This is a genomic window from Saccharothrix sp. NBAS 001 (assembly GCF_056640475.1).
In genome coordinates this window covers 5,282,501-5,340,171 of the sequence record NZ_CM153251.1, presented here as the reverse complement: position 1 = coordinate 5,340,171, position 57,671 = coordinate 5,282,501, and the positions used below count along the sequence as shown (strand labels likewise).

At 72.0% G+C, this 57,671-nt stretch carries 52 protein-coding genes (2 of these 52 running past the window's edge); 25 read left to right on the top strand and 27 right to left on the bottom strand.

The annotated features are described in order from the left end of the window. Positions 1-198 carry the 5' portion of a hypothetical protein gene (locus AC0HI0_RS22075; RefSeq protein ID WP_480925395.1) on the bottom strand. The gene continues 687 nt to the left of window position 1, outside the view, so only the first 198 of its 885 coding nucleotides appear in the window; its start codon is at positions 196-198; the stop codon falls past the left edge of the window. Between the two features lie 83 nt (positions 199-281). Between AC0HI0_RS22075 and AC0HI0_RS22070 the strand changes: the two genes are divergently transcribed. Both AC0HI0_RS22070 and AC0HI0_RS22065 read left to right on the top strand, forming a co-directional pair. Beyond that, positions 282-1,085 carry a hypothetical protein gene (locus tag AC0HI0_RS22070; RefSeq protein ID WP_480925394.1) on the top strand — a complete coding sequence of 268 codons (804 nt, stop codon included), beginning with the start codon at positions 282-284 and terminating at the stop codon, positions 1,083-1,085. Next, positions 1,082-2,740 (top strand): serine/threonine-protein kinase, encoded by a 1,659-nt coding sequence (locus AC0HI0_RS22065; protein ID WP_480925393.1) that lies wholly within the window; start codon positions 1,082-1,084, stop codon positions 2,738-2,740. Before AC0HI0_RS22070 ends, AC0HI0_RS22065 begins: the two co-directional genes overlap by 4 nt. Here AC0HI0_RS22065 and AC0HI0_RS22060 read toward each other — a convergent pair. From AC0HI0_RS22060 to tkt, 7 genes are all read right to left on the bottom strand, one after another. Then, the gene (locus AC0HI0_RS22060; RefSeq protein ID WP_480925392.1) at positions 2,706-3,977 is read right to left on the bottom strand and encodes a sensor histidine kinase; all 1,272 of its coding nucleotides are present in this window, start codon (positions 3,975-3,977) and stop codon (positions 2,706-2,708) included. The genes AC0HI0_RS22065 and AC0HI0_RS22060 overlap by 35 nt on opposite strands. A gap of 384 nt (positions 3,978-4,361) precedes the next feature. Further along, complete coding sequence (gene pgl, locus AC0HI0_RS22055; protein ID WP_480925391.1) at positions 4,362-5,102, bottom strand: 6-phosphogluconolactonase; 741 nt, start codon at positions 5,100-5,102, stop codon at positions 4,362-4,364. Next, the gene (gene opcA / locus AC0HI0_RS22050) at positions 5,099-6,166 is read right to left on the bottom strand and encodes a glucose-6-phosphate dehydrogenase assembly protein OpcA (RefSeq protein WP_480925390.1); all 1,068 of its coding nucleotides are present in this window, start codon (positions 6,164-6,166) and stop codon (positions 5,099-5,101) included. Before opcA ends, pgl begins: the two co-directional genes overlap by 4 nt. Next, positions 6,163-7,704, bottom strand: coding sequence for a glucose-6-phosphate dehydrogenase (zwf, locus tag AC0HI0_RS22045; protein ID WP_480925389.1), 1,542 nt, complete (start codon positions 7,702-7,704; stop codon positions 6,163-6,165). The genes opcA and zwf overlap by 4 nt, the downstream gene beginning before the upstream one ends. Next, a complete protein-coding gene (locus AC0HI0_RS22040; protein ID WP_480925388.1) occupies positions 7,701-9,317 on the bottom strand; it encodes a glucose-6-phosphate isomerase in 1,617 nt (538 codons plus the stop codon). Before AC0HI0_RS22040 ends, zwf begins: the two co-directional genes overlap by 4 nt. A 5-nt stretch (positions 9,318-9,322) precedes the next feature. After that, positions 9,323-10,435, bottom strand: a complete 1,113-nt coding sequence (tal, locus tag AC0HI0_RS22035; RefSeq protein ID WP_480925387.1) for a transaldolase — start codon at positions 10,433-10,435, stop codon at positions 9,323-9,325. 36 nt (positions 10,436-10,471) lie between these two features. Next, a complete protein-coding gene (tkt, locus tag AC0HI0_RS22030; RefSeq protein WP_480925386.1) occupies positions 10,472-12,565 on the bottom strand; it encodes a transketolase in 2,094 nt (697 codons plus the stop codon). Positions 12,566-12,850: 285 nt separating this feature from the next. Here tkt and AC0HI0_RS22025 point away from each other — a divergent pair, with 285 nt between their 5' ends. After that, positions 12,851-13,774: a heme o synthase gene (locus AC0HI0_RS22025; protein ID WP_480925385.1), complete on the top strand. Its 924-nt coding sequence runs from the start codon at positions 12,851-12,853 to the stop codon at positions 13,772-13,774. 427 nt (positions 13,775-14,201) lie between these two features. Here AC0HI0_RS22025 and AC0HI0_RS22020 read toward each other — a convergent pair whose 3' ends face one another. The 6 genes from AC0HI0_RS22020 to AC0HI0_RS21995 all read right to left on the bottom strand — a co-directional run bounded on the left by AC0HI0_RS22020 (position 14,202) and on the right by AC0HI0_RS21995 (position 20,168). After that, positions 14,202-15,524 carry a pentapeptide repeat-containing protein gene (locus AC0HI0_RS22020; RefSeq protein WP_480925384.1) on the bottom strand — a complete coding sequence of 441 codons (1,323 nt, stop codon included), beginning with the start codon at positions 15,522-15,524 and terminating at the stop codon, positions 14,202-14,204. Further along, entirely contained in the window at positions 15,521-17,008 is a 1,488-nt protein-coding gene (locus tag AC0HI0_RS22015; protein ID WP_480925383.1) for a hypothetical protein, read from the bottom strand. Before AC0HI0_RS22015 ends, AC0HI0_RS22020 begins: the two co-directional genes overlap by 4 nt. A gap of 57 nt (positions 17,009-17,065) precedes the next feature. Continuing rightward, a complete protein-coding gene (locus tag AC0HI0_RS22010; RefSeq protein ID WP_480925382.1) occupies positions 17,066-17,653 on the bottom strand; it encodes a sigma-70 family RNA polymerase sigma factor in 588 nt (195 codons plus the stop codon). Positions 17,654-17,802: 149 nt separating this feature from the next. Beyond that, positions 17,803-18,456, bottom strand: a complete 654-nt coding sequence (locus AC0HI0_RS22005) for an HD family phosphohydrolase (RefSeq protein WP_480925381.1) — start codon at positions 18,454-18,456, stop codon at positions 17,803-17,805. Between the two features lie 50 nt (positions 18,457-18,506). After that, the gene (locus tag AC0HI0_RS22000; RefSeq protein WP_480925380.1) at positions 18,507-19,097 is read right to left on the bottom strand and encodes a hypothetical protein; all 591 of its coding nucleotides are present in this window, start codon (positions 19,095-19,097) and stop codon (positions 18,507-18,509) included. A 63-nt stretch (positions 19,098-19,160) separates the two neighbouring features. Further along, positions 19,161-20,168, bottom strand: coding sequence for a hypothetical protein (locus tag AC0HI0_RS21995; RefSeq protein WP_480925379.1), 1,008 nt, complete (start codon positions 20,166-20,168; stop codon positions 19,161-19,163). A 222-nt stretch (positions 20,169-20,390) separates the two neighbouring features. Here AC0HI0_RS21995 and AC0HI0_RS21990 point away from each other — a divergent pair, with 222 nt between their 5' ends. Then, positions 20,391-20,975: an FKBP-type peptidyl-prolyl cis-trans isomerase gene (locus AC0HI0_RS21990; RefSeq protein ID WP_480925378.1), complete on the top strand. Its 585-nt coding sequence runs from the start codon at positions 20,391-20,393 to the stop codon at positions 20,973-20,975. Positions 20,976-21,065: 90 nt separating this feature from the next. Here AC0HI0_RS21990 and AC0HI0_RS21985 read toward each other — a convergent pair whose 3' ends face one another. Next, positions 21,066-22,037, bottom strand: a complete 972-nt coding sequence (locus AC0HI0_RS21985) for a quinone oxidoreductase family protein (RefSeq protein ID WP_480925377.1) — start codon at positions 22,035-22,037, stop codon at positions 21,066-21,068. 103 nt (positions 22,038-22,140) lie between these two features. Next, positions 22,141-23,763, bottom strand: coding sequence for a DUF885 domain-containing protein (locus tag AC0HI0_RS21980; protein WP_480925376.1), 1,623 nt, complete (start codon positions 23,761-23,763; stop codon positions 22,141-22,143). 37 nt (positions 23,764-23,800) lie between these two features. Between AC0HI0_RS21980 and AC0HI0_RS21975 the strand changes: the two genes are divergently transcribed. Beyond that, positions 23,801-24,103 (top strand): hypothetical protein, encoded by a 303-nt coding sequence (locus AC0HI0_RS21975; protein ID WP_480925375.1) that lies wholly within the window; start codon positions 23,801-23,803, stop codon positions 24,101-24,103. Between the two features lie 1,086 nt (positions 24,104-25,189). Next, positions 25,190-26,044 carry an ATP-grasp domain-containing protein gene (locus AC0HI0_RS21970; RefSeq protein ID WP_480925374.1) on the top strand — a complete coding sequence of 285 codons (855 nt, stop codon included), beginning with the start codon at positions 25,190-25,192 and terminating at the stop codon, positions 26,042-26,044. Positions 26,045-26,229: 185 nt separating this feature from the next. Here AC0HI0_RS21970 and AC0HI0_RS21965 read toward each other — a convergent pair whose 3' ends face one another. Next, complete coding sequence (locus AC0HI0_RS21965) at positions 26,230-27,807, bottom strand: solute symporter family protein (protein ID WP_480925373.1); 1,578 nt, start codon at positions 27,805-27,807, stop codon at positions 26,230-26,232. After that, entirely contained in the window at positions 27,804-28,211 is a 408-nt protein-coding gene (locus AC0HI0_RS21960) for a DUF485 domain-containing protein (RefSeq protein WP_480925372.1), read from the bottom strand. The genes AC0HI0_RS21965 and AC0HI0_RS21960 overlap by 4 nt, the downstream gene beginning before the upstream one ends. 347 nt (positions 28,212-28,558) lie before the next feature. Between AC0HI0_RS21960 and AC0HI0_RS21955 the strand changes: the two genes are divergently transcribed. From AC0HI0_RS21955 to AC0HI0_RS21940, 4 genes are read left to right on the top strand one after another with little or no spacing between them, the layout of a single operon-like run. Further along, entirely contained in the window at positions 28,559-31,183 is a 2,625-nt protein-coding gene (locus tag AC0HI0_RS21955) for a sensor histidine kinase (RefSeq protein ID WP_480925371.1), read from the top strand. Beyond that, the gene (locus AC0HI0_RS21950) at positions 31,180-31,623 is read left to right on the top strand and encodes a roadblock/LC7 domain-containing protein (RefSeq protein ID WP_015103605.1); all 444 of its coding nucleotides are present in this window, start codon (positions 31,180-31,182) and stop codon (positions 31,621-31,623) included. The genes AC0HI0_RS21955 and AC0HI0_RS21950 overlap by 4 nt, the downstream gene beginning before the upstream one ends. 7 nt (positions 31,624-31,630) lie before the next feature. Beyond that, positions 31,631-32,122: a DUF742 domain-containing protein gene (locus tag AC0HI0_RS21945; RefSeq protein WP_480925370.1), complete on the top strand. Its 492-nt coding sequence runs from the start codon at positions 31,631-31,633 to the stop codon at positions 32,120-32,122. A gap of 47 nt (positions 32,123-32,169) precedes the next feature. Beyond that, a complete protein-coding gene (locus AC0HI0_RS21940) occupies positions 32,170-32,634 on the top strand; it encodes a GbsR/MarR family transcriptional regulator (protein WP_480925369.1) in 465 nt (154 codons plus the stop codon). Here AC0HI0_RS21940 and AC0HI0_RS21935 read toward each other — a convergent pair. After that, positions 32,571-33,512 (bottom strand): COX15/CtaA family protein, encoded by a 942-nt coding sequence (locus AC0HI0_RS21935; protein WP_480925368.1) that lies wholly within the window; start codon positions 33,510-33,512, stop codon positions 32,571-32,573. The two genes, AC0HI0_RS21940 and AC0HI0_RS21935, sit on opposite strands and share 64 nt — an antisense overlap. Before the next feature lie 217 nt (positions 33,513-33,729). Between AC0HI0_RS21935 and AC0HI0_RS21930 the strand changes: the two genes are divergently transcribed. Beyond that, positions 33,730-34,305, top strand: coding sequence for a hypothetical protein (locus AC0HI0_RS21930; RefSeq protein WP_480925367.1), 576 nt, complete (start codon positions 33,730-33,732; stop codon positions 34,303-34,305). A 4-nt stretch (positions 34,306-34,309) separates the two neighbouring features. Here the strand turns inward: AC0HI0_RS21930 and AC0HI0_RS21925 are convergent, their stop codons facing one another. Together AC0HI0_RS21925 and AC0HI0_RS21920 are read right to left on the bottom strand one after the other, a co-directional pair. Beyond that, complete coding sequence (locus tag AC0HI0_RS21925) at positions 34,310-35,029, bottom strand: ABC transporter permease (RefSeq protein ID WP_480934357.1); 720 nt, start codon at positions 35,027-35,029, stop codon at positions 34,310-34,312. Positions 35,030-35,082: 53 nt separating this feature from the next. Then, positions 35,083-36,015: an ABC transporter ATP-binding protein gene (locus AC0HI0_RS21920; RefSeq protein WP_480925366.1), complete on the bottom strand. Its 933-nt coding sequence runs from the start codon at positions 36,013-36,015 to the stop codon at positions 35,083-35,085. Positions 36,016-36,174: 159 nt separating this feature from the next. On the opposite strand from AC0HI0_RS21920, the gene AC0HI0_RS21915 reads away from it, so the two are divergent. Then, a complete protein-coding gene (locus tag AC0HI0_RS21915; RefSeq protein WP_480925365.1) occupies positions 36,175-36,795 on the top strand; it encodes a DUF998 domain-containing protein in 621 nt (206 codons plus the stop codon). Then, on the top strand, positions 36,792-38,810 hold the full coding sequence (locus AC0HI0_RS21910) for a glycosyltransferase (protein WP_480925364.1): 2,019 nt from the start codon (positions 36,792-36,794) through the stop codon (positions 38,808-38,810). Before AC0HI0_RS21915 ends, AC0HI0_RS21910 begins: the two co-directional genes overlap by 4 nt. Before the next feature lie 51 nt (positions 38,811-38,861). On the opposite strand, the gene AC0HI0_RS21905 is transcribed toward AC0HI0_RS21910, so the two are convergent. Both AC0HI0_RS21905 and AC0HI0_RS21900 read right to left on the bottom strand, forming a co-directional pair. Next, a complete protein-coding gene (locus tag AC0HI0_RS21905) occupies positions 38,862-42,527 on the bottom strand; it encodes a patatin-like protein (RefSeq protein ID WP_480925363.1) in 3,666 nt (1,221 codons plus the stop codon). A gap of 93 nt (positions 42,528-42,620) precedes the next feature. After that, a complete protein-coding gene (locus AC0HI0_RS21900; protein WP_480925362.1) occupies positions 42,621-43,067 on the bottom strand; it encodes a MarR family winged helix-turn-helix transcriptional regulator in 447 nt (148 codons plus the stop codon). An 87-nt stretch (positions 43,068-43,154) separates the two neighbouring features. Between AC0HI0_RS21900 and AC0HI0_RS21895 the strand changes: the two genes are divergently transcribed. Next, positions 43,155-43,970 carry an SDR family NAD(P)-dependent oxidoreductase gene (locus AC0HI0_RS21895; RefSeq protein WP_480925361.1) on the top strand — a complete coding sequence of 272 codons (816 nt, stop codon included), beginning with the start codon at positions 43,155-43,157 and terminating at the stop codon, positions 43,968-43,970. Between the two features lie 3 nt (positions 43,971-43,973). On the opposite strand, the gene mptB is transcribed toward AC0HI0_RS21895, so the two are convergent. After that, positions 43,974-45,536: a polyprenol phosphomannose-dependent alpha 1,6 mannosyltransferase MptB gene (gene mptB, locus AC0HI0_RS21890; protein ID WP_480934356.1), complete on the bottom strand. Its 1,563-nt coding sequence runs from the start codon at positions 45,534-45,536 to the stop codon at positions 43,974-43,976. Positions 45,537-45,652: 116 nt separating this feature from the next. Here mptB and AC0HI0_RS21885 point away from each other — a divergent pair, with 116 nt between their 5' ends. From AC0HI0_RS21885 to AC0HI0_RS21835, 11 genes are all read left to right on the top strand, one after another. Then, positions 45,653-46,381 (top strand): helix-turn-helix transcriptional regulator, encoded by a 729-nt coding sequence (locus tag AC0HI0_RS21885; protein ID WP_480925360.1) that lies wholly within the window; start codon positions 45,653-45,655, stop codon positions 46,379-46,381. Continuing rightward, positions 46,378-47,823 carry a Fe-S cluster assembly protein SufB gene (gene sufB, locus AC0HI0_RS21880; protein ID WP_480925359.1) on the top strand — a complete coding sequence of 482 codons (1,446 nt, stop codon included), beginning with the start codon at positions 46,378-46,380 and terminating at the stop codon, positions 47,821-47,823. The genes AC0HI0_RS21885 and sufB overlap by 4 nt, the downstream gene beginning before the upstream one ends. Position 47,824: 1 nt before the next feature. Continuing rightward, positions 47,825-48,985 (top strand): Fe-S cluster assembly protein SufD, encoded by a 1,161-nt coding sequence (gene sufD, locus AC0HI0_RS21875; protein ID WP_480925358.1) that lies wholly within the window; start codon positions 47,825-47,827, stop codon positions 48,983-48,985. After that, entirely contained in the window at positions 48,982-49,314 is a 333-nt protein-coding gene (locus AC0HI0_RS21870) for a non-heme iron oxygenase ferredoxin subunit (protein ID WP_015103591.1), read from the top strand. The genes sufD and AC0HI0_RS21870 overlap by 4 nt, the downstream gene beginning before the upstream one ends. A gap of 48 nt (positions 49,315-49,362) precedes the next feature. Beyond that, positions 49,363-50,136, top strand: a complete 774-nt coding sequence (sufC, locus tag AC0HI0_RS21865; RefSeq protein WP_480925357.1) for a Fe-S cluster assembly ATPase SufC — start codon at positions 49,363-49,365, stop codon at positions 50,134-50,136. A gap of 54 nt (positions 50,137-50,190) precedes the next feature. After that, positions 50,191-51,471 (top strand): cysteine desulfurase, encoded by a 1,281-nt coding sequence (locus AC0HI0_RS21860; protein WP_480925356.1) that lies wholly within the window; start codon positions 50,191-50,193, stop codon positions 51,469-51,471. Beyond that, positions 51,472-51,915: a Fe-S cluster assembly sulfur transfer protein SufU gene (gene sufU, locus AC0HI0_RS21855; RefSeq protein WP_480925355.1), complete on the top strand. Its 444-nt coding sequence runs from the start codon at positions 51,472-51,474 to the stop codon at positions 51,913-51,915. Next, positions 51,912-52,349, top strand: a complete 438-nt coding sequence (locus tag AC0HI0_RS21850) for a metal-sulfur cluster assembly factor (RefSeq protein ID WP_480925354.1) — start codon at positions 51,912-51,914, stop codon at positions 52,347-52,349. The genes sufU and AC0HI0_RS21850 overlap by 4 nt, the downstream gene beginning before the upstream one ends. Before the next feature lie 275 nt (positions 52,350-52,624). Further along, entirely contained in the window at positions 52,625-53,464 is an 840-nt protein-coding gene (locus AC0HI0_RS21845) for a DUF5753 domain-containing protein (RefSeq protein ID WP_480925353.1), read from the top strand. 11 nt (positions 53,465-53,475) lie between these two features. After that, the gene (locus AC0HI0_RS21840; protein ID WP_480925352.1) at positions 53,476-53,652 is read left to right on the top strand and encodes a DUF397 domain-containing protein; all 177 of its coding nucleotides are present in this window, start codon (positions 53,476-53,478) and stop codon (positions 53,650-53,652) included. 88 nt (positions 53,653-53,740) lie between these two features. Then, positions 53,741-53,914 (top strand): DUF397 domain-containing protein, encoded by a 174-nt coding sequence (locus AC0HI0_RS21835; protein ID WP_480925351.1) that lies wholly within the window; start codon positions 53,741-53,743, stop codon positions 53,912-53,914. A 45-nt stretch (positions 53,915-53,959) separates the two neighbouring features. On the opposite strand, the gene AC0HI0_RS21830 is transcribed toward AC0HI0_RS21835, so the two are convergent. The 3 genes from AC0HI0_RS21830 to AC0HI0_RS21820 form a co-directional block, all read right to left on the bottom strand. Next, a complete protein-coding gene (locus AC0HI0_RS21830) occupies positions 53,960-55,078 on the bottom strand; it encodes a carboxylate-amine ligase (RefSeq protein WP_480925350.1) in 1,119 nt (372 codons plus the stop codon). Positions 55,079-55,168: 90 nt separating this feature from the next. Continuing rightward, positions 55,169-56,872: a GGDEF domain-containing protein gene (locus AC0HI0_RS21825; RefSeq protein ID WP_480925349.1), complete on the bottom strand. Its 1,704-nt coding sequence runs from the start codon at positions 56,870-56,872 to the stop codon at positions 55,169-55,171. Positions 56,873-56,914: 42 nt separating this feature from the next. Next, positions 56,915-57,671, bottom strand: the 3' portion of a protein-coding gene (locus tag AC0HI0_RS21820; RefSeq protein ID WP_480925348.1) for a lycopene cyclase family protein. Its footprint extends 326 nt past the window's final position; 757 of the gene's 1,083 nt are visible here — the last part of the coding sequence; its start codon lies off the right edge, out of view; the stop codon is at positions 56,915-56,917.

The window sequence follows — 57,671 nt, the reverse complement described above, 5'->3', positions numbered from 1 at the left end:
CGCGGGCGTCGCCAGGATGTTGCCCGCGTTGTCCCAGAGCACCTGCATCCGCTGGTAGCAGTCCGGGTCCCAGGAGAACCCCGCCCAGTTCACGGTGAACGCCGACCCCGCCGCACCCGTCGCGGGCGACAGCGTGATCGACGGCGGCACCTGCGCGGAGGCCGGAGTGGACACCAGGGAGGTAACGCCGTAGGCCACCGCACCGAGTAGAGCTAGTGTTCCTGCCGATCGCATGCCGACTCCCGGACTCGTCCGCGTCCCCTGAACTTCGAGGTGCCCCTGTGAGACGCATTATGAGCGGGGTCGGTTTACTGCTCGTCTGCGGGATCTTCTGCGGGATCTCCGGCGCAATCCTCCCGGCCGCCGCGCACGCCGCCGGTGACGGGGTCACCCTCACCGCCTTTGTGGACAGCCGCCCGGTCGGCCCGGACGACCTGGTGCTCGACCCGTCCGGCTCGGCGAAGATCTCGGTCACCGTCCACAACGGAACCGACACCGTGCGGCACGTGAAGACCGTTCGCCTCTCCGGCACGGCGCTCGCGCTCACGTTCTTCTCCTACGACACCACGGTCCCGTTCGACGTGCCCGCGAAGCAGAGCGTCACCAAGGCGTTCTTCCTCGACCTCGGCCAGCTCGGCACCCAGGCGACCGGTCTGCTGCCCACCGACATCGAAGTCCTCGACGTGGAGCGCGAGGTGATCGCCGCGATCGGCGCGACCGGCGACGTGCGCGGCTCGATGTGGTCGGTCTACGGCGTGTTCGGCCTCGCGGTGTTCTTCCTGACCGCGCTGGCGTGGGCGGGCGCGCTGTGGGCGCTGGCCCGCCGCCGGCTGCCCGCGAACCGGTGGCAGCGCGCCATGCAGTTCCTGCCGGCGGGCGTCGGCACCGGGCTGGTCGCGGTGATCTCGCTGTCCGTGCTGCGGGTGATGGCCCCGTCGCCGGCCGCCGAGGTGCCGTTCATCCTGGGCGCGGCCGCTGCGGCGTTCCTGCTCGGCTACCTGACCCCGAACGCGGCCGAACCGCCGCCCGCCGACCCGGAGGCGACCCAGCGGATCACCCGCCCGCTGCCGGGCGGTGCGGCGTGAGCCCGAGCACGACGCCGAGCCCGAGCGTGGTCGCCGCGCTGCCGCAGTACGACATCGGCGCGCAGATCGGGCACGGCGGCATGGGCGTGGTCTACGCGGGCGTGCACCGCCCGCTCGGCCGCCCCGTCGCGGTCAAGCGGCTGCCGCACGTGCTCGCCGAGGACGCCCGGATGAGCGCCCGGTTCGAGCACGAGGCCCGGCTGCTGGCCCGCCTGGACCACCCGCACATCGTGCCGGTCTACGACTACGTGCAGAGCCACGGCGAGCACCTGCTGGTGATGGAGAAGCTGGACGGCGGCACGGTCTGGTCGACGTTCACCGAACGCGGCTTCACCCCGTCCGAGTCGTGCGCGCTCGCCCTGGCCGCGCTGTCCGGCCTGCACGCCGCGCACGGCGCGGGCGTCCTGCACCTGGACGTGAAGCCGAAGAACCTGCTGTTCACCGCGCAGGGCGCGCTGAAGGTCGCCGACTTCGGCATCTCCCAGGTGGTCAGCGAGGGCGCGACCCTGGTCACCCACGGCGGCCAGGTGCTCGGCACCCCCGCCTACCTGTCGCCGGAGCAGGCGCTGGGCAACCCGCTCAGCCCCGCCGCCGACGTCTACGGCACCGCCACCGTGCTCTACGAACTGCTCAGCGGCCGGCTGCCGTTCGAGTCCGGCGGCGGCGCGCTGGCCATGATCCAGCGGCACGTCCACCAGCAGCCCCGCCCGCTGACCGAGGTGCCGGCCCCGCTGGCGCGGGTCGTGATGCGCGGGATCGAACGCGACCCGCAGGCCCGCTACCGCAACGCCGAGACGTTCGCGATCGACCTGGCGGGCGCGGCGGCCGAGGTGTTCGGCCCGGACTGGCTGCTGCGCGCGGGCCTGCCGGTGCACCTCGCACCGCAGGTGGCCGCCGCCAGCACCCGGCCGTCGAACCGGCCGTCGGTGCCGCGCGAGACGTTGGACATCCCGGTCCGGGCCACCGCCGTCGACCCGCTCACGCCGGCCCGGCTGGACGGCCAGACCCTGATCCCGGCCCGTGACCTGCTGGAACAGCCCAAGCCCGCGCGCTGGTACGGCCTGGTCGCCGCGGTGCTGGCGCTGGTCGCGCTCGCCCTGCCGTTCACGCTGCCCGGCCGCGACCTGCCGGTGCTCGACCGCGACCTGAGCAGGCCGGTCGTGGTGGAGGGCGTGGCGCAGCCGGCCCGGCTGACGGTCACCGCCGCCGGGATCACGCTCGCCGACGTGCCCGCCGTGCCGCAGAGCACGCCCACGGCGTTCGAACTGCCCGGCGCGGCCCGCTGGATCGTCGGCGGCGCGGCCCTGGCCACGGTCGAGGCCGGCGGGCAGCGCACCGAGTACTCGCTGCGGCCCACCGAGAACCCGATGATCAGCATCATGGGCGTGGGCAGCGCGGTGCTGCTGCTGTTCACCCTCGCCTACCTGGAGTCGCTGCTGCGCTCGCTGCGCCGCCGCCAGTCGGGGGCCGCCGCGGTCGTCGCGTCGGCGCCCCTCGGCTTCGGCCTGGGTGTCGCGGTGTGGTTGCTGCCGTCCGTGCTGCTGCGCCACGAGCCCGCCCTGTGGCCCGCGCTGGTGTGCGGCGCGCTGGTCGCCGCGGCCGCCGTGTGCACGGCGGTGGCTACCCGTCGAGCTGCCGGGCCAGGGGGAAGGTGACGGCGACCCGGAACCCGCCGTCGTCGCTGGGCCCGGCCTCGAACGTGCCGTCCAGCAGCGCCGCGCGCTCCTGGAGCCCGACCAGCCCGTGACCGCCGCTGGGCAGCGTCGGGCACTCGCGCGGCAGGACCGGCGGGTCGTTGCGGATCTCGACCCGCAGTTCGTCCGGCTCGGCCTGGACGTGCACGGAGGTCGCCGCGCAGCCCGCGTGCTTGCGGATGTTCGTCAGCGCCTCCTGGACGGTCCGGTAGACCGCGCCCGAGATCGGCGCGGGCAGGTCGCCCACCGGCCCCAGCACGGTCAGCGACGCCGGGATCCCCGCGCCCGCGACCAGCTGCGGCAGCTCCTCGACGCGCGGCTGCGGCGAGTCGTCGCCGCCGGTGGTGCGCAGGACGCTCACCAGCTGGCGCAGCTCGTCCAGGGTGCGGGTGCTCAGGCTGCGGATCGTGCCCGCGACCTGCTTGGCGTCCGGGTCGGCGACCGCGATCCGCAGCGCGCCGGCCTGCATCGCGATCAGGCTCACCTGGTGCGACACCACGTCGTGCATCTCGCGCGCGAGCCGGGCCCGTTCGTCGGCCCGCACGGCGTGCGCGTGCAGCAGCCGTTCCCGCTCCCGGCTGGCCGCCAGCTCCGCGATCCGCGCGGACAGCTCCTCGCGGGCGTGCGCGAGCAGCCCGATCGCGATCGGCATGCCGGCCACGATGCAGCCGTAGATCGCGTCGTGGATGTGCGTGGTCCAGGGCAGCGCCAGGAACTCGTCCGGTGGCCACAGGAAGAACCGGCTCAGCCACACCAGCCCGGCGGCGATGTAGGTCTGGGTGGACAGCAGCTTCTGCCGGGCCAGCGTGCCCAGGGCGATCATCGCGGCGAGCTGCGCCATGCCCGCGAAGAACCCGGGCACGGTCAGCAGCACCACCAGGAACGGGAACCGCCGACGCAGCACGAGCGCCGACACCGCGATGATCGACAGGACGTAGTTGTAGGACTTGGCGTCCGGCGCGAACCAGAACCACACGTCGAACGCGCCGATCGCGACCACGGCGACGTCCAACGCCAACTGCCGGTGCCGGAACAGCCGCTCCCGCAGCCCCCGGGCAGCGCGAGGCGCCCGTTCGGTGGGGACGCCGTTGACCCCGCCGCTCGGCAGCCTTTCGACAGCGTTGCCGGCCAGGACTCGCCCTCCCGTGTCAGCCACCCGCTGCTCGTCACCGTACTGCGCTGTCATCACGCTTGGCATGACCGCCCCTTCGCCCCCGAAAGTGCCCGCCGAGCCCCACCTCACCCACCGAGATGCAACGATTACCCGAAAGGGACGTGCCGGCCAGCACAAAATTGCGACCGCGAACGCTTGTTCGACATGCGGACGCCTGACGGGTGATGTGGATCACCGGGGTGGCCGCCGACCCGTCGAGCCGGGCGAGCCGGGACGGCGGGCCGGACAGCGGTGTGCCCTGCTCCGGGTTCCGCATGACATCGGCGCAGGTCTCGCCGCCGGACACGTCGTGGCGTCGGTGGCCGACATGCGCCGCAGACGCCCTCCGGCGTGGACGAAGCCCGGCGAGACGCGGAACGGGGCGGTGGCGACCCGTGGTCGCCACCGCCCCGTCCGCCGGTACTCCGGCTAGGCCGGCACCTGGGCCGCCGCGGCCTTGTCGAGCAGCCACAGCGTGCGGTGCAGGCCGGTCGCGCCGGCGGCCGGGAGGTCGACCTCGGCGGCACCCGCGAAGGTCGCGGCGACCGCCTCGGCCTTCGCCTCGCCGGTGGTCATCAGCCACACCTCGCGGGCCTGGCGGATCGCCGGGAGGGTCAGGCTGACCCTGGTCGGCGGGGGCTTGGGGCAGTCGCGGACCGCGACGGCGACCCGGTCGTGCTCGCGCACCGCCGGCGACTCCGGGAAGATCGACGCCACGTGGCCCTCTTCGCCCACGCCGAGCAGCAGCACGTCGAACGCAGGCACGCTGCCGCCCGCCGTGAGCACCTCCGCGTACGCCGCCGCAGCGGCCTCCGGGTCGTCGCCGAACCGGCCGTCGGACGGCTCCACCGCGTGCACCCGCTCCGGGTCCACCGGCACGTGGTCCAGCAGCGCCGCGCGGGACTGGGTCTCGTTGCGGTCCGGGTGCCCGGCGGGCAGGAACCGCTCGTCGCCCCAGTACAGGTCGACCCGCGACCAGTCCACGGCGTCGCGCGCCGGGCTGTCGCGGACCTGCTCCAGCACGGCCGCGCCGGTCCGTCCGCCGGTCAGCACCAGCGACGCGGTGCCGCGCGCGGCCTGGGCGTCGACCAGCGCGGTGACCAGCCGGGCGGCCGTGGCGGCGGCCAGCACGACGCCGTCGGCGTGCACGACCACCTCGGGGCCGGTCATGCCTTGGCCTTCGCCTTCGCGGGCTTGGCCTTCGCCGCCGGGGCCTTCGCCGCCTGCTCCCCGGCCGCCGGGGCCTCGCCGTTGGGCGACTCGGCGGGCTTGCGGGCGGCGGGCTTGCGGGCCGGCGAGGTCTTGACCGGGGTCCGGCCGCGCGAGACCTTGCCCAGCGCCCGCAGCGCCGACTCGTACACCTCGTCCGGGTCCAGCCGGCGCAGTTCCTCGGCCAAGCAGTCGCGGATCGCGCGGCGCTGCAACGCCACCCGCCGCTCCGGCTGGCCGGGCTGGGTCAGCGCGCCGACCTTGCCGTCCGGCCGGACCAGTTCCACGACCCCGGACTTGCGGACCAGCTTCACGTCGACGATGCCGACGCCGCGGGTCGCCTTGGACCGCTTCACCGGTGCCTTGAGCGCGCCCGCCAGCCACGCGGCCAGCAGGTCGGTGGACGGCGAATCGGCCTCGCCGCTCACCTCCGCCTCGGTGACCTTGTCGAACGGCGGCAGGTCCAGCGCCGAGGCGAGCATCGCCCGCCACAGCGTCAACCGGGTCCACGCCAGGTCCGTGTCGCCCGGCGTGTAGCCGGACTTGCGCTGGTCCAGGGCCTTGATCGGGTTCTTCTCGGCGGCCGCGTCGGTGATCCGGCGCTGCGCGAGCTGGCCGATCGGGTCCTTGGCGGGCACGGCCGGCGCCTCGTGCGGCCACCACGCCACGACCGGGGTGTCCGGCAGCAGCAGCGGCACGACGCACGACGCGCCTTCGTTGGCCAGTTCCCCGTACAGGCGCAGCACGATCACCTCGGACGCGCCCGCGTCGCCGCCGACCCGGATCTGCGCGTCCAGCCGGGGCGCGGCCTTGCGCGCGCCCCGGGCGACCACGATCACCCGGCACGGGTGCTCGCGGCTGGCGTCGTTGGCCGCGTCCACGGCGTCCTCGGTCTTCGCCCCGTCGTCGGTGACGATGACCAGGGTCAGCACCCGGCCGAGGGTGACCGCGCCGCCCTCCTCGCGCAGCTGCACGAGCTTGCTGTTGACCTGTGACGTGGTGGTCGAGGGCAGGTCGATGATCACGGACGCCTCCAGTGCCTACCGGTGCGGGCCAGCATCTCGTCCGCGGACGCCGGACCCCAGGTCCCCGCCTTGTACTTCTCCGGAGCCCCGCCGGCGGCCCACTGCCGCAGCACCGGGTCGAGGATCTCCCAGGACAGCTCGACCTCGTCGTTCTTCGGGAACAGCGACGGCTCGCCGAGCAGCACGTCGAGCAGCAGCCGCTCGTAGGCCTCCGGCGACGACTCGGTGAACGCGTGGCCGTAGCCGAAGTCCATCGTGACGTCGCGGACCTCCATGGTGTTGCCGGGCACCTTGGAGCCGAACCGGATGGTCACGCCCTCGTCCGGCTGCACCCGCACCACCAGGGCGTTCTGCCCCAGCTCCTCGGTCGCGGTGTCGTCGAAGGGCAGGTGCGGCGCGCGCTTGAACACCACGGCCACCTCGGTGACCCGGCGGCCCAGCCGCTTGCCGGTGCGCAGGTAGAACGGCACGCCCGCCCACCGCCGGGTGGCGATCTCGCAGGTGATCGCGGCGTAGGTCTCGGTGGTCGAGTCCTTGGCGAACCCGCCCTCCTCCAGCAGGCCGGGCACCTTCTGCCCGCCCTGCCAGCCGCCGGTGTACTGGCCGCGCGCGGTGGTCTCCGCGAGCGGCCCCACCGGCTTGGTCGCGGACAGCACCTTGACCTTCTCCGCCCGCAGGTCGGCCGGCTTGAACGACACCGGCTCCTCCATCGCGGTCAGCGCGAGCAGCTGGAGCAGGTGGTTCTGGATCACGTCGCGGGCCGCGCCGATGCCGTCGTAGTAGCCCGCGCGACCGCCCAGCCCGATGTCCTCGGCCATGGTGATCTGCACGTGGTCGACGTAGTTCGCGTTCCAGATGGGTTCGTACAGCTGGTTGGCGAAGCGCAGCGCCATGATGTTCTGCACGGTCTCCTTGCCGAGGTAGTGGTCGATGCGGAACACCGACTCCTCGGGGAAGACGTCGTTGACGATCTTGTTCAGGTGCTTGGCGCTGGGCAGGTCGTGCCCAAACGGCTTCTCGATGACCACCCGCCGCCACTGGCCGGGGCTGTCGGTCGGCGGCGTGGCCAGGCCCGCGCGCTTGAGCTGGTTGACCACCGTGGTGAACGCGCTGGGCGGCACCGACAGGTAGAACGCGTGGTTGCCGCCCGTGCCGCGCTCGCGGTCCAGCTCGGCGATCGTGTCGGCCAGCGAGTCGAACGCGGCGTCGTCGTCGAAGGTGCCCTGCACGAACCGGATGCCCTCGGCGAGCTGGTCCCAGACCTCCTGCCGGAACGGCGTGCGCGCGTGCTCCTTCACCGCCTCGTGCACGACCTGCATGAAGTCCTGGTCGGCCCAGTCCCGCCGGGCGAAGCCGACGAGCGCGAAGCCCGGCGGCAGCAGGCCCCGGTTGGCCAGGTCGTAGATGGCGGGCATGAGCTTCTTGCGCGACAGGTCACCGGTCACGCCGAAGATCACCAGGCCGCACGGCCCGGCGATCCTGGGCAGCCGCTTGTCCCGGGGGTCGCGCAGCGGGTTGCGCTTGGCTGGCGCGGTCACGAACCGTCCTCCTGGATGGCCTCGACGAGCTGCGCGAGCCCGGCGACGCGGTCGGTGAGGTGCAGTCGCAGCACCGGGCGCCCGCGCTCGGCCAGCACTTGGCCGTCGCCCAGCGCCTGCGCCGTCTGCAAGGTGCCCAGGTCGTACGGCCGGCCGGGCACGTCCAGGGACGTCTCGGACGCCCCGGTGATCTGGAGGAACACCCCGTTCTGGTGCCCGCCCTTGTGGTACTGCCCGGTCGAGTGCAGGAACCGCGGGCCCCAGCCGAACGTGGTCTGCAGGTGCGAGCGCTGCGCCAGCTCCGGCCGGACCAGCGCGAACGACGCGTCGTCCAGCCGGTCCAGGTACGCCTGCACGGACAGGTAGCCGTGGTCCGGCGCGGCGGCGACCAGCAGCTTGAGCGCGTCGGCGACGGTCTTGACGTCCGAGGGCAGCCAGCCCTCGCTCGCGTGCACCTCGATCGGACCGTCCACGAAGGACGGTGCCTGCGCCGAGGCGGTCGGCGCGTCCAGCAGGGAGCGGGCGGCCTTCTTCGCGGCCTCCACGTCGGGCTGGTCGAACGGGTTGATGTCGAGCACCCGGCCCACCAGCGCGGTCGCGTACTCCCACACCAGGAACTGCGCGCCGAGCGCGCCCTCGACGGCCACCGACGACGAGCCGGTGGCCGGCCCGATGGCCACGGTCGTGGCGTCCGAGCGGGCGTCCACGAAACCGGGCGCGCCGGGACCCTCCACGACGACCGGCAGCAGGCCGGTGCCGTCCTTGCCGGTGGACTCGGCGATCAGCTGCTCGGCCCAGTCGCCGAAGCCCGCGATCCCCGAACCGGTGTCCGCGAACACGATCTTCTCCGCGCCGTGCGCGTGCGCCACGGCGAAGGTCGCCGCGAGCACCACGGCCGGGTTGTCCGGCGAGTCGGCCGAGACCAGCGGCACGGCCGCCGCGGCGTCGTCGAGCAGGCCCGCCACGTCCGCGCCCGCGAGCCCCGAGGGCACCAGGCCGAACGCGGTCAGCGCCGAGTACCGGCCGCCCACGTGCGGGTCGGCCAGGAACACCTTGCGGTAGCCCGCTTCCCGGGACGCCGCCTCCAGCGGCGAGCCCGGGTCGGTCACCACGACGATCCGCGACGCCGCGTCCACGCCCACGGCGGTGAACGCGGCCTCGAAGATCCGCCGGTGGCTGTCGGTCTCCACGGTGCCGCCCGACTTGGACGACACCACCAGCACGGTTCGCTTCAGGTCGCCCGCCAGCGCGTCGGCCACCTGGCCGGGGTCGGTGGTGTCCAGCACCACCAGCGGCACGCCGGCCGTGCCGGTGATCACCTCGGGCGCGAGCGACGAGCCGCCCATGCCGGCGAGCACCACCCGGTCCACGCCCTCGGCGAGCAGTTCCGCGCGCAGCGCCGCGATCTCGGCGACCAGCGGGCGCGAGGTCTCGGGCAGCGCGGTCCAGGCGAGCCGGATGGACGCCTCGGGTTCCGCCGCCGGACCCCACAGGGTCGCGTCGCCGGCGGTGAGCTTGCTCGCCACCCGGTCGCGGACCAGGTCGCCCACCACGATGGCGACCTGGTCTTCGTTCGGCGAGCGGACGATCTCCACGGAGACCACCTCGGTCATGTGTTTCAGTCCTTAGCCTGGTTCAGTTGGCCGGTCACCGTGTCGAGCAGTTCCGCCCAGGACTTCTCGAACTTGTCCACGCCCTCGGTCTCCAGGACGGCGAACACGTCGTCGAGGTCGATGCCGACCTCGGTCAGCCCGTCGAAGACCTCCTGCGCCTGCGCGGCCCGCCCGGTCACGGTGTCACCGGTGATCCTGCCGTGGTCGGCGACGGCGTGCAGGGTCTTCTCCGGCATCGTGTTGACCGTGTCGGCGACGACCAGCTCGTCCACGTACCGGGTGTCGGAGTAGGCGGGGTCCTTCACGCCGGTCGAGGCCCACAGCGGGCGCTGCGGCCGGGCGCCGGCGGCGGCCAGCGCCTCCCAGCGCTCGCCCCGGAACGTCTCCTGGAACGCCGCGTAGGCCAGCCGCGCGTTGGCGATCGCGGCCTGGCCGCGCAGCTCCGCCGCGCGCGGGGTGTCCAGCTCCGCCAGCCGCTTGTCGATCTCGGTGTCCACCCGGGACACGAAGAACGACGCCACCGAGTGGATGCCGCGCAGGTCGTGGCCGTTCGCCTTGGCCTGCTCCAGACCCGCGACGAACGCCTCCATCACGTCCCCGTAGCGCTCGGTGGAGAAGATCAGCGTCACGTTCACGCTGATGCCCTCGGCGAGCACCTTGGTGATCGCGGGCAGGCCCTCGACCGTGGCCGGGATCTTGACCAGCAGGTTCGGCCGGTCCACGGTCTTGGCCAGGTCCTGCGCCTCGGCGATGGTGGCCGCGGTGTCGTTGGCCAGCCGCGGGTCGACCTCGATCGACACCCGGCCGTCCACGCCGTCGGTGGACTCGTAGAGGGAGCGGAACAGGTCGCACGCGGTGCGCACGTCGGTGGTGGTGATCTCGCGGACGGCGGCGTCGGTGTCCGCGCCGCGCGCCGCGAGTTCGCGCACCTGCTCGTCGTAGGCCGCGCCCTTGGACAGCGCGCCGGCGAAGATGGTCGGGTTGGTGGTCACGCCGACCACGTGCCGGTCGGCGATCAGGGCGGCGAGGTTGCCGGTGTCGAGCCGCTCGCGGGACAGGTCGTCCAGCCAGATCGACACACCGGCGTCGCTCAGCGCGCCCAGGTTGTCGGTAGTCATCTCGTCATCTCCCCTGTGTGGTTGCGGCGGAGCGCTCTAGCGGACCTTGGCCAGCGACCGGCGGGCCGCCGCCACCACGTTCTCGGTGGTGAAGCCGAATTCGCGGAACAGCGTCTGGTAGTCCGCCGACGCGCCGAAGTGCTCGATGGACACGATCTCGCCCGCGTCGCCGGCGAACCGGTACCACGGCTGCGCGATGCCCGCCTCGACCACGACGCGCGCCTTCACCGACGACGGCAGCACGGACTCGCGGTACGCCTCGTCCTGCGCGTCGAACCACTCGACGCTGGGCATCGACACCACGCGGGTCGCGACGCCCTCGGCCTCGAACGCCGCGCGCGCCTCGACCGCGATCTGCAGTTCGGAGCCGGTGGCGATCAGGATCAGCTCGGGCTCGCCCTCGCCCGCCAGCACGTAGCCGCCGCGCCGGACGCCCTCGACCGCCTTCTCCCTGGTGCCCGCCAGCACCGGCAGGTTCTGCCGGCTCAGCGCCAGGCCCACCGGGTGGCTGGTCTGCCCGATGGTCGCCCGCCACGCCGCCGAGGTCTCGTTGGCGTCGCCGGGGCGCACCACGACCAGGCCCGGGATCGCGCGCAGCGCGGCCAGGTGCTCGATCGGCTGGTGCGTCGGGCCGTCCTCGCCCAGGCCGATGGAGTCGTGCGTCCACACGTAGGTGACCGGGATCCCCATCAGCGCGGCCAGCCGGACCGGCGGGCGCATGTAGTCGGAGAACACCAGGAACGTGCCGCCGTACGGGCGGGTCGGGCCGTGCAGCGCGATGCCGTTGAGGATCGAGCCCATGGCGTGCTCGCGGATGCCGAAGTGCAGCGTCCGGCCGTACGGGTTGGTCTTCCACATGCCCGTGGAGATCGACTCCGGGCCGAAGGACGCCTCGCCCTTCATCGTGGTCAGGTTCGACTCCGCGAGGTCGGCCGAGCCGCCCCACAGCTCCGGCAGCACGGCCGCGAGCGCGGTCAGCGTCTCGCCGGACGCCTTGCGGGTCGGCACGCCCTTGGCGTCGGGCTCCCACGACGGCAGCGCGTCGGTCCAGCCCTCGGGCAGCTCGCGCGCCACCAGCCGGTCGAACAGCGCCTTGCGCTCCGGGTTGGCCGACGCCCACGCGTCGAACGAGCCCTGCCACTCGGCCTTGGCCGCCTCGCCGCGCTTGACCACCTCGCGGGCGTGCGCCAGCACCTCGTCGGCCACCTCGAACGACTGCTCCGGGTCGAAGCCCAGCAGCTTCTTGACCGCCGCGACCTCGTCGCCGCCCAGCGCCGCGCCGTGCGCCGCGCCGGTGTTCTGCTTGTTCGGCGCCGGGTAGCCGATGATCGTGCGCAGCAGCACGAACGACGGCCGCGACGTCTCCGCCTTGGCCTTCTCCAGCGCGTCGAGGATGCCCGCGACGTTCTCGCCGCCCTCGACGACCTGCACGTGCCAGCCGTAGGACTCGTAGCGCTTCGCGGTGTCCTCGGACAGCGCGATCGTCGTATCGTCCTCGATGGAGATCTTGTTGTCGTCGTAGATCACCGTGAGGTTGCCCAGCTGCTGGGTGCCCGCGAGCGAGGACGCCTCGGAGGTCACGCCCTCCTCGATGTCGCCGTCGGAGGCGATCACGTAGATCTGGTGGTCGAACGGGCTCGTGCCGGGCGCGGCGTCCGGGTCGAACAGGCCGCGTTCGCGGCGCGCGCCCATCGCCATGCCGACCGCCGACGCCAGGCCCTGGCCCAGCGGACCGGTGGTGATCTCCACGCCGCGGGTGTGCCCGTGCTCGGGGTGGCCGGGGGTCTTGGAGCCCCACGTGCGCAGCGCCTTCAGGTCGTCCAGCTCCAGGCCGTAGCCGGAGAGGAACAGCTGCACGTAGAGGGTCAGGCTGGAGTGGCCGGCGCTGAGCACGAACCGGTCGCGGCCCGGCCAGTCGGCGTCCGCCGGGTCGTGGCGCAGGACGCGCTGGAACAGCGTGTAGGCGAGCGGCGCCAGGCTCATCGCGGTGCCGGGGTGGCCGTTGCCGACCTTCTGGACGGCGTCCGCGGCCAGGACGCGGGCCGTGTCGACGGCGCGCTTGTCCAGCTCCGTCCAGTCGTCGGGCAGATGGGCCTCGGTCAGCCGGGTGATGTCATCGGTGACGGACACGGACTTCCAGCTCCAGTCTCACGTAGGCGGCAGGTGTGCGACGGGCCGTTCTCAATCGATCCCGTCAGGCCCGATCCGCGGTTTTCCCTCGTCCGCCGGCCAGCCTAGTCGGCTGACCGGACCCACGTTGCGTGAACACTCTGTGGGTGTACGCACAGGGCATACGAACAGGTCGGCGGGGGCGTTCAGAACAGCTGCCCCCTCACGTTCAGGCGTACCCGAACGGGCTGTGGATTCCACTCGCGGTTACGATCTGCGCATCCCGAGACCTGACCGAGGAGTGCGATGAGTGCCGTCAGCGAGCTTCCGGCGCGATCGCCCCGACAGGTCGTCGGCGCGTACGTGGCCCTCACCAAGCCGCGCGTGATCGAACTGCTGCTGATCACCACCATCCCGGCGATGCTGCTGGCCGCCCGGGGGCTGCCGCCGCTGTGGCTGATCGCGTGCACGCTGGCCGGCGGCACCCTCGCGGCGGGCTCGGCGAACGCGCTGAACTGCTACGTGGACGCCGACATCGACTCGGTCATGAAGCGGACCGGCGCGCGCCCGCTGGCCCAGAACGCGATTCCGCCGCGCAACGCGCTGATCTTCGGCGTGGTGCTGGGCGTGGTGTCGTTCGCGTTCCTGTGGTTGACCACGAACCTGATCTCGGCCGTGTTCGCGGTGGCCACGATCCTGTTCTACATCTTCGTCTACACGCTGGTGCTCAAGCGGCGCACGTCGCAGAACATCATCTGGGGCGGGATGGCCGGCTGCATGCCGGTGATCATCGGCTGGTCCTCGGTGACCGGCACGGTCGCGTGGCCCGCGCTGGTGATGTTCGGCGTGATCTTCTTCTGGACGCCGCCCCACACGTGGGCGCTGGCGATGAAGTTCAAGGAGGACTACGCGCGGGCGGGCGTGCCGATGCTGCCGGTGGTGGCCACGGCCCAGCAGGTGACGCGGCAGATCGTGATCTACTCGTGGATCACCGTGGTGTGCACGCTGCTGCTGGCCCCCGTGACGTCGTGGATCTACGTGTCGATCGCGGCCCTGTCGGGCATCTGGTTCGCGGTGTTCGCCCACCGGCTGCACGGTGTCGTGCGGCGCGGCGGGTCGACCAACACGATGAAGTTCTTCCACATGTCGAACCTGTACCTGATGCTGGTGTTCTGCGGCCTGGCCGTGGACGCGGTCGTCGGCCTGCCCGTCCTCGGCCTGCCGTTCTAGGCAGTGTCCTGTGAGCCTGTGATCAGGTTGTCTGGTGGTTGCGGGTCATGGCGGCCCGTGGCGAGTTGACCGATCGGGTGTGGGCGGCGGTCGTCGGCGTCTGCTCCAGCGTGGTCCGCGCCCACCGGCACGCCGCCGGTGCCCGGAAAGCGGGGGATGCGGACCCGCCGTCGAGGCTCTCGCGGTCGCGGGCGAGGCATGCCCTGTGTGTCCTTGCCGTGCCCGGTCAGGCCCGGGGACAACCCGCTGCCGGACGGCATCCGCGTCGCCCGCGTCGGGCCGGGCCGCCTCCGGGCCTGGGCCGGCACCGTCGTCGCCGACAAGGTCTACTCGCACGACTCCACCAGGAAGCCCCTGCGCGAACGTCGGACCCGGTTCGTATGCCCCGAACGGGCGGACCGGATCGCCCGCCGCACGGGTCGGTTGCCTAGTCCTCGGCCACCGGTCCGGTGATCTCGTCGAGCTGGCTTCCGGTCAGCTCGGTCACGAGGATCGTGCCCGTCGTCGTGACGCCGGCCAGGCTGGTGCGCGTCAGCACGGCCGAGGTGAGGTTCGCGCCGGTCAGGTCCGCGCCGGTCAGGGTCGCCTCGACCAGCAGCGCGAAGGACAGGTCGGCCCCGGTCAGGTCCGCGCCGCTCAGGTCTGCGCGCGTCAGGTCGGCCTTGCGCAGGTCCGCGTCGGCCAGGACCGCCCCGGTGAGCCGGGCCGCCACCAGGTCCGCGCCGGTCAGGTCCATCTTCGACAGGTCGACCCGGTCCAGCGCCGCGCCGCGCAGGACCGCGCCCTCCAACGACGCCCCGGCCACCGCCGCCCGCGAGAGCGTCGCGCCGGTCAGGTCCGCGCCGCTCAGGTCGGCTCCCACCAGGGACGCGTCGGACAAGTCGGCACCGACCAGGTCGGCCCCGGTCAGGTCCGCGCCGCCGAGGTCGGCTCCCCGCAGGTCGATCGCGGTCGCCCCCCACCATTCGGAACCCCCGGGACGGCGGTGCCGGAGCAGGATGCGCTGCGCGGTCAGCCGGACCTGGCGTTCCTGGAGCACCTCCCGGGTCCGTTCCTCGTACTTGTCGTGCGCTTCCGCCGAACCGCTCTCGACCACCCGTTTCGGTTCGCCGGGGAGCGGCATCCGCAGGTAGGCGCAGATCACGTTGAGAATCGTTTCCCGCTGATCTTCGGAGTTGCCGCCCAGGCGGTCGAGCGCGTACAGGCCGCCCAGCCGGACCGGTGCCTTGTCGGAGCCCAGTTGCTCCACGGCCTTGGTGTAGAGATCGGTGATCCGGCGTTCGACGGCGTCGTGCTCAGACTGCTCCGAGGTGATCCGCTGGTGGGCCAGCGTGAGTTCGGTGGCGCGCTGTCGGCGTGCCGCGAGCAGGAGCGCCGCCGCGCCGCCCGTGCCGACCACGATGGTGCCCGCCGTGCGTATCGCGTCCAATTGCACGGCGGGCGATCCGCCGCCGAAAGTCGTCATCAGGACCGCGCCTGTGACGGCCGCGACGAACAGCAGCAACAACGCGCCCAGGGTGATGCCGCGCGTGGACAGCGAGCGCATTTCGTCCCGGTTTCCGGCCGGGTCGCGGGCCGGGCGGCGGAAACCGGCCGCGCAGCCGCCGAGCACGAGTGCGATCGCCACCGCCGCCGGCCACCTGTCGAGCAGCCAAGCACCTGCGGGAAGCCAGTGGGCGCGGGTGAGCCAGGCACCGAGGGCGACACCCGAAACGGCGGCGAGCCGCCCGATCGCGTTCACCAGGATCATTCGACGTCGTCCTTGCGCACCGGCCGCTTGTACGGCCGCCCCGACCGTGCGGCTTCGAGCAGTTCGCGGGACAGCACGGTTTCCCTCGGCCAGGACAGTTCGGTCAGCTCGTCCAGGCCCGGCGGTGCGCCGCCGGCGCTGTCGGCGGCGGGAGCGGCGATGTCGTCGAGCAGCCGGTGGATGAGCAGCGCCAACGCTCCCGGCCCGCTGCCGCTGTACCCCCAGGAAATGCCGTAGTAGTGGTGCAGCGGGGCAGGCTGCAGAGTTCCGTCCTCGGTCCGGATCCAGATCGGTTCGTCCAGCACCACCTGGCTCAGCCGGCCGCCCGCGTCGGTCAACCGCTGTGGCACCGCCACGACCAGCCGTCCGTCCGGCTCGCGGACCACCGGAGCCTCGCTCACCGGGTCGAACAGGACGGCGTCGATCCTGCTGGAGAGGCTTTCGTAGATCGCGGCTCGTTCGGCGGGCGCGCGCAGGCGTTTCGCCCACTCCGCGCCGTAGCGGGTCATCGGGTCGACGTGCGCGACACCGGCGTGCGTGAAGTGCTTTCCCCCGTCATACGCCGACGCGAGCGTGACGCATTGCGCAGCCAGCCGATCGGTGCGCTTCATGATTTCCGACCAACCGGCCGAGAGCACCGTGTCGGTGAGGTTCCCCGGTTCGGGGAAGGCGGTCGGGCGCGCCGCGATCGCGGTGGTCCGCGCCAGGTCGGACTTCCGGGCCCGCTGGAGCCGGCGCAACAGGTCCACTTGGTCGTTCGCGCCCACCATCGCCCCGTACTGGAACACCGAGGCCAACCAGCGGACGGCGGTGTGCGCCGCGCTGTCGGCGGGCAGCGCGAGGTCGAGGACGAGCAGCGGTGTGACGTCCACCGGCGGTGTGGCGGGATAGACCACGGGGCGGTTTCCCGGCCGCCATTCCAGGATGAGGTCGGCGACCCGGAGTTCGAGGGGCCAATACGGCGCGGGGAGGCCCAGCACGCGGCTCAGGTCGTTCCAGCGCACCAGGAAATCCGACCACGCGACGTCCCGCGCACCCGGCTGGGCCGTGCCCAGAGCCGGTCCGTCCCGGCCGAAGTCGGAGGCGACCCGGATCAGCGCGTCCGCCTGCGGCAGCCGCTGCGCCACCTCCTCGGCCCGGGGGCGGCGCAGGCGCAACGGCCACACGACCGCGATGACACCGGACTCCGTTTTCCACGACTGGGCGACGTAGTCGGGTTCCTCGACGGCCCCGAGGTACCGGGCCCGCGCGGACGCGGCCGGCCAGTACCGCACCGGCGACCTCCGGCGGAACCGCAGTTCACCGCTGCGGCCCGCCCACTTGTGGAGGGTGTCCGGGAACCAGTACGGAGCACCGTCCTCACGACCGTCGGACTCCGCCATCGCGCGCTTCGCGTAGCGGTACCAGAAGGCCGCCTTCGTCAGCCCGAGAAGATCCGCCGCCGCTGCGGAACCCAGTCGGTCGCGTAAGTCGGGCTCGGTCACCGGACCATGATGGCGCACGGCGTCGTGCGCCCGACCGGCCCGGGCCGCGCACCCCCGCTAGCGGGTCACCAGGTGCTCCGCGATCACCTTGCGCAGCCGGGTGAGCGCGCGGTGCTGGGCGACGCGCACCGCTCCCGGCGTCGACTCGACCGCCTCCGCCGTCTCCTCGGCCGACAGCCCCACCACGATCCGCAGCAGCAGGATCTCGCGCTGCTTGGGCGGCAGGACGTCGAGCAGCCGCGACATCTCCTCGGACAGCTCGCCGCGCAGCAGGATCAGCTCCGGCCCCGCCTCGGCCACCGGCCCGTCCGGCACGTCCGCCACCGGGTCGATCCGGTTGCGCGCGCCGTACCGGTGGGCGTCGGCGACCTTGTGGGCGGCGATCCCATAGACGAACGCCAGGAACGGCCGGCCCTGGTCGCGGTAGCGCGGGAGCGCTTGCAGAACGGCCATGCACACCTCCTGGGCGACGTCGTCGGGCGAGGTCAGCGACCCGCCCAGGCGCGCGCGGCAGTAGCGCAGGACGGCCGGCCGGACCGCCCTGAGCAACCGGTCCACGGCGTCCCGCGCGCCTGCCACGGCCTGCGTCACGATCTCGGGAGTGACCGTCTCCCTTAACGGAACCGTCCTGTCATCCGCGAACACCACGCACCTCCACCCCCGCCGCGGCGCCCACCGCGGCTTCGACGGGGGGACGCGCACTCTCGGTAAGCCTTACGCGGGCATGTGGAGTAATTTCGGGTGACTTTCGGACCAACTTGGGCGAGATCAGGTTTGGAGGGTGACCAAAACGGTCATGAGACGTCGGCAAGTAGGCGGTCAACCGTAGGATCGTTCAACGATTCAACGATGCACTGCCAGAGTTCCAGGTTCGCCGTCGCCCACCGCGAGTACGTGGCCGCCGCCTCCGGGTCGTAGAAGTAGTAGCCGTCGTCCTGCTTGGCCTGCTGCTCGCCGACGATCTTGTGCGCCAGTTCGCGCAGCGTGATGCCGTTCTCCTCCAGGTACTTGGGCGCGAGCACCACCGGGGTCACCGGCAGGGCCTTGAACAGCGTGTCCGCGTCCGACAGCGCCTGCGCCTCCAGCGAGATGTGCCGGTGCCGGGTCCGCATCTCGGCCTCCTCCACGACCTCGTCCACCCTCGCCGCCGCAGCGGCGGGCACGCCCGCGTCGGCCAGGATGGACAGTCGCAGCCGCCGCCCGTCCACGGGCAGCGAGTTCTTCCGGACCATGTAGTTCACGTCGTGCACCAGGGCGGCGACCTCGACCAGCGCCACGTCCGCGCCGTTGCGCCGGGCGAAGCCGACCGCCTTGTCCCGCACGAAGCTGACGTGGTGCCAGCCGTGGAACTGGAGTTTCGCGGCCAGGGTGCGGCACAGCCGCCACACCTCGCGCTCCACTTCGGAGACCGCCTGCGCCGTGATCGTCGGTACCGAGACCGTGCTCATTGGACCCCTCCCGTGCCGGGTGGGGCGATGGTAAGGCGGCCCGGTGATCCTTAGAGCGTGTTGGTCAGTTCCTCCAACCGGGACTCGACCGGGACGTGCCGGTGGCTGGTCCGGGTGTCCGGGTCGTACGACAGGCTCCACGGGGTGACCGCGCGGCTTTTCACCAGGAACGTCAACGTGTCGTCCGCCGCTTTCGGGATGCGGTGGAATTCGTGCGCCAACATCGTCCCGGAATCGCCCTCCAGCGCCTGGGTGCTGCGCAGCAGCGCGGTGTCCTCGATGGACCGGCCGTCCGCCGCCAGCCGCGCGCTGAAGCGTTCGTGCAGGTAGGAGCCCGCGAGGAGGATCGTGCTGAAGTGGTAGCGGTGGTTGTGGATGGAATCGGCGTAACCCTGCCGCCAGTCCTGCTGCGGTTTGTACTCGTGCAGCCAGAAGGTGAACGGCTCGGCCGGCTCGTCGCGCAGGCACCACGCGAAATGCGTCGTGGTCTCCCGCGATTTCGCGACCACCCGCATTTCCTCCTGCGGGGTGAGCCGGCGCAGGTGCGCGCGCAGCCGGTTCCGGAGGTCCGGGCCCGAGGCCCACTCCCGGAACCGGCCGCGCACGTGCTCCCAGTGGTCGACGACAGGGGGGTCGGCCACGGAGATGATCGTGGCGAGCTCCGCGAGGGCGGAGGACCCGGCAGACTCGGTCAACACGACTTATCAGCTCCCCAACTGAGCGGAGGCGGAGAATTCCCGGCGGAACCGGTGGAACTTGTCCTCCAGCGCCCGGAAACGTTCTTCGGACAGCGGCACGTCGGTGATCTTCTCGAACAGCACGCGGAAGTCGGCCCGGGTGCTGCCCGGCGTGATGACGACGTGCAGTCCTGCCTTGGAATTGCTGATGCGCAAGAACTCCGCGCGTTCCATGCCGTACAGGAACGACCCTTCGGAGAAGCGGAGCGTGCGCGGGTAGAGCCGGACCACGCCGGCGCTGGTGTTGCTGTAGAGGCTGAGCCAGGCGCTGTCGTCGAACAGCTCCAGCCGGTCCAGCGGCGGGTCCGGGACGATCGTCAGGTCGATTCGGGAACACCTGCTGCGAGCCAGGAACAGGCCGGCCAGGCCGACCGAGATCTGCTCGCGCAACCGGTCCACGATGGTGTCGTAGTCGCCCTCGGCACCCTCGTGGCGCAGCAGGTAGCGGGCCCGGCCGCTGATCGCGTCGGCGTCGCGCGGGTCGGCCAGGACGGCCCGCAGCTCGCACTCCGACTGCGCGAGCAGCAACCGGCAGGCCGCGTACCGGCCCGCGAAGCCGCGGAACCCGTACAGCCGGGTCCGCTCCAGGTCCTGCATCATGAGCTGGTTGAACGCCGGGTCCGGCCGCGCGGTGGGCTCGAACACGTTGCTCGGGAAGAACTCCCGGTCCAGCGCCCGGTACTCGGCGGTCAGGTCGTGCAGCGCCTTGCGGCTCTCCTCGACCACCGGGGTGATCAGCGCGCGCTGCGCCGCGGAACTGGTGATCAGCGTCTGCGTGAATCCGACCACCGCGGAGATCATGGTGCCCGTGCCGACCGACGTGAGGAAGTTCCGCGCGGTCCCCGGATCCATTCCACTCGAAATGGCCAGACTCGTTCCGGAGATCACCACGAGGAGGAGCAGAAGCAGGCCGGTCCTGGTCCAGAACAATTCCTGCAACAGGTTGCCGCGTTCGCCCCGAGGCTCCGCGGACACGATGTTCACCTCCTTGGCGGGCACCCGAAAGGTCGAATGCCATCGGTATCCGATCAACTGCGCGGAGTTACTGTACGCTTGGGTGTCGAACTGCGGAAGCGGTAATTAGTGGCACATTTGCGGATACATTTCCGGCGGTTCGGCAGCGCACCGTGACCGGCGTTGCGCCCGCGGTGGGCCTGGACGTACGGCGTCCGGGGCCGCCCCATAAGCTCCGCAACCATGCGTACTGTCGGCCGTACGGCCCTGGTCCTCGTCTCCCTGCTGTCCGCCGGCTTGGCGCTGTCCGCGTGCACCGCGAGCGACCGGCCGTCCACCAAGACCAACACCCCGTCCGCGACCGCGCCCGCCACCTCCGAGGCGCAGGCCGAGAAGCTGCCTGAGCCGAGCGGCCCGCCGTGCGAGGTCACCCAGTACCAGGTGACCGGCGAGCCCGGCGCGAAGCCGACCATCACCGTGCCCACCGGCTGCAAGCCGCAGGACGGCCTGCTGGTCAAGGACCTCACCGAGGGCACCGGCCCGGAGATCAAGGCGGGCTCCAACGCCGAGCTGCACTACGTGCTGGCCACCTTCCGCGACCGCAAGACCCGCGAGGCGTCCTGGGACAGCGGCGCCCCGCTCCCGCTCAAGAACATCGGCCAGGCGTCGGTCATCCAGGGCTGGAACGAGGGCCTGATCGGCCTCAAGGAAGGCGGCCGGCGGCTGCTGGTCGTGCCGTCCGACAAGGGCTACCCGCAGGGCCGGGGCACCATCCAGCCCGGCGAGACGCTGATCTTCGTCATCGACGCCGTCAAGGTCGAGGGCTGAGCCCGGAGCCCGACCGCACCGCGAGACGACGAGGGGCCCCGGCACACCGCCGGGGCCCCTCCGCACATCACGACCGCACGAGCCGCCCGATCACGGCACGAGCAGCAGCTTGCCCGTCGTACGGCGACCCTCCAGGTCCTCGTGCGCCTTACGCGCGTCCGCGAGCGCATAACGCCCACCGATCCGGATGTCCAACGACCCGTCCGCGACCGCCGCGAACAGCTCGCCCGCCCGCCACTCCAACTCCTCGCGCGTCGCCGTGTACGCACCCAGCGACGGACGCGTCAGGTACACCGACCCCGCCTGGTTGAGCCGCTGCGGGTCGACCGCCGGCACCGCGCCGCTGGCCGCCCCGAACAGCACCAGGTACCCGCGCCGCCGCAGGCTCGCCAGGCTGCCGTCGAACGTCGCCGCGCCCACCCCGTCGTACACCGCGGCCACACCCTCGCCGCCGGTCAGCTCCCGCACCACCGGCGCGAACTCCACCTGGTCGTAGCGGATCACCTCGTCCGCGCCCGCCGCGCGCGCCAGCGCCTCCTTGGCCTCGGTCGACACCGTGCCGACCACCCGCGCGCCCCGCGCCTTGGCCAACTGCACCAGCAGCAGCCCCACCCCGCCCGCTGCGGCGTGCACCAGCACCGTGTCGCCGCTCTGCACCGGGTAGGTCGACGCGACCAGGTAGTGCGCGGTGAGGCCCTGCAACAGCAGCGCGCCCGCGACGTCGTCGTCCACACCGTCGGGCACCGGCACCGCGTCCGACGCCGAGACCAGCGCCTGCTCCGCGTAGCTGCCCAGCGACGACGACCACGCCACCCGGTCGCCGACCGCGAACCCGGACACCTCCGGACCCACCGCCGCCACCCGGCCCGACCCCTCCAGCCCGATCCCGAACGGCAGCGGCAACGGGTACCGGCCCTCGCGGTGGTAGGTGTCGATGTAGTTCACGCCCGCCGCCGCCACGTCGACCAGGAGCTGCCCCGGGCCCGCCGACTTCGCGTCGACCTCGCCGAACTCCAACACCTCGGGCCCGCCGGTCGCGCGCACCACCACTGCCTTGGGCATGTCCCGTCCTTCCGCACACATCGGGTTTCCGCTACTGGCCAACTCTGCCGCGTGCCCGCCTGTTCCGCGTCCCGGCATCCGGAACCCGGCCCGGCGGCACCGCTCACCGTCCCAGCGCGACCCGACGGGCCAGCCCCAGCGGCAGCGAACCCGACCCGGCCAGCTTGTCGTGGAACTCGCGCTGCGTACCGGTGAACTCCTCCCGGATCCGCTCGATCTCCAACGCGCCGGTCAGGTACGACGGGGCCTGCGTCGGCCACGCGCAGTACCGGCTGACCTCGCCCTCCGCCGTGCTCGGCGTCAACGACGCCTTCGTCGTCATGAACTCCTCGGCCTCCGCGACGTCCATGTCACCGCAGTGCAGCGCGGTGTCCACGATCATCCGCGCCGCGCGGAACAGCCGTGCCTCCACGTACGCCAGCTCCTGGGCACGCGCCTTGGCGGCGTCGCCGACCGTCTCCGCGCTGTAGTAGCCGTGCTCCTTGAACAGCTTCTCCGAGTACAACGCCCACCCCTCGGAGAAGTACGGCGTGCGCAGCACCTTGCGCACCGGCCGGTTCTGCGTGGCCAGCCACGACAGGTGCCAGTGGTGGCCCGGGTACGCCTCGTGCACCGCGATCGTCGCCAACTGCGCGCGCGAGTTCGTCCGCAACCGCTGCTCGACCTGCTCGGCGGTGAACTCCTCCGGCGGCCACGGCACGAAGAAGTGCCCCACCCGCGCCGACGTCAGCGGCGGCGGCGACATGTAGGACGCGACGCTCAGGATCGGCCGCTGGAACGCAGGCGACGGCACCACCCGGCACTCCTCGCCGTCGGCCAGCGTCACCAGCCCGTGCTCGACCAGGAACGCCCGCGCCCGGCGCGTCTCCGCCTCGTACTCGGCCCGCATCGCCTCCGGCGTCGGCGGGTGGTCGTCCTGGAGGGAGAGCATCACCGAGTGCCAGTCGTCGGTGCCGGCCAGCGCCCGGATCTCGGCCTCCAACTCGGCGTAGGCGACCTTGCCGCGCTCGTGCAGCTCGGCCGCCCCGTAACCGAGCACCTCCTGGTCGCGCAGCAGCGTCGAGTAGAGCTGCTCGCCCATCCGCCAGTCGCCCCGCGCACTCGTCCCGAACGAGTCCAGGAACGCCGCGAGCCGGTCGAACGCCGCCGCGGCGGGCTCCGCGGCCTCCGCGACCTTCGCCCGCAACCCCGGGTCGACCACCTCGCCCGGCAACGTCCGGGTGACGAACGCGCGCCCCGTCCGGGCCTGCGCCGCGGCCCGCGCCACGATCCGCGGCGACGCCAGGTCGGGGTCGAGGTTTGCCTGGCACGCCGCGAGCACCGACGGGACCTCGGCCAGCCGCGCGAGCACGCTGTCGACCAGCTCGTGCTCCGGCCGCAGCCGGTTGAGGAACGCGGAGAACAGCGGGAAGAACACCGCGGAGGTGTAGGTGGTGGGGTCGCGCCGCCAGGCCGGCCAGGACGCCTTGGCGAGGTGTCCGCGCAGGACGGAGATCACCAGGTCGCGGTCGACGGAATCGTCGAGGTCGTCGGTATCGGCCCGCTCGAACCGCTCCAGCCAGCCGGCGGCCTCGCGGTCGTAGCCCGCGAAGAAGTCGGCGCTGAACTCGCCGAGGGTGTGGTCGTGGGCGAGGGAGCCGAGCGTCGCGGCGGCGCCCGGGAGCCGGTCGAACTGCCAGGAGAGGAAGTCGTCGACCAGCCGGGGGAGTGTCGTGGTTTCGGTCACGTGCACGGAAGTTACCCGCAGGTTCTAGTCTGGCGGTGTGGCTGAGGACAAGAAGGCTGGGGACAGGAAGATCGGCGCGGCGGTCAAAACGGCGGAAGCCTTCGTGGCGGCCCACGGCAAGCCCGCGCGAGCGGTGGTCGAGAACATCGGCCGAGCGGGCGCGCGCGTGGTGCTGGTGGGCGAGGACGGCGCGATGGGCGACGTGGTCCTGCCGACCGTGGAGGCGGCCGAGGCCGTCGTGGCCCAGGTGTCCGACCTGGACGCCCACGAGTGGGACCGGGAAACAACCGCCGCCGTGAAGATCGGCCCAGCCCGCCGCCGCAAGATGGCAGGCCGCTGACCTGCGGTTTCCTCGCAGCTTTAATCGAATTTGATCACTCGATAGGGCGAAAGTGCCGAGACCCGGGCACTAATCCCGATCACATTTCGTTGCCAGAACAAGGTGGCGGCGCCTGGCGGAACAACCGTGACAAGGCCCCGGCCCGCCCTGTGCCCCGCCACGCCCTGAGCCCCGCCCGACCCCCGACCCAGTGCGGACATGACGCGGTCCGGGTGGTGCGGGCGGGTCGTGCGGTATGGGTCGTGCGGTGCGGGCGGGTCGCGCGGTGCGGACCTGGACACGCTGGCGGGACATGCGGTGCGGGCCGGGACCCCGTGGCGCGGGGTGCGGCTCGATGCCGAGCCGGTGCGGCAGGGCTGGAGCGCCTGTCCGGCTGGAGCGGGACGGCTGGACGCGGTCTGTCCGGATAGCTCTCGTGGTGCCGGAACAGGCTCGCCCAGAGCATGGTGCCGGAACGGGCTCGCTCGCCCAAAGCGGCCCGTGTGGTGAGCGGCCTGTGTGGTGCCTGCGCGGCTCGCCAGGGATGATTCGTCCGGCCTGGGGATGGTTCGCTCGGCGCGGCGCGTGTTTCGCCTGGCCCGGTGCGGCGCGTGTTTCGGTGGGCCCGGTGCGCCTGTTTCGCTTGGCCCGGCCCGGCCCGGCGCGTGTTTGTCTCGGAGCTGCCGGTGTCATGTGGCCCGCGTGGTGTTCGAGTCCGTCCAGCCTGGATTCGTCAGCCGGGCCGCTGCGCTCTCGCGTCTCGTCGTTTTGGGCTCGTTCCGTTTTGGGCTCGTTCGCTGTGCGGTCCCGTCCGCTGTTGAGTTCGCGTCCGGTTCGCTGTTCCGGCCGCCGTCCGCCGTCCGCCGTGCGGCGCTCGTCGGGCGTCGTCCGGTGCTCGTCGTGCGGCGCACGGCGTCCTGCGTCGTCGTTTGGCCGCTGTCCATCGCTCGTCCGTCGCGTGGCCGCTGTTTCGGCGGTCGTCGCTTGTTCGGCGTTCGTCGTCCGGTTCGGCTACGTGTTCGTCGTTCGGCGTTCATCGCTTCGCGTGCGGTGTCGCGTTCGACGTGTTCGAGGGGACTGTTCGGCCGCAGGTTTGTCTAGGCTGCGGTGGTGAAGGTTCTTTTTGCGACTTGTGCTTCCCTGCCCGCCGGCGATGGCGATGACGCCGCGTTGATCGACGCCCTGGCCGAGGTCGGGGTGTCCGCAGGGTGGTCGGTGTGGGGGTCCGGGGAGTCCGCCGATCTGGTGATCCTGCGGTCCACTTGGGACTACACCGAGCGGCTGGGGGAGTTCCTCTCCTGGTGCTCGTCCGTGCCCGCGCTGGCGAACCCGGCCGCGGTCGTGCCGTGGAACACCGACAAGTCCTATCTGGTCGACCTCGCCGCCGCCGGGGTTCCCGTGGTGCCCACACGTGTTGTGGCACCGGGGTTCTCGGACTGCCCCGATGGCGAGTTCGTGATCAAGCCGACCGTCGGCGCGGGGTCGCGCGGTGCGCTGCGGGTCGCGGACGGCGACTACTCCGCCGCGTCGGCGCACCTCGACGCGTTGGGGGTCGCGGCGCTCGTCCAGCCTTACCAGTCGGCCGTGGACTCGGCGGGGGAGACGGCGCTGGTCTTCTTCGGCGGGCAGTACTCGCACGCCTTCACCAAGGGGGCGATGCTCCACCCGGACGCCGAGTACGACGAATCGGGCCTCTACATCGTCGAACGGCTCTCCGGCGCGTCACCGACCGCCGTCCAGCGCCGGGTCGCCGAGGACGTCCTCGACGCCGCCACCCGCCTGCTCGGCCTGCGTCGCGCCGATCTCCTCTACGCCCGCGTCGACCTGGTCGCCGGGCACGACGGCGCGCCGCTGCTGCTGGAACTCGAACTCGTGGAGCCGTCCCTGGGCATCCGCCAGACCGACGCCGGCGCGCCGATGCGGTTCGCCTCGGCGGTGCGCGCCGCCTTCGCCGCGCGCTGACCCGACGCGGAAACCCGGTCGGATTCCCACCGAACGCCCGCTGTTCTGGGGAACGACCGCCGGAACCACGCCGACCGGTTCTGGCGGTCGGAGGCCGAGCCCGCCCTGGCCGGGCCGCGCCGCCGCGCCAAGCCGCGATGCCAAGCCGCGACGCAGAGCGGAACGGCTGGGCCGTGTCGGCGGGTCTACCGGAGTCCTGAACCGATACCGGTCAGCGAGCGGACCTCCATCTCGGCCTGCTTGTCCGGGTCGGCCTTCTCCCGGCTGAGCAGGGTCCCCAGCCACCCGCACAGGAACGAGAACGGGATCGAGGCCAGGCCCGGGTTGCCCAGCGGGAAGAACGCGAAGTCCACGTCCGGGAACACCGACGTCTTCGCCCCCGACACCGCCGGCGAGAACGCGATCAGCACCACGCACGCCCCGAGCCCGCCGTAGATCGCCCACAGCGTCCCGTTGGTGTTGAACCGCTTCCAGAACATCGAGTAGATGATCGTCGACAGGTTCGCCGACGCTGCCAGCGCGAACGCCAACCCCACCAGGAACGCCACGTTCTGCCCGTTGGCCGCGATGCCGCCGCCGATCGCCAGCACCCCGACCGCCACCGCGGTCAGCCGCGCGACCCGCACCTCCGACTTCGGGTCGGCCTGCCCGCGCTTGATCACGTTCGCGTACACGTCGTGCGCGAACGACGCGGAAGCCGTCAACGTCAACCCGGCCACCACCGCCAGGATCGTCGCGAACGCGACCGCGCACACGATCCCCAGCAGCACCACGCCACCGATCCGGAACGCCAGCAGCGGCGCGGCGGAGTTCTCGCCGCCCGGCGCGTTCTTGATCGTCTCCGACCCGACCAGCGCCAGCGACCCGTACCCGATCACCAGCGTGCACAGGTAGAACACGCCCATCACCCACGTCGCCCACACCACCGAGCGCCGCGCCTCACGCGCGTTGGGCACCGTGTAGAACCGCATCAGCACGTGCGGCAGCGACGCGGTCCCGAGCACCAGCGCCAGCGCCAGCGACACGAAGTCCAGGCCCGCCAACGCCGATCCGCCGTACCGGACGCCGGGCTCCAGCACCTCCGGCCCGAGTGAACTGTTGCGGGTCGCCGCCTCCATGATCGACGACAGGCTGAACCCGAACTTGCCCAGCACGAACACGGTCATCAGGGTCACGCACAGGATCAGCAGCACGGCCTTGATGATCTGCACCCACGTGGTGCCCTTCATCCCGCCGACGAGCACGTACATCACCATCACCACGCCGACGACCGCGATCACGATCGCCTGCCCGGCCTGCGTGTGCACGTCCAGCAGCAGCGCGATCAGCGCGCCCGCGCCCGCCATCTGCGCGATCATGTAGAACAGCGAGATCACCAGCGTGACGTACGCCGAGGCGGCCCGCACCGGGCGCTGGCGCATCCGGAACGCGAGCACGTCGCCGAGGGTGAACCGCCCGGTGTTGCGCAGCCGCTCCGCGATGATCATCAGGCCGAGCAGCCAGGAGACCACCCAGCCGATCGAGTACAGGAACCCGTCGTACCCGTTGACCGCGATGCTGCCGGTGATGCCCAGGAACGACGCCGCGGACAGGAAGTCGCCGGACAGCGCGACCCCGTTCTGCGGCCCGGTGAAGCTGCTGCCGGCGGCGTAGTAGTCCGACGCGCTGGCGTTGCGCGACCCCACCCGGTAGACCACGAACAGCGTGATCACCACGAAGATCGCGAACACGCCGAGGTTGAGCGCGGTGTTGGCGCCGGTCACCGCCGCTCCTCCGCGGTCAGCGCCCGGACCTGCGCGACCTGGGGGTCGATCCGCCGCCGGGCGTAGCGGGCGTAGGCCACCGTGAGCGCGAGCGTGGAGACGAACTGGAGCAGGCCGAACACCATGCCCGCGTTGACCTCGCCCGCCACCTTGGTGCCCATGAAGTCCGGCGCGAACGCCGACAGCACCACGTAACCGAGGTACCAGACGAGGAAGCCGAGCACGGCGGGCAGCACGAACACCTTGGTGCGCCGCTTGAGTTCGCGGAACTCGTCGGTGTCGCGGATCGCCGCGAAGTCGGGCCGGCCGGCCGCGTCCACCAGCAGCGGCGGCGGTGGCTCCTCGAACGTCGCGAAACCGCGCGCCCGTCTGGACTCGCCCGGGGGCAGGATCGCCTTCGTCATCAATCCTCCACGGTGTTTTGCCTTCTCCACCGCTGGGATCGCGCGGCTCGGTGAGCGATCAGCCTAATCACGAAGTGCTCTCAGTCAACGGCCGATTGCATCACGCCGGGCCGCCGCGCAACCGTTACGGCTGCTCAACTCCCGTGCGGTCAGGCCGCCCAGCGCGGGTTTCAGCGTTAACTTCACTGTGCGTGTCTGATCCGAACGGATGAGCACATGCTGCGAGGTCGTTGTCCCGGCCTCGATCACGACCTACTATCGCCCATCAGCATCCGCCGCCGGCGTGCCTTGGCGCAGGCGTCGAATTGCGTGGCGGATCAACTACTCGAACTCCCGGGACTTGTGTGGTGACTGGCGACAACAGCGCGCGCTGGCCGTGGTGGGGCGCTGTCGCGGACTGGCGGAACTGGCGCCTGCCGGTCAAGCTCGCCGCCGTGCTGGCGGTGCCGGTGATCGTCGCCATCGGCGCGGGCACGGTGCAGATCCGCGGCTACGTGCGGGCCGCGGACGGGTACTCGGCCGCGCAGCGGATGGTGACCCTGCGTGCCGGCCTCGACCCGCTGATCGCCAACATCCAGGCCGAGCGCGCGGTGTCCGCCCGGGGTGTCGAGGCGACCAGCGTGGAACAGCGGCGGTTCAAGGAACTCCTGCGCAACACCGACGCCGCGGCGGCCGGTGTGCGCAACCTGCTGGAGCGCACCGCCCCCTCGCTCGGCGAGGTCGCCACCGCCCGGTTCGACGACGTCAACGTGCAGCTCGACGGCCTGCCGCAGCTGCGCGACCGGGTGCTGGCCCGGACCATCGACCAGTCCGGCGCGATCGGCGGCTACACCGTCGTGCTGCGCGCGCTGCTGGACTTCGACCAGGCGATGGTCGGCGACTTCGGCGACCCGGCGCTGGCCGGCACCGCGAACGCGCTGCACAACCTGGCGATGGCGGCCGAGCAGATCTCGTGGCAGCACGCGACGGTCCTGTCCGGCACGCGCACGGGCGTGCTGCCGGAGACCGAGCGGAACATGCTGGAGCAGTCCTGGACCCGCCAGCAGGACAAGATCGCCGACTTCAACGCGGTCGCCACCCCGCAGCAGCAGGCGGACTTCCGGTCCGCCGTCTCCGGCGAGTCCGTGGACGCCCGCAACTCCCTGCTCCAGCAGGTCCGGGTCGACCCGGAGGGGCTGCGCCGGATCGACCCCAAGGCGTGGGACGACGGCTCGACGGTCACCGCCAAGCAGTACGACCGCGTGCTGCGCACCCTGGAGGACCAGCTCAAGGCGTCCGCGGCGCGGCTCCAGGACGAGACCAGCGACCGCGCGGGCCTGGCGTCGGCGATCCTGCTGGCGTCGCTGTTCGCCGCCGTCGCGGTCGGCTTCGTGGTGGGCAGCTACCTGCTCCGCTCGCTGCGCGCCCTGCGGGTCGCCGCGCTGGACGTGGCGCAGCACCGGCTGCCGACGCTGGTCGCCCAGCTGCGCGAGGACGCCGCGCCGGACGTCGTGATCGACCCGGTGCCGGTGCACACCCGCGAGGAGTTCGGCCAGCTGGCGCGCGCGTTCGACGCGGTGCACCGGCAGGCGGTCAGCTCGGCCACCGAGCAGTCCGAGCTGCGCACCGGCATGCGCAACGCGTTCATCAACCTGTCCCGCCGCAGCCAGAGCCTGGTGGAGCGGCAGCTGCGGCTGATGGAGGAGCTGGAACGCCGGGAGGAGCAGCCCGAGCAGCTCTCCGGCCTGTTCAAGCTGGACAACCTGGCGACCCGGATGCGCCGCAACAACGAGAACCTGATGGTGCTCTCCGGCAGCGACATGGCCCGCCGGTTCACCCGCCCGGTGGCGCTGGGCGACGTGCTGCGCGCCTCCGCCTCCGAGATCGAGCAGTACCAGCGGGTCGTCGTGCAGGCCACGCCGGCCGTCGAGGTGGTCGGCTACGCGGCGGGCGACGTGGTCCGGCTGGTCGCCGAGCTGATGGACAACGCGACCACGTTCTCGCCGCCGCGCACCCAGGTCGTGGTCGGTGGGCGCGGGCGGCCCGGCGGCGGCGTCCTGGTCGACATCGTGGACGTCGGCGTCGGCATGTCCGAGGAGGACTTGGCCGAGGCCAACGCGAAGATCGCGCGGGCGGCGGCCGACGAGGAGGCGGGCGACCTGCCGGTGTCCCGCCAGCTCGGCCTGTACGTGGTGGGCCGGCTGGCCGGGCGGCACGGCATCCAGGTCGCGCTGCGCGAGCAGGGCGAGGGCGTGCGCGCGGTCGTGGCGCTGCCCGCCGAACTGGTCCGCGCGGTGAAGCCGACGACCGCCCGCCCGACCTCTCCCGGCCCGCTCCAGCCCGCCGGGGCCCAGTCCGGTGCGCTCCAGTCCGGTGCGCTCCCGTCCGGTGCGCTCCAGTCCGCCGCGGGCCGGCCCGCGGCGGCCAAGCCGGGCGCGCCCAAGCACGCCGCACCCGCGCCGGCCGCGACCAACGGCACGCCGAGGGACGAGAAGTGGGCGTCCTTCCGGGGCCGCACCGCCGAACCCGCGCCGACCGGCCCCACGGCCTTCGGCACCACGGTCACCCCCACGACACCGCCCAAGGCCGGGGCGTTGTTCACCAAACCCGTGCCGGCCTCCGCATCCGGCACGGCGACTCCCGCACCACCGGTCGCGCCCGTCGCGCCCCGACCGGGCTCGACGTGGTTCGGCGGCTCCCGGGTCCCGAACGGGAACGGGGAACCACCGCGCCCCGACGGCGTTGAACACTCCGGGCACGTGGAGGTGCCCGGACAGGGGGATCCGCCGGTGCAGGAGAACTCAGCGGGGCTGCCGAAGAGGCGTCCGCGCTCGAATCTGGCCGCCGAACGGCCGGTCGCCCCCGACGCGGCGGCACCGGTCCGAAGGGATCCGAACGCGACACGCGGGTTCCTGGCGAGCTACCAGACCGGGGTCAGGCAAGGTGTGCACGACTCCGGTGAGAACCGAACGGGGCGGGAGAGAACGACATGAGCGGGCAGAGGTCACGGCAGATCGACCAGTTCGGCTGGCTGGTGAGCAACTTCGCCGAACGCGTGCCGGGCGTCGCCCACGCCGTGGTGATCTCCGTGGACGGGCTGCTGCTCACCGCGTCCAGCGGCCTGCCCGACGACCGGGCGGAGCAGCTGTCCGCGATCGCCGCCGGGGTCGCGAGCCTGACCGAGTCGGCCGCGCGGTGCTTCGACGGCGGCGGCGTGCTGCGCTCGGTGATCGAGATGCAGTACGGCATCATGCTGCTGATGTCGATCCGGGACGGTTCGTGCCTGGCGGTGCTGGCCGCGCCGGACGCCGACGTCGGCCAGGTGGCCTACGAGATGACCGTCGTGGTGGACCAAGTCGGCCAGCTCCTGACCCCCGAGCTGCGCGCGGAGCTGCACGGTGTGAAGCGGATGATGGCCCGCCCTTCGGCGTGAGGTGGTCATGAGCCAGGACGAGGTACCGGACGCGTCGTTCGCCGACCTTCTCAACGGGTTCAGCCTGAGCGGGCGGCGGGCGGCCCCGCGCGCCGAGGAGCCGGACCCGGTGGAGCGGCCGACCAGGCCGCACCCGGTGTTCCAGGACGACCCGGACTTCCCGCGCGAGGAGGCCGCGTCCAGCGTGCGCGCCTACTCGTGGACCGGGGGGCGCACCACGTCGTCGCACCAGTTGGAGATCGAGACCCTGGTGTCGGTGGTCGACTGGGACTTCCCGGGCGCGCTGAAGTCGGAGTACCAGGAGGTGCTCAACCTGGTGGGCGCGCCGTGCTCGGTGGCCGAGGTCGCGGCGCTGCTGCGGTTGCCGCTGGGGGTGGCGAAGGTGCTGCTGGGCGACATGGCCGAGCGCGGGCTGATCGACGTGCACGGCACCGCGTCCGCCGAAGAACCCGATCTCGGGCTGATGGAGCGCGTGTTGGCCGGCCTCCGCCGCCTCTGACTGCCTACGATGGCTTCAGTGTCGACCGAAGCAGGGGGTTGGTCAGCGTGGGTGTCGGGCGTGAGACGCGGTTGTCGGCGTGGATCGAGCGGTTCGCGGCGCACTTCGCCGAGGAGGGCATCCCGCTGATCGGCGGCCGGATCCTCGGCTACCTGCTGGTGTGCCAACCCAGTGAGCGGACCGCGGCGGAGCTGTCCCAGGAGCTGGAGGCGTCCAGCGGCTCGATCTCCACGAACATGAAGTTCCTGGTGAACGAAGGTCTGGTGACCAAGCGGACGCGGCGGGGCCGGCAGGCCGCGCAGTACCGGATCAACGAGAAGAAGTGGGCCGACCTGGTGCAGCGCAAGCTGGACGCGCTGACCAGCGTGCGCGAGCTGACCGAGTCAGGGATGCGGCTGATGAGCGGCGACCCGGAGCGGGCGCAGCGGCTGCGGGCCGTCGACGACCTCTACACGTGGCTGGCGACGGAGCTGCCCGCGGTCTGGGAGCGCAGGCCCTCGTCGTCCAGGTGAGGGCGCACGCGGGTCGCGGTCCACAGGTTCGCCGTGGCGATCACGACCGCGCCCGCGCCCAGCACGTGCACCGAGACCAGCACCTCGGGCACGCCGGTCCAGTACTGGACCATGCCGATCGCGCCCTGGGCGAGGACCGCGCCGATGAGGACCAGGTAGGCGCCCCGGGCGTGGCGGCCGAGCGTGAAACCCAGCGCGATCAGCATGCCGAGGAACAGGAACAGCAGGTCGGCGTGGATCTGGGCGAGTCCCGGCACGGGCAGTTGCAGGCGGGGGGTGGCCGCGTCGCCGGCGTGCGGCCCGGCGGCGGTGACGAACGTGCCGGCGAGCATCAGCAGCCCGAGCACGGTGGCCTGCACGACCTGCAGCCGCATCACGTTCCGGGACACCAGCGGCACGGCGGGCCCGTCGCCCTCGCGCAGTGACGCCACCAGCAGCACGGCGGCCCAGGTGAGCACCATGGACACCAGCATGTGGATGCTGACCGTCCACCACAGCAGCCCGGTGAGCACCAGCGACCCGCCGATGGCGGCCTGGAGGGCGACGCCGCCGAGCTGGACCAGCGCGAGCGTCAGCACCCGCCGCCGGCGCGGCCGGTCGACCCACGCGGCGAGCACGCACAGCACGGCGATGATCCCGACGACGCCGGTGAGCGTGCGGTTGCCGAACTCGACCCACTGGTTGAGCGGCTCGACCTCGGGGTGCGCGACCGGGATCAGGCTGCCGGACACGCACTCGGGCCAGGTCGGGCAGCCGAGCCCGGACCCGGTGACCCGCACCACCGACCCGGTCACCGCGATCCCCGCCTCCGCGATCACCACCGCGATGGCGAACACGCGCTGGAACTTGAGCAGGAATGCGGTCAACCAGTGGGGCACGGCTACCGATGGTAGGTACCTCTCGCTGAGAGGTTCCCGCCGGGTCTGGCGGGTGCCGCGTCACCGGTGGGGGTGAGCGGCCGCCCCGGTGGTGTGAAGCCGGCCGGCGGGCCGGGCGGGGCGGCCGGAGTCCGGGTTGCATCGGGAGGTGCGGGCACCGCGCGGGTGCGTCCGGCACCCCGGTCCGCGGCACGGGTGATCTGCGAGGAGATGACGGATGACACCGCGCACCAGCGCACTGATCGGGGCCTTGGCGCTCGCCGCGAGCCTGCTCACCGCGACCGGGACGGCCGCGGCGGACGGGGTGGACGGCACGCGGACCGGGGTGGGTCTGCCCAGGATCGTCGAGGCGGCCAAGGCGAAGGCCGCGCAGAAGTTCCCGGACGCGCGGTTCTTCGGCGCGGAGGCGGACCTGGACCACCCGCCGGTCCAGGGGGTGGGCAGCATCCGGCGGTGGGCGTTGAACTTCACCGAGGCGAGCCGCCCGACCGGGGGTTTCAGCTACATCTACGGCGTCGACGGCGAGTACGAGCAGACCGTGATCTGGGAGCCGAGGGTGGGGATCGAGGTGGTGGACCCGTTCACCATGATCGAGGACAAGGCGCTGGCCGCGTTGCGCGGCAGCGGGGTCACCGAGCCGTTCAGCGAGCTGTACCTGGCGCAGCCGGTGGTGCCGGACACCGAGCCGATCTACTACTTCTGCGTGGTGAGCGGCGGTGAGGGGCGGGTCTTCGGGGTCGGCACGCGGACGTTGGAGGTCTACCCGGACCTGTTCGCCTGCGTCGCCCCGTAGCCGGTCAGCTCAGCTTGGTGGTGCGGGTGGCGAGCGCGGCGGCGGCGACGCCCCAGCCGAGCAGCACCAGCACCTGCCGCAGGCCCGGCGCACCGCCGTCCACGACGGCGGTGTGCAGGCCCTCGGCGAGGGCCGCCGAGGGGAGCAGTTCGACCGCGGTGGCCAGCCAGCCGGGCAGGCTGTCGACGCCGAGCGCGACGCCGCCGATGAGCAGCAGCACGAACCACACGATGTTGGCCAGCGCGAGCACGATCTCCGCGCGCAGCGCGCCGCCGAGCAGCACGCCGAGCGCGCCGAAGGACAGGGTGCCGAGCACGAGCAGCACGACCACCCACAGGATGCCGCCGGCGGAGGGCACTTCCCAGCCGAGCAGCAGCGCGGTGACGACGAGGATCACGACCTGCACGGCGACGACGGCGAGGGCTGCGGCGATGCGCCCGCCGACGAGCAGCCAGCGGGGCAGCGCGGTGGCGGCGAGCCGTTTGAGGACGCCGTAGCGCCGGTCGAAGCCGAGGGCGATGGCCTGTCCGGTGAAGGCCGAGGAGATCACCGCGAGGGCGAGGATCCGGGCGACGGCGGAGCCGACCCGGGGGTCGGGCATCGGGATGACCGACATCGTGGCGAGCGCGATGAGCAGCGCCACCGGGATGAGGACGGTGAGCAGGACCTGCTCGCCGTTGCGCAGGGTCAGCACGGCTTCGGTGCGGGCCTGGGTGAGCAGCATGCGGGGGAGCGGGCCGCGACCGGGTGCGGGGGTGAAGGTGCCGGGGGTGAAGGTCACGACCGCAGCTCCCGTCCGGTCAGGTCGAGGAACACGTCCTCCAGGCTGCGTTTGGCCACGGTCAGCTCCTCGGCCAGCACGCCCTGCTGGGCGCACCAGGACGTCACGGTGGACACGACCTGCGGGTCGATGTGGCCTTCGACGAGGTACCCGCCGCGGCCGGCTTCGCGCACCCGCAGCCCTTCGGGCAGCGCCCCGGTGAGCAGGGTGAGGTCGAGGCCGGGGCGGGCGCGGAAGCGCAGCTGCTGGTCCTCGGAGGTGCGGGCGGTGAGTTCGGCCGGGGTGCCGGCGGCGACCACGCGGCCCGCGTCGACGATCACGACGTGGTCGGCGAGGGCTTCGGCCTCGTCCATGAGGTGGGTGGTGAGCAGGACGCTGACGCCGTCGGCGCGCAGCGCGGCGACGAGGTCCCACACCAGCCGCCGGGCCTGGGGGTCCATGCCGGCGGTGGGTTCGTCCAGGAACACCAGTTCCGGCCGGCCGACCAGGGCGCAGGCCAGGGAGAGCCGCTGCTGCTGGCCACCGGACAGGCGCTTGTACGGGGTGCGGCCGACGCCGGCCAGGCCGAGGATCTCCAGCAGCCACGCGGGATCGAGCGGGTTCGCGGCGCACGCGGCGACCAGGCGGAGCATCTCGTCGGCGCGGACGCCGGGGTAGCCGCCGCCGCCCTGCGGCATGACGCCGACGCGCGGGCGCAGCTCGGGCGAGCGGGGGTCCAGGCCGAGCACGCGGACCTGGCCGCCGTCGGCTTTGCGGAACCCCTCGCACACTTCGACGGTGGTGGTCTTGCCGGCTCCGTTGGGGCCGAGCAGCGCCAGCACGGCGCCGCGGTCGAGGGTGAGGTCGAGTCCGTTCACCGCGACGACGGAGCCGTATCGCTTGACCAGCCCCGACACTTCCACGGCAGGGTGCTGGGGGTGCGGGCTCACGACGGCAGAGCCTAAGGCGTGTCCCGGGCGGTCCCGGTGGTGGGGTGGGCGCCACCTGGTGGTGGGGCTGGCCCCACCCGGGTGGTCGGGGTCGCCTCAGGGTCACCTCGGGGGCAATCCGGATAGTTCCGGACGAGGTTTTCCCGCGAAGATTCCGGTGTGGCGGAGATCCGGGGGAAAAGACGGGCGGCGGTGCTGCCGCTGGCTGTTGCGGGCCTTGTCCTGTCGCTGTTCCCGATTGTTTACCTGCACGTGGCGTCGGTCGGCCAGCTTAGCCCGATCAGCCACACGATCAGCGATTACATCTTCGTCGCCAACGGCAGCGGGCTGCTGGCGATCACCGCGTTGTCCCTGGCCGCGGCCTCGGTGGCGCTGCTGGCCGTCCTGGTGCGGCGGGGTTTGCCCAGGCGGGGGCCGGTGGCGGTGCTGATGGCGCTGTGGGCGGCGGGGTTGACCGTGGCCGCGGTGTTCCCGACCGACCCGACCGGCACGCCGACGTCGTTCTCCGGCGCGGTGCACCGGTACGCGGGCGCGGTGATGTTCGCGAGCCTGCCGCTGGCCGGGTGGTTGATTTCCCGCCGGTTCATTTCCAGTACTACTGTGCGTCGTTTTTCGGTCGCCTCCGGGATCACTTCGGTGGCATTCATGGTCAGTCACGTGACGCTGACCTATCAGGGGGCGGTGCTGCTCGGCCTTTTCGAGCGGTTGCTGTTCGCCCTGCTCTACGGCCTGCTGTTCGCGCTGGCCGCCGCGGTCGCCCGGCGGGAGGTGCGGTCGTGACGTGGCTCGCGGTCCTGCTCGCGGTGGCGGGCGCGGTGTTCTTCGCGTTCGCCGCCCGGTTCCAGCACGACGCGGTGCACGCCACCGAGGGCGCGCTGCGGGTGCTGGACCTGCTGCGCCGGCCGCGCTGGCTGGCCGGTCTGGTGCTGCTGGTGGCGGGTTCCGGGCTGCACGCGGTGGCGCTGGGCATGGCCCCGCTGAGCGTCGTGCAGCCGGTGGGGGTGCTGGCGATCGGCATCACGGCGGTGCTCGACGGCCGGCGGCGCGAGCTGCCCGCGGTGGCGTGGACCACGTTCGGCGTGGGCGCGTTCGTGTTCCTGGCGGCGGGCAGCGCCACGGCCACCCCGGTCGTGCCGGAGGCGGAGCTGACCGCCGGCCTGCTGGTGCTCGGCATCATCGCCGCGCCGGTGCTGCTGGGCGTGCTGTCGACCAAGCCCGTGCTGCGGGGGCTGGGTTTCGGCGCCGCGGGCGGTGTCGCGTACGGCTACGTGTCGGTGCTCATGCGCTCGGTGTCCCAGGACGTCCAGCTGGGGCAGGTCGACTTGACGACCGGACTCTCGGCGGCGGGTATCGCCGTCTCCCTGCTCGTCGGCGGCTGGTTCATCCAGCACGCCTATGCCAGTGGGCCGCCGCACCTGGCGGTGGCCTGCCTGACCGTGGTGGACCCGCTCGTCGCCGTCGGCATCGGCGCGGGGCTGCTCGGTGAGGCCACCCGGACCAGCGGGCTCGTCGCCCTGGCCGAACTCGCCTGCGCCGCCGTCGCCATCGGCGGTGTGGTCGCGCTGGCCCGCAAGCAGAACCCTCCTGCACCTATGAGATCGGAGACCACTGTGTACGACGGACGCGCCATGCGGATCGTGATCGCCGCTGAGACGTTCCCGCCGGACGTCAACGGCGCGGCTCGGTTCGCCCACCGCCTGGCCACCGGCCTCGCGGGACGGGACCACGATGTGCACGTGATCGCGGTCGACCCGGTCGGCAAGGCCCGCACCGAGCACGTGGACGGCATCACGGTCCACCGCCTGCGGTCGCACCGGACGCCGTTCCACCGCACGTTCCGGATCGGTCTGCCGTGGCAGGTGCGCAAGGACGTGCGGGAGCTGCTCACGGAGCTGAAGCCGGACCTGGTGCACGTCCAGGCGCACTTCGTGGTCGGCCGGTACGTGCTGCGGCAGGCCGCGGAGCTGGGCATCCCCACCGTGGCCACCAACCACTTCATGCCGGAGAACCTGTTCGGCCACGCCCGCTGCCCGCAGTGGTTGCAGGGCATGGCGTCCCGGTGGGCGTGGCGCGACCTGGGCCGGGTGTTCGGCGTGGCGGACGTGGTGACCGCGCCGACCCCGCGCGCGGTGCAGTTGCTGCACGACAACGGTTTCCCGCCGCGCGCGGTCGCGGTGTCCTGCGGCATCGACATCGACCGCTACCGGCTGCGCCCGGCGGTGCGCACCAACGACGGTCCGACGGTGCTGTTCGTGGGCCGGCTGGACGAGGAGAAGCGGGTCGACGAGCTGCTGCGCGCGGTGGCCCTGGTGCCCCGCCTGCACGCCGACATCGTGGGCGACGGCTCGTGCCGCGCGGAGTGGGAGCTGCTGGCCCGCGACCTCGGCATCGCCGACCGGGTGCGGTTCCGGGGTTTCGTGGGCGAGGAGGAGCTGCTGGACGCCTACACCGGCGCGGACCTGTTCTGCATGCCGGGCATCGCGGAGTTGCAGAGCCTGGCGACGATGGAGGCCATGGCGGCGGGCAAGCCGGTGGTGGTGGCGGACGCGATGGCGCTGCCGCACCTGTGCCGGCAGGGCCGCAACGGCTGGCTGTTCACGCCCGGCGACGTGGCGGGTCTGGCCGACCGCCTGCACTCGGTGGTCTCCGACCCGTCGGTGACGGCGCGGATGGGCGCGGCGAGCCTGGAGCTGATCGGGGCGCACGCGATCGAGTCGACGCTGGAGAAGTTCGAGGGGCTCTACGCGCAGGCGATGGGCGTGCCGGTGGCGGTCCGCCCGGCCCTGGTCGCCTGATCGGCCCGCGCCTGACGGGGGACGGCACGCCGCCGTCCCCCGTGAGGCGGTTCAGTCGTCGTCCTCGCCGGTGGCCTGGAGGTGGGCGATGCGCTGGGCCACCCGCAGGCCGCGCGGACCGAGCACCGGGTCGCCGTGACCGTCCACAGTGGTCAGGAAGCGGAACAGCATCGCGTGCCCTTCCAGGCGCTTGAGCAGACCTTCGGGCACGTTGCCCTCGAAGTCGACGAAGGACGCCTGCTCGACGAGGTTGCGGGTGATCCGCCGCCGCGCCTTCAACGGCACCCACCAGGTGGTCACCAGCAGCAGCACCAGGCCGAACGACAGCGCCGTGGCCAGCACCGCCTCCCAGCCGACGAACCGCAGCGTGAACACCTGCACGGCCGCGCCGACCACCAGCAGCACCGCCCCGTACACGGCGGCCCACCCGGCGGTCGCGGCGGCGGGCGGCTCGGCGTTCTCGGTGGCCCACACGCCGTCCACCTGGCGCCAGCGCTGCAACGACCGGCCCAGCCGCAGCGACACCGTCGCGCCGAACACGATCGCCACCGCCGTGCCGATCACCACGAGCGTCGCGTCCACGTCGTAGAGCCGGTAGCGCACCACGGCCCAGATCCCGGCCACGATCGACGCCACCACCAGCAGCCGGACCAGCAGGCGCGGTCGCGGCCGGATCTTCTTGAGCACCGCGAGCGGCGTGCCGACCGGCGCGGGCAGGCTGCCGATCACCAGCAGCCCCAGCACGACCAGCACCACGCCGCCGAGCGCGACCATGCCGGTGACGCCCTGCTCGGCGGTCACGCCCGACGCCATCGCGACCCGGGTCCGGTCCACCGCGACCGCGGTCAGCGGGATCACCGGCGAGAGCAGCACCAGGCCGTGCAGCAGGGTCCCGGTGCGCAGCGCGGCGTACCCGAACGCGGCCAGCAGCGTGGCGCTGCCGAACGCCGCCGCCGGGCCCACCGCCCACGGCGGCAGCAGGTCGAACAGGGCCAGCACCAGCAGCGCCCCGCCCAGCGCGAAGCCGAGCAGCCCGAGGAACTGGGCGAGCCGCCCGCCCCGGGTCAGCCCGGTGATCGTCCAGTAGGGCAGCAGCGCCGCCCCGCGCAACGTCCGGGTCAGCGGTTTCGCGGGCCCCAGCCCGGAGTTCTCGCTGTCCGCCACGGTGATCGCGACCGCCGCCGCGGTCGCCGCGGTCCGGATCACCTGGTCGCTGGACGCCTCCTGGGACAGCGGCTCGCGCCCGATCCCGGCCCGGTCGAACGCGGCCAGCGCCTCCATCCCGACCTCCACCCGCTGCGCGTCGGTGCGCACCGGCAGCCGGGCCAGCAGCACGGCCTGCTCCTCCAGGAACAGCTCGCCGCGCGAGCGCCGGTCCGCGCCCTCGTTGCGGTCGGCCAGGATCGCGGCGCGCAGCGCGGGCAGCTCCTCGCAGATGATCCGCACGTGCAGCCCCCACGCGGCGAGTTCGGCCAGCGCCTCGCAGGTCGGCGGGTGGTCGCCGTCCGGGCTGTCGTACAGCGCCGCCAGCTCCGCGACCGCGCGGTCGGCCACCGGCGCGAGCGCGGCGGGCAGCCCGTCGCCGAACAGCCGGTCCACCAGGTGCCCGACCCGGGCCCGCGCCCGGTCGGCGGCGGACCCCTGGGCCGGGCTGAGCCGGTCGATCCGCATCAGCCGCTTCGGCTCGAACACGACCTTGCACAGCATGGTCGCGCCGTCCATCCGCCCCCAGATCCAGTCGTTGACCCGCCACGACCGCTTGAGGAACCCGGAGAACCGGCTCAGCGACGCGCCGCCGGCCTTGTCGTCGGGGGTGATGCTGTAGTCGGCGAACGCGTTGCGGGTCTGGAGGCTGATCTGCACCAGGTCGACGGCCTGGTCCAGGCCGCTGCGCGAGTCGTCGGCCAGGCAGGTCACCGCGACCTCCAGGGCGAGCACCCGCGACAGCCACAGGTCGGCGCCCAGCAGCCCGGCGGCGGTCTCCTCGTCGGTGCGCGGCTCGACCAGCAGCCTGCGCCACGACACCAGCCCGGCCATCTTCACCCGGTCGTCGTCGAGTTCGTCCAGCACGTCCCGGGCGTCGCCGAGGATCCCGGCGATCCGGTCCACCTGCGCCCGCACCCGCTGCCCGACCGAGTCGGCCGACCCGCCCCGCAGCATCCCGGCGGCGAACGACTCGACCCGGCCCTCCCAGTACTCCTGGTTCAGCGCCTGCCTCTCGCCGGTGGTCCACTGCCCGTCCAGCTCGGCGCGGGCCGCCCGCAGCTCGGTGCGCAGGTCGTAGAGGTTGGTGCGGGCCTGGGCCAGCCGCGACGCGCCGTCGAGGTCCTGCGGCACCACCCACACCAGGCGTTTGAGCAGGTCCATCGCGGCGGCGGAGAGCCGGTCGGCCATGCCGATGCCCCACGGCCAGCCGTGCTCGGGCAGCGCGGCGGGCTGCGGCCGGTTCGGCACGTAGGGCAGGCCGCCCCACTTGGCCAGGTAGGAGCGCTGAGCCGCCTCGGCCGCCGCCCGCACGCGCTCGAACGTCCAGCCGGCGGCGTTCGCGCCGGGCACCTCGAACTGGCGGGAGGTGACGTCCCGCGCGGCGTGCCGGATCCGGATGTCCTCGTAGTGGTCGTGCAAGGTCGCGGCGAGCGCGTAGAGCTTCCCGACCACCGAGCCGCCCGTGGCCAGCCGGTCGAGCAACGCGCTGCGCCCGCCACGCCGTGACGCGGCCAGCCGGTTGTGCTCCTCGATCCGCTCGACGTAGGTGCGCCCGCTCTGGCTGGTCAACGCGCTGAGCAGCCGCGCGCCCGTGCCGATCGTGCTGGGCGGCTTGCCGTCGACGGGCGCGGTGGGCGCTTCGGCGCTCTCCTTGGCGTGCGGGAAGACCAGGAGCATCACCCGACGCACAGGCCCCTCGGCGGGCATGCGGTCGATCGCCTCCAACGCCTCCTTGGTCGGCGTGTTGACCAGCACGCCCCCGTCCACCGCGTACCGCGAGCGGTTGTCCGCGCCGTCGGCCCACGAGGCGACGTCGGCCATGTTGGGCCGTCCGTGGACGGTATCGGAGCCGACGGGCACGTAAGAGGGCTCGAACGCGAACGGGAACGAGGCGGAGGACCGCGCGGCCAGCGCCATCCGGTCCACCAACGTCGGCAGCTGGTCGGCGGTGAAGTCGTCCCGCCCGTTCGGCTCCCGCCGGAACGAGAAACTGCCCTGGTAGGAGGACTGGACCAGGGCCTGCCCGAGGTCGTCGTGGGTGACGGTGGGAACGCCCCCGAGCAACGTGGTCGTGATCCGCAGGTCGACCGGCCGCTCCTCGGCGGGGGTGGGGGAGAAGTCGGTGGTCAGCCGGTCCAGCGCCTCCTGGAGCCGGGGCAGGAAGAACTCGTCGCCCTTGAGCAGCGAGACGGGCGACCCCCGGAACGGCGTGCGCAGCAGCTGCTCCATCCGCCCCTGCTCGGCCCACAGGTCCCGCAGCCGTTCCAGCTTGGCGTTCCCGTTGACCTGCGACAGCGCCAACGCGGCCCCGTTGATCCCGCCCGCCGAGGTCCCGGTGATCACATCGGCCCGGGCCGTGCTGCCGACCAGGTCCAGCAGGTCGGAGTACACCCCGTCGGCGCGGGTGAGCCGGTCGAGTTCGAGGACCACGCCCCCCATCCACACCGCCAGGCTGACCCCGCCGTTGAGCACGACGGCAAACCGGATCTGCTCGCGAGGCACGTCGGCCATCACACGCTCCCTCCCCGGACGCGCGGCGATCTTCCCAGGTACCGGTAAGTCGCCCGCCGGAAGCAACGGGTTACGCCCCGATCGGATTACCCGTCACTGGACCGCACGCGCGGCGCGGCCCTGGCGGGCGTGCAGGGCGCGGTTCAGCAGCACGACGAGTTGCCGCAGCTCGGGCTCGGTCAACCCGGCCAGCGGTGTCCCCGCCAGGCTCGCCCCGACCACCTCGGCGCGCACCGCGCGGCCCTTGGCGGTCAGGACCAGGACCCGGGAGCGCCGGTCGGCCGGGTCCACCGCGCGCTCCACCAGCCCCCGGTCGACGAGCTGGTTGGTCATGAAGGTCAGGTTCGGGGCGTTGCAGTACAGGCGCGCGGCCAGCGCCTTCATCGAGGGCGGTGGCTCGGCCGGGTCGATGGCCCACAACGCCTGGAAGGTCGCTGGCGTGAGCCGGTGCTCGGCCAGCGCCGGTCCCATCAGGTCGACGGTCCGCATCCAGATGTCGTAGGTCGCGGCGACCGCCGCGGTGAGATCGGACGCGGTCATGCCGTCATCCTACTAATGCTTCGAGACTCGAAGCATCGTGCTAACCTGGATTTACTTCGAGACTCGAACTACTGGGGGGTTGATCCCGTGGCGACCACGTACCAGGGCATCACCGCGCTCGTCACCAGCGCGTCCAAGGGACTGGGCCGGGCCTACGCGCTGGAACTGGCCCGCAGGGGAGCGCGGGTCGTCCTGCTGGCCCGCTCGGAGGACGACCTGCGACAGGTCGCCACCCGCATCCGCGAACTGCCCGGCGGACCGGAGGCCGAAGTCGTCGTCGCCGACCTGACCGCCGCCGACGGCCCCCGGCGAGCCCTGCGAGAGCTGCGCGACCGCGGCCTGACCGTCGACCTGCTGCTCAACAACGCGGGCTCGGGCAGCGCCGGGCCGTTCCTCGACCGCCCGCTCGAACCACAGCTGCGCTCGGTCGCGCTCAACGTCACCGGCCTGCTCGCGCTGACCCACGCCATCGGGGCCGACCTGGTCGCACGCGGGCGCGGCGGCATCGTCAACGTGTCCTCCACGGCGGCCTTCCAGCCCATGCCCTACCAGGCCGGCTACGCCGCGACGAAGGCGTTCGTGCTCTCGTTCACCGAAGCGCTCGCCGTGGAACTGCGCGGCACCGGCGTGCACGTCATGGCCGCGCACCCCGGCGCGATCGCGACCGGCTTCTTCGACGGCACCACCGCCACGATCGACCCGAGATTCGCCGACACGCCGGAACGCGTCGCGGCCCGGACGCTCGACGACTACGCCCGCGGGCGCGCGGTGTCCTACCCGGGCCGGGGCGTGAACCGGGTCATCACCGTGGCCTCACGCCTGCTGCCGCGCACCGTCGTCGCACGGGCGACCGGCGCGCTCAACCGCCGACTGCGCCTGCACGAGGTCGTGGACCTCGCCTGAGCCTTACGCCGCGTCCGGCACCGGATCCCGCCGGATCAACGGCATCACCTGCTTGCGCGCCACGAACACGCACAGCAGGAACGCGATCACCGACGCCGCCACGGCCTGCGGGACGATGTAGGCGCGCCCGTCGAACGCCGCCCCGGTAGGCGGCAGCACCACCGCGACCACCGCGCTGGTGACCATCGCGAACAGCCGGAACCGCTTCGCCAGCACCGCGGTCGCCAACGGCAACGCCGCCCACAGCACGTACCAGGGCTGCAACACCGGCCCGAGCACCAGCACGGCGCCCAACCCCGCGCCCAGCCCGTTGACCGCCTTGATCCGCCCCTTGAACGCCTTCCACAGCAGCAACCCCGCGATCACCACGGACACCGCCTGCGTCACCAGCCGCATCAACGCGATCATCGAATCGGTGTGGTTGCCCAACCCGAGCGCCAACCCCAGCCCGCCGCCCATGAACCCCATGGCGGTGGGCGGCGACATCCAGCTCTTCACCGTCCCCGCGACGTTCAGCGTCGAGATCCAGCCGAACCCCAACCCGGTCCCCAGGCACGTCCCGACCATCACCACCCCGGACACCACGCCCAGCAGCACCGCCGCCTTGACCAGGTCCCAGAACGACCCGCCCATCCGCCGCGCGATCATCACCCCGAGGAACCCGAGGGCCAGCGCGGCGGGGATCTTCACCGCCGCCCCGAACGTGATCATCGTCGCGCCGAGCGCGATCCACAGCAGCTCCTCGCGGGTCATCGGCGACCCCGGCACCACCGGCATCTTCCGCAACGCCAGTTCCAGCCCGACCAGCATCAGCCCGATCGCCAGACCCTCGTTGTGCACGCCCACGACCAGGTGGAACAGCACCAGCGGGTTGGCCGCGCCGAGCCACAGCGCGCTCACCGGCGGCACGCCGAAGCGCCGCGCCAACCGGGGCAGCGCCCACACGATCATCGCCAGGCCGACCAGCACGAGCAGCCGGTGCAGGAACACGCCCGGCAGCACGCTGTCGCCCGTCACCATCGAGATGACCCGCCCCATGGCGAGGAACAGCGGCCCGTAAGGCGCGGGCGTCTCACGCCAGATGTTGGGCACGTTGGTCGTCAACGGGTGGTCCACGCCGAGCGCGCTCTGCGGCCCCAACTCGTACGGGTCCTGGCCGTTCGCGGCGATCTGCGACTGCGCGAGATAGCTGTACACGTCGCGGCTGAACATCGGCAGGACGAACACCAGCGGGGTGATCCACATCAGCAGCGTGCGGTCGAGCTGGCTGCGCGACATCAGCCGGGGCCGCCCCGGCCGGGCGAACCGGCCCAGCCACAGCCACGCGGACACGACCAGGAACACCCCGGTCCACACGACGGCCATCGACGCGGTCGACATCCGGGGGAACAGCCCGAGCACCGGCGTGCCCGGCAGCGGGCTGAACACCGGGGCCGCGCCCGCGCCCAGCGAGCCGACGAACATGAGCAGCGCGCCGACCGTGCCCCAGCGGCGGATGATGTCGAGCTGCCGCCGTTCGCGGGCGTCCAGCGGTGCTGCCTCGCCGATCCCGTCCCGGTCCGCCATCACCAATCCGCCCGCCGTCACGCCCGAAGGGTAGCGACCGCCTCGGGCGCGTGAGTCGGGTCACCCGATCCGGGCCGATCTTTGCGAGCGCCGGCGAAATAAGCAACACTGGTGTTGTGAAAAACGTCGGGACCGACTCGACCGCCGTGCCAGCCGGGCACGACGGCCGTACTCGGCACGCCGTCGCACGCCTGCTGCTGGAGCAGGGCCCGATCGCCGCGGCCTCGATCGCGGAGCAGCTGGGCCTGAGCCCCACGGCGGTGCGCCGGCACATCGACGCGCTGGTGGCCGACGGCGAGGCCGTCGGCCGGGAGGCCCCGCACCGGGGTCAGCGCGGTCGAGGTCGCCCGGCCAAGCTGTTCCTGCTGACCGAGCAGGGTCGGGCCCGCTTCGGGCACGCCTACGACGACCTCGCCGTGGCGGCCCTGCGGTTCCTCGCCGAACAGGGCGGGGAGGAGGCGGTACGAGCCTTCGCCGAGCGCCGGGTCTCCGCACTCGTCGACCAGCACCGGGCGGCCATCGTGGCCCAACCCGACTCGGCCGAGCGGGCCAAGGCCCTGGCGGTCGCGTTGACCAGGGAGGGCTACGCTGCTTCGGCGCGACACGTGGGGGCGGGCGAGCAGCTGTGCCAGCACCTGTGCCCGGTCGCGCACGTGGCCGCCGAGTTCCCGCAGCTGTGCGAGACCGAGACGGCGGCGTTCGCCGACCTGCTCGGCACCCACGTGCAGCGCCTCGCGACGATCGCCCGCGGCGACGCCGTGTGCACGACCCACATCCCGAACACACCCCCGATCACCGTCGGCGAGACCGACGCACGACCTTCAGATGGAGGGGAGCCCGCATGACTGCCGCTGCCGAGCAGCGCACCACCACAGCCCCGCTCACCCAGGAAGAGACCCTGGCGAGCATCGGCAACTACGAGTTCGGCTGGTCGGACTCGGACGTGGCAGGCGCGAGCGCCCGTCGTGGCCTGAACGAGGACGTCGTTCGGGACATCTCGGCCAAGAAGAGCGAACCCGAGTGGATGCTGGACTTCCGGCTCAAGGCGCTGCGGTTGTTCGACCGCAAGCCGATGCCGACCTGGGGTTCGGACCTGTCGGCGATCGACTTCGACAACATCAAGTACTTCGTCCGGTCGACCGAGAAGCAGGCCGCGACCTGGGAAGACCTCCCGGACGACATCAAGAACACCTACGACAAGCTGGGCATCCCGGAGGCGGAGAAGCAGCGCCTGGTCTCCGGTGTCGCCGCCCAGTACGAGTCCGAGGTGGTCTACCACAAGATCAACGAGGAGCTGGAGAAGCAGGGTGTCATCTTCCTCGACACCGACACCGGCCTCAGGGAGCACCCGGAGCTGTTCAAGGAGTACTTCGGCTCCGTCATCCCCTCGGGTGACAACAAGTTCTCCGCGCTGAACTCGGCCGTGTGGTCCGGCGGCTCCTTCATCTACGTGCCGAAGGGCGTGCACGTCGAGATCCCGCTCCAGGCCTACTTCCGGATCAACACCGAGAACATGGGCCAGTTCGAGCGCACGCTGATCATCGTCGACGAGGGCGCGTACGTGCACTACGTCGAGGGCTGCACCGCGCCGATCTACTCCTCCGACTCGCTGCACTCCGCGGTCGTGGAGATCGTCGTGAAGAAGGGCGGCCGCTGCCGCTACACGACCATCCAGAACTGGTCGAACAACGTCTACAACCTGGTCACCAAGCGCGCCAAGGCCGAAGAGGGCGCGACCATGGAGTGGATCGACGGCAACATCGGCTCCAAGGTCACCATGAAGTACCCGGCCGTGTTCCTGATGGGCGAGCACGCCAAGGGCGAGGTCCTCTCGATCGCGTTCGCGGGCGAGGGCCAGCACCAGGACGCCGGCGCGAAGATGGTGCACATGGCGCCGCACACGTCGTCCACGATCGTGTCGAAGTCGGTGGCGCGCGGCGGCGGCCGGACCTCCTACCGGGGCCTGGTGCAGGTCAACAAGCGGGCGCACCACTCGAAGTCCACGGTCAAGTGCGACGCGCTGCTGGTCGACAACATCAGCCGCTCCGACACCTACCCCTACGTCGACGTCCGCGAGGACGACGTGTCGATGGGCCACGAGGCCACGGTCTCCAAGGTGTCCGAGGACCAGCTGTTCTACCTGATGTCCCGCGGCCTCAACGAGGACGAGGCCATGGCGATGATCGTGCGCGGGTTCGTCGAGCCCATCGCGCGCGAACTCCCCATGGAGTACGCCCTCGAACTGAACCGCCTGATCGAGCTTCAGATGGAAGGGGCCGTCGGCTGACATGGCCGTCACCACTCAAGACCAGCAACACGGCCTGACGGCCCACTCGCACGGCGCGGGTGCGCTGCCGAACACGCGCGCGGACCGCGAGGATCGCAACGCGGTCCCCGGCGGGCGCGAGGAGAACTGGCGCTTCACGCCCCTGAAGCGGCTTCGCGGGCTGGTCCCGGCCGCGGCCGCTTCGGGGGAGGCCTCGGTCGTGGTCAACGCCCCGGCCGAGGTCAAGGTCGAGACCGTGCAGCGCGGCGACGACCGGCTCGGGGTGGCGGGTGAGCCCACCGACTACGTCTCGCAGAGCGCGTGGAACTCGTTCGCCGCCGCGACGATCGTCACGCTGCCCAAGGACACCAAGGTCGAGCCGACCACCGTCACGGTGACCGGCGCGGGCAAGGGCGAGGTCGCCTACGGCCACCTCCAGGTCCGGGCCGAGCAGTTCGCCGAGGCCGTCGTGGTGGTCGACCACCGGGGTTCCGGCGCGTACGCGGACAACGTGGAGTTCGTCGTCGGCGACGGCGCGCACCTCACCGTCGTGGCCATCCAGGACTGGGCCGACGACGCGGTGCACGTCTCCGCCCACCACGCGAAGCTGGGCCGCGACGCGACCTTCCGGCACACCGTCATCACCCTGGGCGGCAACCTGGTCCGGCTCACCCCGGTGGTCACCTACGCCGGGCGCGGCGGCGACGCCGAGCTGCTGGGCCTGTACTTCGCCGACGCCGGCCAGCACCTCGAACACCGCACGTTCGTGGACCACGCGGTGTCCAACTGCCGCAGCAACGTCGTCTACAAGGGCGCGCTGCAGGGCGAGGACGCGCACACCGTGTGGATCGGCGACGTGCTGATCCGCGCGGCGGCCGAGGGCACCGAGACGTTCGAGCTGAACCGGAACCTGGTGCTCACCGACGGCGCGCGCGCCGACTCGGTGCCGAACCTGGAGATCGAGACCGGTGAGATCGAGGGCGCGGGCCACGCCAGCGCCACCGGCCGGTTCGACGACGAGCAGCTGTTCTACCTCCAGGCCCGGGGCATCCCCGAGGAGCAGGCCCGCCGGCTGGTCGTGCGCGGCTTCTTCCACGAGATCCTGCTCAAGATCGCCGTCCCCGAGGTGCGCGAGCGCCTGGAAGCCGCGATCGAGGCGGAGCTGGAAGCGGTGGGCGTGTGATCCGGGTGTGCTCGCTGACCGACCTGGACGACCGCAAGCCGGTCGCGTTCGAGGTCGGCGACGAGTACACCCCCGTCCTGCTCGTCCGCGACGGCGGGTCCGTGCACGCGCTGCGCGACCTCTGCTCGCACGCGGAGGTCGCGCTGTCCGAGGGCGACGTGACCCGCAAGGGCGTCGAGTGCTGGCTGCACGGGTCGTGCTTCGACCTGCGCACCGGCCGCCCCTCGTCCCCGCCCGCGACGGAACCGGTCGACGTCTTCGCCGTCGACATCCGTGACGGCGACGTCTACGTGGACGTCACCGCCACCTTGAACGCCACCACGAACTGACTTTCGAGCGCCCCCACCCGGGCGCACACCAGGAGAACTGAGCACCACATGGCCACTCTGGAGATCAAGGACCTGCACGTCTCGGTGACCACCGACGAGGCGGCCAAGGAGATCCTCAAGGGCGTCGACCTGACCATCAAGGCCGGCGAGACGCACGCGATCATGGGTCCGAACGGCTCGGGCAAGTCGACGCTGTCCTACGCCATCGCCGGGCACCCCAAGTACCAGATCACCTCCGGCACCGTGACGCTGGACGGCGAGGACGTGCTGGAGATGAGCGTGGACGAGCGGGCCCGCGCGGGCCTGTTCCTCGCCATGCAGTACCCGGTCGAGGTTCCCGGCGTCTCGATGTCGAACTTCCTGCGCACCGCCGCCACCGCCGTGCGCGGCGAGGCCCCGAAGCTGCGGCACTGGGTCAAGGAGGTCAAGGGCGCGATGGCCGACCTGGACATCGACCCGGCCTTCGCCGAGCGCTCGGTCAACGAGGGCTTCTCCGGCGGCGAGAAGAAGCGCCACGAGATCCTCCAGCTCGGGCTGCTCAAGCCGAAGGTCGCGATCCTCGACGAGACCGACTCCGGCCTGGACGTCGACGCGCTGCGCGTGGTGTCCGAGGGCGTCAACCGGTACAAGGAGTCCGGCGAGGTGGGGGTCATGCTGATCACCCACTACACCCGGATCCTCAAGTACATCGAGCCCGATTTCGTGCACGTGTTCGCGAACGGCCGGATCGTCGCGTCCGGCGGTCGCGAGCTGGCCGACGAGCTCGAAGAGCAGGGTTACGTGAAGTACACCGGCAACCAGGAAGCCGTCACCGCCGGCTGACGTTGTCCTGGTCGTGGACTTCGTTTCGAGAGTAGGAGAGGAGGCGTCGGGGCTGTGACCACCACCGCTGCTCCACTGGACGTCGCTACCGTGCGCGCGGACTTCCCGATCCTGGGCCGCACCGTGCGGGAAGGCAAGCGGCTGGTCTACCTGGACTCCGGCGCCACCTCGCAGCGGCCGAGGCAGGTCCTCGACGCCGAGCGCGCGTTCCTGGAGACCGCCAACGCCGCCGTGCACCGCGGCGCGCACCAGCTCGCCGAGGAGGCGACCGACGCCTACGAGGGCGCGCGGGCGAAGATCGCCGCGTTCGTGGGCGTCGACTTCGGCGAGATCGTGTTCACCAAGAACGCCACCGAGGGCGTGAACCTCGTCGCGTACGCGATGGGCAACGCCTCGGTCGCCGGCCCCGAGGCCGAGCGGTTCCGGCTCGGCCCCGGCGACGAGATCGTCGTGACCGAGATGGAGCACCACGCGAACCTCGTGCCGTGGCAGCAGTTGGCGCAGCGCACCGGGGCCACCCTGCGCTGGTTCGGCGTGACCGACGAGGGCAGGCTCGACCTGTCCGAGGTGGACTCGCTGATCACCGCGCGGACCAAGGTCGTCGCGTTCACCCACCAGTCTAACGTGCTCGGCACCGTCAACCCGGTCCGGTCCATCGTGGACAAGGCGCGGGCGGTCGGCGCGCTCACCGTGCTGGACGCGTGCCAGTCGGTGCCGCACGGGCCGGTCGACTTCCGCGCGCTGGGCGTGGACTTCGCGGTGTTCTCCGGCCACAAGATGCTCGGCCCGTCCGGCGTCGGTGTCCTCTACGGACGCCGGGAACTGCTGGAGACCCTGCCGCCGTTCCTCACCGGCGGGTCGATGATCGAGATGGTGCAGATGGCGAGTTCCACGTTCGCCCCGCCGCCGCAGCGCTTCGAGGCCGGCGTGCCGATGACCTCGCAGGCGGTGGCGCTCGGCGCGGCCGTGGACTACCTGGCCGAGATCGGCATGGACCGGGTCGCCGCGCACGAGCACGTGCTCACCGAGGCGGCCCTGCGCGGCCTCGCGGAGATCCCCGGCGTCCGGATCGTGGGCCCGCTCGACACCGAGGACCGCGGCGGCGCGGTGTCGTTCGTGGTCGACGGCATCCACGCGCACGACGTCGGCCAGGTGCTCGACAGCCTCGGCATCGCGGTCCGCGTGGGTCACCACTGCGCGTGGCCGCTGCACCGGCGGATGAACGCCGCCGCCACCGTGCGCGCGAGCTTCTACCTGTACAACACGCTGGACGAGGTGCGTGCCCTGGTGGAGGGCGTGCGCGAAGCCCAGAAGTTCTTCGGGGTGGTGGCGTAGATGCAGCTCCAGCAGATGTACCAGGAGATCATCCTGGACCACTACAAGAACCCGCACGGCCGCGGCCTGCGCGACCCGTTCGACGCCGAATCGCACCAGATCAACCCGACCTGCGGTGACGAGGTCACGCTCCGGGTGAAGCTGGACGGCGACACGGTCGCGGACGTGTCCTACGACGGCCAAGGCTGTTCCATCAGCCAGGCGTCCACCTCGGTGCTCACCGATCTGGTGATCGGCAAGCCGGTGGGGGAGGCGTTCGAGAAGCTGGACGCCTTCGTGGAACTCATGCAGGGCCGGGGCAAGGTCGAGCCCGACGAGGACGTGCTGGAAGACGGCATCGCCTTCGCCGGTGTCGCGAAGTACCCGGCCCGGGTGAAGTGCGCCCTGCTCGGTTGGATGGCTTTCAAGGACGCGGTGGCCCGCAGCGAAGGAGCAACGGCATGACCACCCCAGAGGGTTCGATCGCGGAAGGCTCTGCCTCGGCAGGCGCGACCGACGAGGACGTGGTCCGCGGCGTGGAGGGCATGCCCGAGCCGCCCACGCCGAAGGCGGACCTGCCCAGCGTGGACGACCTCGAAGAGGCCATGCGCGACGTGGTCGACCCCGAGCTGGGCATCAACGTGGTCGACCTGGGCCTGGTCTACGACATCCGCGTGGACGAGGAGAACGTGGCGCTGATCGACATGACGCTGACCTCGGCCGCGTGCCCGCTCACGGACGTCATCGAGGACCAGACCCGCACCGCCCTGACCGGCGGCCCCGGCGGCGGAATCGTCAACGACTTCCGCATCAACTGGGTCTGGATGCCCCCGTGGGGCCCGGAGAAGATCACCGACGACGGCCGCGAACAGCTCCGCGCCCTCGGCTTCACGGTCTAGCAATTCAGCACCACCCCTCCGACAGCGGTCGCCCCACTCCGGCGACCGCTGTCGGCGTTCCGGGCCCGTTCACCCGCCCTCCTTCATCGACCGCAACGCCTCCGCCCCTTCACGCAACAACCGTTCCAGCGCCCACTGCTGCGCCACCACCCCTTGCACCGAACCCGCCATCGGCACGTCCTTCCTCGTTCGCTAACGTCCTGTTCTCAGTACAGGACGAGCGTAGTCCCTTCAAAGCAAAATTCCATTCCTCGAACGGGTGAGGTGTTGACACGGTGTCCGACCCGCTGATCTCACGGCTCCAGTGCGGTGAACTGGCCAGGCAGCTCCGCCTCGCCACCGGGCTGGAGCCGGGCCAGGCGGAGAACCGGCTCAGGGCGCTGACACCGGGCTTCTACGCCACCAAGCTCCCCAAGATCGAGAACGGCGTGATCGCGCCGACGCCCGCCGACGTCGAAGCGATGATCGACCTCTACGAGCCGGGCGCGGAGCGGACCGAGGAGTTCCGCGCGCTCGCCGCGGACGCCCGACGCCGGGCCCGCCCGGTCGCCACACCCAGCGCGCGGGCCAAGCAGTACCTGTCCCTGGAACGGCTGGCCGTCGAGATCCGCATGGTCTACAACGAGATCCCCGGCCTGCTCCAGACCCGCGAGTACGCCCACGCGCTGCTGTCCGCCTCACCGCTGGTCGCGGCGTCCAAGGTCGACGCCCTCGCCGAAGAACGCGCGGAACGCGGTCGCACCGTCATCCGCCACGGCGGTCCCCGCGTGTGGGTCGCGATCGGCGAAGACGGCCTGGCCCGCTCCAGCGGCGGCCCGGCGGTCCTGCGCCGCCAACTGGAACACCTCCGCGAGATCGGACGGCTGCCCGACGTCTCGCTCCGGGTGATCGCCCGGAGCGCCGGAAACGTCGCAGCACTCGGGCTCCCGTTCACGCTCCTCCGCACCGCTGAAGGCAAATTCGTCGCCTTCGTGGCCAACGCCGCCCGCAGCGACTACGTCAAGGCGACCGACCCCTTCCTCACCACGTTCCACAACGCCTGGAAGGCGGCTATCCCAGAGGAAGGATCCGCCGCGATACTGGGTGCCAAGATCACCGGACTCGCCGACAGCTAGGAGTGGCAAGCATGTTGCGGTGGCGCAAGAGCAGCTACACGAGCGCGGGCACCGATCCCCAGTGCGTCGAACTCGCCTGTCCCGACACGGAGGTCCGCGCGGTGCGGGACAGCAAGCACCCTACTGGCCCCGCGCTCACGTTTTCGGCTCGCGTGTTCCGCACGTTCCTCGCCGAGCACCGGAAGTAACAACGAAAATCGGGGCCGTCCCTGGGGCTGCCCCGATCTCTCAGGTCGGCGAGGTCACCGACCCCGCCGACAGCTAGGAGTGGCAAGCATGTTGCGGTGGCGCAAGAGCAGCTACACCAGCGGTGGCAACGACCCTCAGTGCGTCGAACTCGCCTGTCCCGACACGGAGGTCCGCGCGGTGCGGGACAGCAAGCACCCTGCTGGCCCCGGGCTCACGTTTTCGGCTCGCGCGTTCCGCACGTTCCTCGCCGAGCACCGGTAGCAGGCAAACAGAAACCGGGGCAGCCCAACGGACTGCCCCGACCTCTCACGTCTGCGCCACCAACATCTCCACCACGTCGCCCAACTCGCCCCGACGCGCGAACGCCCGCCGCTGCCGGGCCGCACCGCACCCGTCCAGCAACAGCCGCCCCACCCCGTCGTCCACCAACGCCTCGTCCCCGCTCACCCGCAACGCCGGCCGGACCCACTCGACCAGACTCCCCACCAGGTCCGCCGCCGGCACCAGCCGCCCGGTGTGCGGCTCGACCCCGGCACCCTCGACCCCGTCGCGCGCCGCGCGCCACAGCGCCGTCCGCAGAGCCAGGTCCGACACCGGGAACGCGGGCAGACCCGACACCGCCACCGCCGCGATACCGCGCACCAGCGCCGCGATCAGCACCGCCTCTTCCACAGTCGCCGCGACGTCGCACACCCGCAACTCCACGGTCGGATGACGGGCGGACAGCCGCACGTCCCAATAGACCATCCCGGAGTCCATCGCCGCCCCGGACGTCCGCAACGTGCGCGTCCCCAAGTGGTAGTCCTCCGCCGACGCGAACCACGGCGGCGCACCCGCCGACGGCCACGGGCTCCACGACAGGTACCGCCAACTCGCGTACCCGGTGTCCCGCCCCTCCGAGAACGGCGAGTTCGCGCTGATCGACAACAGCACCGGCAGCCACTGCCGCAAGTGGTTGGAGACCAGCACACCGGTCTCCTCGTCCGGGATGCCGATGTGCACGTGGCACCCGCAGATGGTCAGCGCGTCGACCAGCGACCCGTACCGCTGCCCGATGTCCCGGTACCGCTGCCGGTCGGTCAGCGGCGGCGGCCTGCTCCCGCCCAGCACCGGCGTCCCGGTCGCCGCGATCCGCGCGCCGTGCCCCCCGGCCAGGTCGCCGAGCACCCGCCGGGACTCCCGGAGCTGCTCGCGCACCTCGTCCATCGACCGGCACACCGCCGTCGCGCTCTCCACCTGGTACCGGGTCATCTCGGCCTGGAGGTCGAGCACGCCGTCCGTGTCGGCCAGCACCTCGCCCGCCACCGGCGACAACACCCCGGTGACCGCGTCCACCAACAAGAACTCCTCTTCCACGCCGACCGACAACGCGGTGTCGAACTCGGTTCGTGGGCGCGGCAGCGCGCTGACGTCGACTTCGCTCACCAGGGGCCTCCCTGCGGTGGGTAGTCATCCTGATGCTAGGAGTGGTCAGCGCGGGTGCACATGCATCGTTGCGGTGAACTTCCAGTCCGCCTAGCTGACCGCCAAATGGGCACCGTCGCGCAGCACGTCCACGTGGTCGCTGCCCGGACGGCCCAGCACCCAACTGTTGCCGCGCAACGACTTCGCGTGCTCCTTCAACGGTGCCAGCAGCCGGGAGACCTCCCGGTAGGAACCCACCGAACCGGCCGCGCACACCAACGTCGCCAGCGACAGCGTCACCGCGTGCCCCTCCGCGTCGAACGGCCTGTCCAGCACCCCGGCCGCGTACGGCACGACCTCGTTCAACCCCGCGACGACCAAGAAGTCGTCCCCGCCGACGTGCCCCACCTGGACGCCCGGGAACGCCGTGGCACCCTCGGTCAACGTCCGCCCCAACGCCCTGATCAGGTCGTCGCCCGCAGCGAAGCCCACCGAGTCGTTCACCCGCTTGAACGCGTCCACGTCCAGCCACCCCACGGCGAAGATCTCGCCGGACAGGATCCGCCGGTCGACCTCGCGGGCGATCGAGTCGCTGCCCGGCAACCGGGTCAACGGGCTCAGCGCCGCCGCCTGCTCGACCTTCATCTCCGCGATGCCGCGCACCACGTCCGCCACCCGGACCACGCCCAGGCAGCGGTCTTCGCCGTCCACGACCACCAGGTCGTCGTTGGTGCGCTCGCGGTTCGTGTGCGCGACCACGTCGAGCATCTCCACGGCCGTCGAATCCGCTCCGATCACGCGCGGCTTGTCCGCCAGCCGCGCCGCCTCCCGCTTCGCGTGCAGCGCGTGCCCGAACGGCCCCGTCACCGCGAGCAGGAACCGGTTGCGGTCCACCGTCCACGCCGGCCGGCCGTCGTCGTCCACCAGCACGACACCGGTCACCGTCGGCTGGGTGGCCAGCACGTCCCGCACGTCCTCCGACGTCGCGTCCTCGGGCAGGGTCGTCGCGGGGTGCAGGAAGTCGGTCACCTTCGGACCGGACTTGCGGCGCAGCGGCCGGGTCGTCGTCTTCGTCGCCGCCTCCGGGTCGTTGACCTCGCTGAGCACGGCCGAGATGGTCGCGTTGATCTTCGGCCGGCGCTGCGCGGCGGCCAGCAGGTTGCCCTGCGCCAGCCGCACCCCGAGCCGGCGCAGCGCGGCGAGCTGCGGCTCGGTCTCCACGCCCTCGGCGACGATCAGCGAACCGGTCGCCTCGCACAGGTGCTGCAAACCCTGCACCAGCGCGAACCGCGCCGGGTCGTCGACCAGCTCCTGGACCACCTCGCGGTCCAGCTTCACCACCTCGGGCTGCACCTCGGCCAGCAGCGACAGCGGGGCGTCGCCCTCGCCGACCCCGTCCAGGCCGAGCTTGAACCCGTCCTGGCGCAGCCGGTCCAGACCTTTGACCAGGCGGTGGCGCGGCGCGCGCGAGTACGGCGTGCCCACCTCGATCACCAGGTTGGCGGTCGGGCGACCGGCGTCGCGCAGCGCCGCGTACAGCGGAGCCATGTGCTCCGGCTTGTCCGCGATCGTCATGGCGAGCAGGTTCACGTGCAGCGGGAGGGTGAAGTCGTGATCAGCCGCGCTGCGGATCGCACGGCAGGCGAGGGCCACATCGGTGTTCGCCAAATACCCCGCACGGAACGCCATGCGGAGCAGATCCTGCACGCTGCCGTCGTGCGGACGAGCCAGTGCCTCGACCGCGACGACACCCCCGGTGTTGAGGTTGAACAGCGGCTGGAAGGCGAAGCGAACGTCATCCAGCAAAGCGGGCACGTCACCAGATCCTGCCCGGTCGATCTTGTCTTGCCCAGCCCGTTAACCAGGTGTTCTCACACCTTTGGCCGATTGCACGGAGAATGCCAATCGCGCCCGCAGCCGCCATCCCGCCGCGCGGAACAAAGCGGACATCGCACCGGCCGTGCCGCGCAGGTCGGAGCGGTCGCCGAGATAGTTTCGTTGCTGATTCTCAGCCAAATGGAAGAATAGGTCGAAAAATTCCGGCACCTGGTCGGGCCGCATCGCCAGCAGCGCGGCCAGCCCGTACCGGCGCAACGCGTGCACCGCACGGGCCCGAGCCGGCCACACCACGCGGTCCACCGGCACCCCGTCCGCGATCGCCCGCGCCACCTCCGGCGCGAGCCGCAACGCCTCCGCCACGCCGTACCCGGTCGCCGGGTGCACCAGCCCCGCCGCCGCCCCGAACGCCCCGCGCCGGGGCCGCGCGGCCAACGGGATCCGCACCCGCTCCTCACCGCGGGGGAGCGCGATCCCTTGCGCCGCAAGACGTGCGCGCAACCGCAACCGCAACTCCGGCAACGGCAGACCCGGCCGGCGGGCCAACGACGTCTCCTCCAGCAGCACCCCGCCGCCCGGCACCGGGACCGCGTACAGGAACGTCGGATCCGGCGAACCCGCGTCCGGTGGTCTGCGCCAATCCATGACCAGCGCCTCGTCGTCCGCCACGAACGGCAACGCCTGCTCGGCGGACACCACCGCACCCACCGCGTGCTGCGCGACCCGCCCGGACGCACCCCTCGCGTCCACCACCACGCCCGCGCGCAGCACCCGGCCG

Bases quoted from the DNA above. Each gene is read 5' to 3' on its own strand.
- AC0HI0_RS22040 (WP_480925388.1), bottom strand. From the start codon at position 9,317: ATGACCGAGGTGGTCTCCGTGGAGATCGTCCGCTCGCCGAACGAAGAC.
- AC0HI0_RS21960 (WP_480925372.1), bottom strand. From the start codon at position 28,211: ATGACGAAGGCGATCCTGCCCCCGGGCGAGTCCAGACGGGCGCGCGGT.
- mptB (WP_480934356.1), bottom strand. From the start codon at position 45,536: ATGGCGGACCGGGACGGGATCGGCGAGGCAGCACCGCTGGACGCCCGC.
- AC0HI0_RS22060 (WP_480925392.1), bottom strand. From the start codon at position 3,977: ATGCCAAGCGTGATGACAGCGCAGTACGGTGACGAGCAGCGGGTGGCT.
- AC0HI0_RS22020 (WP_480925384.1), bottom strand. From the start codon at position 15,524: ATGATCCTGGTGAACGCGATCGGGCGGCTCGCCGCCGTTTCGGGTGTC.
- sufD (WP_480925358.1), top strand. From the start codon at position 47,825: ATGGCCGTCACCACTCAAGACCAGCAACACGGCCTGACGGCCCACTCG.
- AC0HI0_RS22025 (WP_480925385.1), top strand. From the start codon at position 12,851: ATGAGTGCCGTCAGCGAGCTTCCGGCGCGATCGCCCCGACAGGTCGTC.
- AC0HI0_RS21930 (WP_480925367.1), top strand. From the start codon at position 33,730: ATGACACCGCGCACCAGCGCACTGATCGGGGCCTTGGCGCTCGCCGCG.
- AC0HI0_RS21900 (WP_480925362.1), bottom strand. From the start codon at position 43,067: ATGACCGCGTCCGATCTCACCGCGGCGGTCGCCGCGACCTACGACATC.
- AC0HI0_RS22005 (WP_480925381.1), bottom strand. From the start codon at position 18,456: ATGAGCACGGTCTCGGTACCGACGATCACGGCGCAGGCGGTCTCCGAA.
- sufU (WP_480925355.1), top strand. From the start codon at position 51,472: ATGCAGCTCCAGCAGATGTACCAGGAGATCATCCTGGACCACTACAAG.
- pgl (WP_480925391.1), bottom strand. From the start codon at position 5,102: ATGACCGGCCCCGAGGTGGTCGTGCACGCCGACGGCGTCGTGCTGGCC.
- AC0HI0_RS21905 (WP_480925363.1), bottom strand. From the start codon at position 42,527: ATGGCCGACGTGCCTCGCGAGCAGATCCGGTTTGCCGTCGTGCTCAAC.
- AC0HI0_RS21850 (WP_480925354.1), top strand. From the start codon at position 51,912: ATGACCACCCCAGAGGGTTCGATCGCGGAAGGCTCTGCCTCGGCAGGC.
- AC0HI0_RS21840 (WP_480925352.1), top strand. From the start codon at position 53,476: ATGTTGCGGTGGCGCAAGAGCAGCTACACGAGCGCGGGCACCGATCCC.
- tal (WP_480925387.1), bottom strand. From the start codon at position 10,435: ATGACTACCGACAACCTGGGCGCGCTGAGCGACGCCGGTGTGTCGATC.
- AC0HI0_RS21835 (WP_480925351.1), top strand. From the start codon at position 53,741: ATGTTGCGGTGGCGCAAGAGCAGCTACACCAGCGGTGGCAACGACCCT.
- AC0HI0_RS21985 (WP_480925377.1), bottom strand. From the start codon at position 22,037: ATGCCCAAGGCAGTGGTGGTGCGCGCGACCGGCGGGCCCGAGGTGTTG.
- AC0HI0_RS21950 (WP_015103605.1), top strand. From the start codon at position 31,180: ATGAGCGGGCAGAGGTCACGGCAGATCGACCAGTTCGGCTGGCTGGTG.
- sufB (WP_480925359.1), top strand. From the start codon at position 46,378: ATGACTGCCGCTGCCGAGCAGCGCACCACCACAGCCCCGCTCACCCAG.
- sufC (WP_480925357.1), top strand. From the start codon at position 49,363: ATGGCCACTCTGGAGATCAAGGACCTGCACGTCTCGGTGACCACCGAC.
- AC0HI0_RS21925 (WP_480934357.1), bottom strand. From the start codon at position 35,029: ATGCTGCTCACCCAGGCCCGCACCGAAGCCGTGCTGACCCTGCGCAAC.
- AC0HI0_RS21990 (WP_480925378.1), top strand. From the start codon at position 20,391: ATGCGTACTGTCGGCCGTACGGCCCTGGTCCTCGTCTCCCTGCTGTCC.
- AC0HI0_RS21945 (WP_480925370.1), top strand. From the start codon at position 31,631: ATGAGCCAGGACGAGGTACCGGACGCGTCGTTCGCCGACCTTCTCAAC.